This is a genomic window from Parafrankia sp. Ea1.12 (assembly GCF_900465275.1).
In the GTDB taxonomy this organism is placed as follows: Bacteria; Actinomycetota; Actinomycetes; order Frankiales; family Frankiaceae; genus Parafrankia; species Parafrankia soli.
Genome location: NZ_UBIZ01000255.1, coordinates 56,687 through 102,867, shown reverse-complemented (window position 1 = coordinate 102,867; position 46,181 = coordinate 56,687). Strand labels below are relative to the sequence as shown.

The 46,181-nt window shown below is 73.8% G+C and carries 33 protein-coding genes (1 of these 33 cut by a window edge); 21 read left to right on the top strand and 12 right to left on the bottom strand.

The genetic code is table 11. The features are described from left to right. A partial coding sequence (locus FMEAI12_RS11415; protein ID WP_146776678.1) for an FAD-dependent oxidoreductase occupies nucleotides 1–757 on the top strand: 757 nt, incomplete at its 5' end. 109 nt (nucleotides 758–866) lie between these two features. Here the strand turns inward: FMEAI12_RS11415 and FMEAI12_RS37090 are convergent. Beyond that, a complete protein-coding gene (locus FMEAI12_RS37090; RefSeq protein WP_018501614.1) occupies nucleotides 867–1,010 on the bottom strand; it encodes a GPGG-motif small membrane protein in 144 nt (47 codons plus the stop codon). A 52-nt stretch (nucleotides 1,011–1,062) separates the two neighbouring features. Next, entirely contained in the window at nucleotides 1,063–2,844 is a 1,782-nt protein-coding gene (locus tag FMEAI12_RS11410; protein ID WP_112105987.1) for a glycerol-3-phosphate dehydrogenase/oxidase, read from the bottom strand. A gap of 411 nt (nucleotides 2,845–3,255) precedes the next feature. On the opposite strand from FMEAI12_RS11410, the gene FMEAI12_RS11405 reads away from it, so the two are divergent. Together FMEAI12_RS11405 and FMEAI12_RS11400 are read left to right on the top strand one after the other, a co-directional pair. Continuing rightward, nucleotides 3,256–4,428: an acyl-CoA dehydrogenase family protein gene (locus FMEAI12_RS11405; RefSeq protein WP_112105986.1), complete on the top strand. Its 1,173-nt coding sequence runs from the start codon at nucleotides 3,256–3,258 to the stop codon at nucleotides 4,426–4,428. 20 nt (nucleotides 4,429–4,448) lie between these two features. After that, on the top strand, nucleotides 4,449–5,699 hold the full coding sequence (locus FMEAI12_RS11400) for an acyl-CoA dehydrogenase family protein (RefSeq protein WP_112105985.1): 1,251 nt from the start codon (nucleotides 4,449–4,451) through the stop codon (nucleotides 5,697–5,699). Nucleotides 5,700–5,772: 73 nt separating this feature from the next. On the opposite strand, the gene FMEAI12_RS11395 is transcribed toward FMEAI12_RS11400, so the two are convergent. After that, nucleotides 5,773–7,389, bottom strand: a complete 1,617-nt coding sequence (locus FMEAI12_RS11395; protein WP_112105984.1) for a glycerol-3-phosphate dehydrogenase/oxidase — start codon at nucleotides 7,387–7,389, stop codon at nucleotides 5,773–5,775. Next, nucleotides 7,386–8,225, bottom strand: a complete 840-nt coding sequence (locus FMEAI12_RS11390) for a TetR/AcrR family transcriptional regulator (protein ID WP_112105983.1) — start codon at nucleotides 8,223–8,225, stop codon at nucleotides 7,386–7,388. The genes FMEAI12_RS11395 and FMEAI12_RS11390 overlap by 4 nt, the downstream gene beginning before the upstream one ends. 175 nt (nucleotides 8,226–8,400) lie before the next feature. Between FMEAI12_RS11390 and FMEAI12_RS11385 the strand changes: the two genes are divergently transcribed. From FMEAI12_RS11385 to FMEAI12_RS11355, 6 genes are all read left to right on the top strand, one after another. Next, nucleotides 8,401–10,212, top strand: coding sequence for an FAD-binding oxidoreductase (locus FMEAI12_RS11385; protein ID WP_235013898.1), 1,812 nt, complete (start codon nucleotides 8,401–8,403; stop codon nucleotides 10,210–10,212). A 108-nt stretch (nucleotides 10,213–10,320) separates the two neighbouring features. After that, the gene (locus tag FMEAI12_RS11380; RefSeq protein ID WP_112105982.1) at nucleotides 10,321–10,692 is read left to right on the top strand and encodes a hypothetical protein; all 372 of its coding nucleotides are present in this window, start codon (nucleotides 10,321–10,323) and stop codon (nucleotides 10,690–10,692) included. Between the two features lie 108 nt (nucleotides 10,693–10,800). Beyond that, nucleotides 10,801–11,535 carry an SDR family oxidoreductase gene (locus FMEAI12_RS11375; protein WP_071066602.1) on the top strand — a complete coding sequence of 245 codons (735 nt, stop codon included), beginning with the start codon at nucleotides 10,801–10,803 and terminating at the stop codon, nucleotides 11,533–11,535. Between the two features lie 535 nt (nucleotides 11,536–12,070). Then, nucleotides 12,071–13,432, top strand: coding sequence for a DUF2993 domain-containing protein (locus tag FMEAI12_RS11370; RefSeq protein WP_165938692.1), 1,362 nt, complete (start codon nucleotides 12,071–12,073; stop codon nucleotides 13,430–13,432). Between the two features lie 643 nt (nucleotides 13,433–14,075). Next, on the top strand, nucleotides 14,076–16,592 hold the full coding sequence (locus FMEAI12_RS11365; protein WP_112105981.1) for an FHA domain-containing protein: 2,517 nt from the start codon (nucleotides 14,076–14,078) through the stop codon (nucleotides 16,590–16,592). Between the two features lie 258 nt (nucleotides 16,593–16,850). Continuing rightward, the gene (locus FMEAI12_RS11355; protein WP_235013897.1) at nucleotides 16,851–17,774 is read left to right on the top strand and encodes a hypothetical protein; all 924 of its coding nucleotides are present in this window, start codon (nucleotides 16,851–16,853) and stop codon (nucleotides 17,772–17,774) included. Between the two features lie 682 nt (nucleotides 17,775–18,456). On the opposite strand, the gene FMEAI12_RS11345 is transcribed toward FMEAI12_RS11355, so the two are convergent. The 3 genes from FMEAI12_RS11345 to FMEAI12_RS11335 all read right to left on the bottom strand — a co-directional run bounded on the left by FMEAI12_RS11345 (nucleotide 18,457) and on the right by FMEAI12_RS11335 (nucleotide 22,855). Further along, on the bottom strand, nucleotides 18,457–20,625 hold the full coding sequence (locus FMEAI12_RS11345) for a protein kinase (RefSeq protein ID WP_112105995.1): 2,169 nt from the start codon (nucleotides 20,623–20,625) through the stop codon (nucleotides 18,457–18,459). A gap of 646 nt (nucleotides 20,626–21,271) precedes the next feature. After that, nucleotides 21,272–22,282, bottom strand: a complete 1,011-nt coding sequence (locus FMEAI12_RS11340; protein WP_235013896.1) for a S1 family peptidase — start codon at nucleotides 22,280–22,282, stop codon at nucleotides 21,272–21,274. A 195-nt stretch (nucleotides 22,283–22,477) separates the two neighbouring features. Continuing rightward, the gene (locus FMEAI12_RS11335; RefSeq protein ID WP_112105977.1) at nucleotides 22,478–22,855 is read right to left on the bottom strand and encodes a hypothetical protein; all 378 of its coding nucleotides are present in this window, start codon (nucleotides 22,853–22,855) and stop codon (nucleotides 22,478–22,480) included. A gap of 294 nt (nucleotides 22,856–23,149) precedes the next feature. Here FMEAI12_RS11335 and FMEAI12_RS11330 point away from each other — a divergent pair, with 294 nt between their 5' ends. After that, nucleotides 23,150–24,565 carry a hypothetical protein gene (locus FMEAI12_RS11330; protein WP_235013895.1) on the top strand — a complete coding sequence of 472 codons (1,416 nt, stop codon included), beginning with the start codon at nucleotides 23,150–23,152 and terminating at the stop codon, nucleotides 24,563–24,565. 188 nt (nucleotides 24,566–24,753) lie between these two features. Here FMEAI12_RS11330 and FMEAI12_RS11325 read toward each other — a convergent pair whose 3' ends face one another. Beyond that, nucleotides 24,754–25,968 carry an acyl-CoA dehydrogenase family protein gene (locus FMEAI12_RS11325; RefSeq protein WP_071066596.1) on the bottom strand — a complete coding sequence of 405 codons (1,215 nt, stop codon included), beginning with the start codon at nucleotides 25,966–25,968 and terminating at the stop codon, nucleotides 24,754–24,756. 141 nt (nucleotides 25,969–26,109) lie between these two features. On the opposite strand from FMEAI12_RS11325, the gene FMEAI12_RS11320 reads away from it, so the two are divergent. The 4 genes from FMEAI12_RS11320 to FMEAI12_RS11305 all read left to right on the top strand — a co-directional run bounded on the left by FMEAI12_RS11320 (nucleotide 26,110) and on the right by FMEAI12_RS11305 (nucleotide 31,539). Next, on the top strand, nucleotides 26,110–27,090 hold the full coding sequence (locus FMEAI12_RS11320; protein ID WP_112105975.1) for an alpha/beta fold hydrolase: 981 nt from the start codon (nucleotides 26,110–26,112) through the stop codon (nucleotides 27,088–27,090). A gap of 128 nt (nucleotides 27,091–27,218) precedes the next feature. Continuing rightward, on the top strand, nucleotides 27,219–27,881 hold the full coding sequence (locus tag FMEAI12_RS11315; protein ID WP_071066595.1) for a hypothetical protein: 663 nt from the start codon (nucleotides 27,219–27,221) through the stop codon (nucleotides 27,879–27,881). Nucleotides 27,882–27,959: 78 nt separating this feature from the next. Further along, nucleotides 27,960–28,547 carry a type 1 glutamine amidotransferase domain-containing protein gene (locus FMEAI12_RS11310; protein WP_112105993.1) on the top strand — a complete coding sequence of 196 codons (588 nt, stop codon included), beginning with the start codon at nucleotides 27,960–27,962 and terminating at the stop codon, nucleotides 28,545–28,547. Between the two features lie 379 nt (nucleotides 28,548–28,926). Next, nucleotides 28,927–31,539: an ATP-binding domain-containing protein gene (locus tag FMEAI12_RS11305; protein WP_112105992.1), complete on the top strand. Its 2,613-nt coding sequence runs from the start codon at nucleotides 28,927–28,929 to the stop codon at nucleotides 31,537–31,539. Here the strand turns inward: FMEAI12_RS11305 and FMEAI12_RS11300 are convergent. Then, complete coding sequence (locus FMEAI12_RS11300; protein ID WP_235013894.1) at nucleotides 31,523–33,754, bottom strand: ABC transporter ATP-binding protein; 2,232 nt, start codon at nucleotides 33,752–33,754, stop codon at nucleotides 31,523–31,525. The two genes, FMEAI12_RS11305 and FMEAI12_RS11300, sit on opposite strands and share 17 nt — an antisense overlap. Nucleotides 33,755–34,036: 282 nt before the next feature. On the opposite strand from FMEAI12_RS11300, the gene FMEAI12_RS11295 reads away from it, so the two are divergent. From FMEAI12_RS11295 to FMEAI12_RS11275, 5 genes are all read left to right on the top strand, one after another. Next, nucleotides 34,037–37,186, top strand: coding sequence for an FAD-binding and (Fe-S)-binding domain-containing protein (locus FMEAI12_RS11295; RefSeq protein WP_112105973.1), 3,150 nt, complete (start codon nucleotides 34,037–34,039; stop codon nucleotides 37,184–37,186). 71 nt (nucleotides 37,187–37,257) lie between these two features. Beyond that, nucleotides 37,258–38,622, top strand: coding sequence for an ABC transporter substrate-binding protein (locus FMEAI12_RS11290; RefSeq protein ID WP_112105972.1), 1,365 nt, complete (start codon nucleotides 37,258–37,260; stop codon nucleotides 38,620–38,622). 364 nt (nucleotides 38,623–38,986) lie between these two features. Then, the gene (locus FMEAI12_RS11285; protein ID WP_112105971.1) at nucleotides 38,987–39,508 is read left to right on the top strand and encodes an NUDIX hydrolase; all 522 of its coding nucleotides are present in this window, start codon (nucleotides 38,987–38,989) and stop codon (nucleotides 39,506–39,508) included. Between the two features lie 63 nt (nucleotides 39,509–39,571). Then, the gene (locus FMEAI12_RS11280) at nucleotides 39,572–40,171 is read left to right on the top strand and encodes a sulfite oxidase-like oxidoreductase (protein WP_112105970.1); all 600 of its coding nucleotides are present in this window, start codon (nucleotides 39,572–39,574) and stop codon (nucleotides 40,169–40,171) included. Then, a complete protein-coding gene (locus FMEAI12_RS11275) occupies nucleotides 40,141–40,926 on the top strand; it encodes an FAD-binding oxidoreductase (protein WP_112105969.1) in 786 nt (261 codons plus the stop codon). Before FMEAI12_RS11280 ends, FMEAI12_RS11275 begins: the two co-directional genes overlap by 31 nt. A gap of 44 nt (nucleotides 40,927–40,970) precedes the next feature. Here the strand turns inward: FMEAI12_RS11275 and FMEAI12_RS11270 are convergent, their stop codons facing one another. After that, a complete protein-coding gene (locus tag FMEAI12_RS11270; RefSeq protein ID WP_112105968.1) occupies nucleotides 40,971–41,801 on the bottom strand; it encodes a hypothetical protein in 831 nt (276 codons plus the stop codon). A gap of 75 nt (nucleotides 41,802–41,876) precedes the next feature. On the opposite strand from FMEAI12_RS11270, the gene FMEAI12_RS11265 reads away from it, so the two are divergent. Together FMEAI12_RS11265 and FMEAI12_RS11260 are read left to right on the top strand one after the other, a co-directional pair. Continuing rightward, the gene (locus FMEAI12_RS11265) at nucleotides 41,877–42,572 is read left to right on the top strand and encodes a GPP34 family phosphoprotein (RefSeq protein WP_112105967.1); all 696 of its coding nucleotides are present in this window, start codon (nucleotides 41,877–41,879) and stop codon (nucleotides 42,570–42,572) included. 173 nt (nucleotides 42,573–42,745) lie between these two features. Next, nucleotides 42,746–43,825, top strand: a complete 1,080-nt coding sequence (locus FMEAI12_RS11260; RefSeq protein WP_041254855.1) for an acetamidase/formamidase family protein — start codon at nucleotides 42,746–42,748, stop codon at nucleotides 43,823–43,825. Nucleotides 43,826–43,885: 60 nt separating this feature from the next. Here the strand turns inward: FMEAI12_RS11260 and FMEAI12_RS11255 are convergent, their stop codons facing one another. Together FMEAI12_RS11255 and FMEAI12_RS11250 are read right to left on the bottom strand one after the other, a co-directional pair. Next, nucleotides 43,886–45,052 (bottom strand): acyl-CoA dehydrogenase family protein, encoded by a 1,167-nt coding sequence (locus tag FMEAI12_RS11255; RefSeq protein ID WP_071061152.1) that lies wholly within the window; start codon nucleotides 45,050–45,052, stop codon nucleotides 43,886–43,888. A gap of 24 nt (nucleotides 45,053–45,076) precedes the next feature. Continuing rightward, nucleotides 45,077–46,181, bottom strand: partial view of an acyl-CoA dehydrogenase family protein gene (locus FMEAI12_RS11250; RefSeq protein ID WP_112105966.1) — the 3' portion only. Its footprint extends 92 nt past the window's final position; only the last 1,105 of its 1,197 coding nucleotides appear in the window; its start codon lies beyond the right edge, outside the window; the stop codon is at nucleotides 45,077–45,079.

Below are 46,181 nucleotides of genomic sequence, written 5' to 3'. Positions count from 1 at the left end.
GTTCGAGGCCGAGGGCATCACGGTTCACACCGGCCGACGGGCCGTGGCCGTCCGCAGGGAGGCACCGGGCACGCCGCGTGGGCCCGTGGTGGTCACTCTGGACGGCGACGGCGGGCCCGAGCACGTCGTCGCGGACGAGATCCTGGTCGCCGTCGGGCGGACCCCCGCCACCGGCGAGCTCGGCCTGCCCGCGGTCGGCCTGCCCGCGCGGGGCTTCGTCGAGGTCGACGACCGGATGCGGGCCACCGGCGTGGCCGGGGACTGGCTCTACGCCGTCGGGGACGTCAACGGCCGTGCGCTGCTCACCCACATGGGCAAGTACCAGGCCCGGGTGGCGGCGGACGCCATCACCGGCCGCCTCGACCCGGCGGGCCGGCCCGCCGCCGACCGCGCCGACCCGGGGGCCGTCCCGCGGGTGACGTTCACCGATCCGCAGGTGAGCGCCGTCGGCCGGACGGAGGCGGCGGCCCGCGCGGCCGGCCTGGATGTCCGCGCCGTCACCGTCCCGACGGCGTCGGTGGCCGGTTCGTCGGTGCGCGGCACCGACGCCGTCGGGACGTCCCAGATCGTGGTGGACACCGCCCGCCGGGTGCTGGTCGGGGCGACGTTCGTCGGCCACGACACGCAGGAGATGGTGCACGCCGCGGCCATCGCGATCGTCGGGGCCGTCCCGCTGGAGGATCTGTGGCACGCGGTGCCGTCCTTCCCCACGGTCAGTGAGGTCTGGCTGCGGCTGCTGGAGGCCTACGGTCTTTGACCAGCCCGGGTGTCGACGCCGACGCGGGGCGGAACGTCCGTCCTGGAACGTCGGGGGGGCGGTGTGCCCACCGCGGGCGGGGGTCCCGCGGCGGGCCGGCTCACCGCCGTCAGGTGAAGATCGAGACTCCGCCGGGGCCGACGAGCAGGCCGATGACGATGAGCGCGATCCCGTACAGGATGGCGCCCCGGACCAGGGAGACGATGCCCGCGATCACCAGGATGACGGCGATCAGCCAGAGAATGAATTCCATGGTCGTCTCGTTCCTTGCCCGAGGTCAACAAAACCTCCCCGGAACTTTCGGATCAGGCCGGGGCGGCGGCGCCGCGGCCCTCCGGCACGACCGGGCGGACGTCGGGAGCGCCCAGCCTGGCCGCGTCGGCGGTGTGGTCGTCGGCCTGCCGCTGTGACTCGAGTTCGGCGGCGACCCGGGCCCGGTAGTGATCGATCTCGCGCTCGACGGTGGCGGGGCTCCACCCGAGGACGGGGGCGATCAGCTCGGCGACCTGGGGGGCGGTCTCCAGCCCGCGGTCGGCCGTCTCGATCGAGATGCGGGTCCGCCGGGTCAGGACGTCCTCGAGGTGCAGCGCGCCCTCGTGCGACGCGGCGTACACGGCCTCGACCGCCAGGTACTTCGGCGCGCCGCGCAGCGGACGGCCCAGCTCGGCCCGGTCCGCGACGAGGGCCAGGACCTCCTCGGCGAGGGTGCCGTATCGGTGCAGCAGGTGCTCCACCCAGGCGACGTGCAGCCCGGAGGCGCGAGCCAGGCCCTCCCGGGCGTTCCACAGCGCCGGGTAGCCGTCCGCGCCGAGCAGCGGGACACGATCAGTGCACGACGGCGGCACCGCGCGGCTCATCCCGGCCGTCGCCGCGTCGACGGCGTCCGCCGCCATCACCCGGTACGTCGTGTACTTGCCGCCGGCGACCATCGTGAGCCCGGCGACCGGGCTGACCACGGCGTGCTCCCGGGACAGCTGCGAGGTGTCCTCCGACTCGCCGGCCAGCAGCGGCCGCAGGCCGGCGTAGACGCCGGTGATGTCCTCGGTGGTCAGCGGTGTGCGCAGCACCCGGTTGACGGTGTCGAGCAGATAGGAGATGTCCGCGCTGCTGGCGGCCGGGTGCGCGAGGTCGAGGTTCCACTCGGTGTCGGTCGTCCCGACGATCCAGTGGCTGCCCCAGGGGATCACGAACAGGACACTTTTCTCGGTGCGCAGGATCAACCCGGTCGAGCCGTGGATGCGGTCGCGCGGGACCACGATGTGGACACCCTTCGACGCGCGCACCGAGAGCCGCCCGCGCCCGCCGACCATCGCCTGGATGTCGTCCGTCCACACCCCGGCCGCGTTGATCGTCTGCGCGGCGCGGACCTCCAGGTCGACCCCGTTCTCCAGGTCGCGCACCCGCACCCCGGCGACCCGGTCGCCCTCCCGCACCAGCCCGGTGACCTGGGCGCTCGTGGCGACCAGGGCCCCGTAGCGGGCGGCCGTGCGGGCGACGAACATGGTGTGCCGGGCGTCGTCGACCTGCCCGTCCCAGTACTGGATGGCGCCGACGAGCGCGTCGGGGCGCAGCGACGGGAACTCGCGCAGCGCCGCCTTGCGGGTCAGGTGCCGGTGCAGCGGGACACCCCCGCTGCGGGGGGCACCGCCGTCTCCGCCCGTGCGGGGGGCGATGCGCCCGATGCCCTGCCCGAGAGTGTCGTAGAGCAGCACGCCGCTGCCGATGTAGGCGCGTTCCCAGCCGTGATGGGTCAGCGGGAGCAGGAACGGGATCGCCCGGACGAGGTGCGGGGCGATCGTCTCCAGCAGCAGCGACCGCTCGCGCAGCGCCTCGCGGACGAGGGCGCCGTTGAGCTGCTCCAGATAGCGCAGGCCGCCGTGGATCAGCTTGCTCGACCGGCTGGACGTCCCGGCGGCGAGGTCGCGGGCCTCGAGCAGGGCGACTGACAGGCCCCGCGTGGCCGCGTCGAGCGCCACCCCGGCGCCGGTCACGCCGCCGCCGATCACGACGACGTCCACCGGCTCGGCGCGCATGCGCCGCAGCGCGGCTGCCCGGCTGGCCGGGTCGAGGCGGGCGGTACCGGTCATGGTGTGTGGATCCCCCTTCGACCGTGTCCTGTCCTGGGCGTCCTGTCCTGGGCGTCCTGTCCCGGGCGGTCCCGAGCGTTGCCGTCCCGCGGTGCGGACGGCTCCATCCCATCGTGCCGGCAGTTGGTGCGCACCGCTCACGCTGAGGTGAACGGCGGGTGTCGATCGGGCGCACGGGGGCGCAGGTGGGCTCCATGATGCCCAGCCGGCCCGCCGACAGGTCCGGTCCGGACAGTGGCGGTCGTCGCGGCCGGGGATCCCGTGTCCCTGTTCGCGCCCGGCGCCGCGCGTCGAGGCCCGGATGGGGCATGCTGGTCGGGCAAATCGATCTGCTGCCGTCGCACACCGTCGGGCGGGGGTGCCCGACCAGGGGGCCGCCCGATCCACGAACTGGCCCGGAGTGGTGATCAGATGGACCTGACCTTCAGCGCCGCGGAGGAGGCGTTCCGCGCGGACCTGCGGAGCTGGCTCGCCGGGAGCGTCCCCGCGGCGTGGCGGGAGCCGGGCTTCTGGGCGGGCGTCCCCGACGACGAGGGCTTCGAGCTACGCCGGGAGTGGGAGCGCCGCAAGTTCGACGCGGGCTTCGCCGGCATCGACTGGCCCACCGAGTACGGCGGGCGCGGCGGCACCCCCGGCATGAAGGCGATCTACGACGAGGAGCTGGCGCTCGCCCGAGCGCCGGGAACCGTCAACCCGCTCGGGCTCGCCTTCCTCGCCCCGACGATCATGGCGATCGGCACGGACGAGCAGAAGCGCGAGATCATCCGTCCGCTGCTGCGCTGCGACGTGATCTGGTGCCAGGGCTTCTCCGAGCCGGACGCGGGCTCCGACCTGGCCGCACTGCGGACGTCCGGCGTGGCCGACGGCGACGACATCGTCGTCAACGGCCAGAAGGTCTGGACGACCAACGCCGGCCACGGTGACCGGATCTTCACCATGGTCCGCACCGAGCCGGGCAGCCAGCGCCACCGCGGCCTGTCGATGCTGCTGCTCGACATGCACCAGGACGGCGTCGAGGTGCGGCCGCTGCGGCAGATGAGTGGGGCGACCGAGTTCGGCGAGGTGTTCTTCACCGACGCCCGGGTCCCCGCCCGCGAGTGCCTCGGCGGCCTGGGTAACGGCTGGTCCACCGCGATGCTGCTGCTCTCCTTCGAACGCGGCGCGTCGGGCATCTCGCAGTACACCGCCTTCCGGAAGTCCTACGACGAGATCGTCCGGGCGGCCCGCGCGCTGGGGCGGGACACCGACCCGGTGCTGCGCCAGGAGCTGGGCCGCCGGATGGTCGAGCTCGAGTGCCTGCGCTACCACGCCATGCACGTGCTCACCCAGGTGGAGCGGGGCGCCGACCTGGGCGCCGAGTCGTCGATGACCAAGCTGCAGTGGTCCGAGACCTACCAGGACCTGTTCGAGACCTTCGACGACCTGCTGGGCGCCGACGCGGCGGTCAGCACCCCCGTCGCGGGCCTCGACATCTCCGCCCTGCAGTCGGAGGGGTTCTGGACAAGGTCGGTCACCATCTGGGGCGGTTCGTCGCAGGTGCAGCGCAACATCGTCGCCGAGCGGGTGCTCGGCCTGCCGCGCTGAGTCCGGAAGGGACCATCGAAGTGTTCTTTGCGCTGACTGACGAGCAGCGTGCCCTGGGCGAGACCGTCCGGGCCTTCCTCTCCGGCCGTTTCGACCTCACGGCGGTGCGGGCGGTGTTCGAGGACACCGCCGGTGACGGGCACCCGCTGGAGCTGTGGAAGTCGGTGGGGGAGCAGGGCTGGCTGGCCGTGTGCGTCCCGGAGGAGTTCGACGGGCTCGGCCTCGGGCTGCTGGACGCCCAGGTGGTCGCCCGTGAGCTCGGCGCGGGGGCCGTCCCGGGGCCATGGCTGCCGACGGTGCTGGCTGGGGAGGCCGTCCGGCTCGCCGGGTCGGACGCGCAGCGGGCCGAGCTGCTGCCCCGCCTCGCCGACGGCGACCTCGTGGCGACGGTGGCCCTGCGGGGAGCCGGCGGGGCCTGGGACGCCTCCGGCGTGGCGGTCACCGCGCGCCCGGCGCCGGGCACCGTCACCGGCATTGCCGCGGGGGCCAACGGGTTCGGTTCCGAAGGGGCCGGGGGCTCCGACGAGCCTTCGGGCTCCGGTGTGTTCGGCGGCTCCGGTGGTCTCGTCGGTGAGCTGTCCGGGACGGCGTCGCCCGTCGAGTATCTCGGGGTCGCCAACCTCGTCGTCGTCGCGGCGATCGAGCCCGGCCCCGCCGGCGCTGCTCCCGGAGCGGGCGAGGTGGGCCTGTACCTGCTCGACCCCGGCGCGGCCGGCGTCGCCGTCCGCCCGCTGGTCGGTCCCGACGGGACCACCCGGCTCGCCGCCCTGGAACTGGCCGGGGCGCGGGCCAGGCGGCTGCCCGGCTCGTCGGCGGCGGCGCTCGCCGACCTCATCCGCCACGGCGCGCTGCTCACGGCGGCGGACCAGGCCGGGGTCGCTCGCGAGGCGCTGACCAGGACGGTTCACTACGACCGGGAGCGGATCCAGTTCGGCCGCCCGGTCGGCTCGTTCCAGGCGCTCAAGCACCAGCTCGCCGACCTGCACGTCGCGGTCACGATGGCCGAGCACGCCGTGATGTACGCCGCGCACGCGCTCGACGCGGGCCTCGACGACCTGGAGCTCGCCGTCGCCGTCGCCAAGGCGAAGGCGAGCCAGGCGGCCCGGGACGCCACCGCGGCGATGATCCAGTACCACGGCGGCATCGGGTACACCTGGGAGCACGAGGCCCACCTGTTCTACAAGCGCGCCCGCCGGATGTACGGGGCCTTCGGCGACCCTCCCGCCCACCTCGAGCGGGTCGCCGCGCTGACCGTCGACTCCCTGATCTGACAGCTCGGCGCTTCGCAGGCTCGCTCGATCGCCGGCTCGGCTCGGGGTCGGTCGGGCCTGGTCGGCCGGTGGCTCAGTCGACCGGCGAGCCGGCGGGGACGGCGCAGGCCGCCAGCACCTCGCGTGCCGTGCCGAGCGCCGCCGCGCGGTCGGCGGGGACGAGCCCGACGCGGGTCCGCCGGTCGAGCAGGTCGTCGGCGTCGAGTGCTCCCTCGTGGCGCACGGCGAACACCAGCTCGGCGCGGGTGACCGCGACTCCCTCGGCGATCGGCGCGAGCAGCTCCGGGTCGCGTTCGGCCAGGGCCAGCACCGCCGGGGCCTGGGTTCCGTAGCGCGCCACCAGCCGGCGCGGCGCCGGCACCGCGGCGAGCACGCGGCGCGAGGCCGCCCCGACGAGGGGGAGCCGGTCGGTCCGACAGGGCCCCGCGTCCAGGTCGGCCTGGGCGACGGCGGCGTCCACCGCGTCCGCCGCCATTCGGCGGTAGGTCGTCAGCTTGCCGCCCACCACGGTGATCACGCCGTCGGACCCGACGTGCACGGCGTGCCGCCGGGACAGGTCCGCCGTGCGCCCGTTCGGGCCGTCCAGCAGCGGGCGCAGCCCGGCGAACGCCCCCAGCAGGTCCGCGCGGTCGACCGGGGTGGCCAGCACGCTCGACACGACGTTCAGCAGCTGCGTGATCTCCTGGTGATCCGGCGTCGGCACGTCCGCGACCTCGTCCGTCGGGATGTCGGTCAGTCCCACGTACACTCGCCCGTCGCCCTGCGGCAGCACGAGGGCGTACCGGTTCCGCTCGCCGGGAATCGGCACCGACAGCGCCGTCGGCGTGCCGCCGAACGCCGCCGCGGGCAGCACCAGGTGGGTGCCGCGGCTGGGGCGGAGCCTGACCTCCGGGGCGAGCGCGGGCGTCCAGACCCCGGTCGCGTTCACCACGGTGCGGGCCCGCAGTGTGCACCGGGTGCCCGTCAGGGTGTCGACCACCTCGACGCCGACCGGCTCCGGCGGCAGGCCGCCGTGCCGTGCCGCGCCGCGCCGCGCGTACCCCGGGCTCTCCACCGACAGCACGCGGACCCGGGTCAGCACCCGGGCGCCGAACGCCGCCGCCGTCCGGGCGATCGTCACGACCAGGCGGGCGTCGTCGACGAGCTGGCCGTCCCAGTGGAGCAGGCCGCCGCGCAGCCCGGCCTCGCGCAGCCCGGGGACCATCCCGAGCGTCTCGACCGCCGAGAGCCGCCGCGGCGGCGGCAGCACCGTGCCGGGGGTCCGGGCGCCCCGCCGCAGCAGGTCCGCCAGGCCCATCCCGGCCCGGGCCAGCATCGCCGAGCCGGCGGGGACGTTCTCGGTGAGCGGCAGCACGATCGGCAGCGGGTGCACCAGATGCGGGGCGGTACGGCGCATCAGGATCTCGCGTTCGAGCGCGCTCTCCCGGGCCAGCCCGAGGTCACCGGAGGCGAGGTAGCGCAACCCGCCGTGGACGAGCTTCGAGCTCCACCGGCTGGTGCCGAAGGCCAGGTCGTGCGCCTCGACCAGCGCGACGGACAGCCCGCGCGAGGCCGCGTCGAGCGCCACCCCGGCGCCGGTGACGCCGCCGCCGACGACGAGGAGATCGACGGCCTCGCCGCCCGCGAGCTCGCCGAGCTCGCGGGCACGGCGGTCGGCGGTGAGCGACGAGCGGTCGAACGGTGTGCTCATGACGGCGCTCCCGGGTGCTCGATCGGCCGGATCTCGTCAACTGCGTCAGCAGCCTCGACGGCCTCAACGACGTCAACGGCCCTGACAGCGTCAGTTGCGTCAGTGGCGTCGAAGGCGGCCTCGGCTGTCTCGCCGGCGCGCGGGGCCAGGTAGCCGTCCAGTGTCAGGTAGAGCTCACGCGCCAGTGCCTCCTCGGTGATCTCGTCGCCCAGCGTGTCCGCGGAGAGAACGTACGACTGCACGACGAGCAGCACCATCCGTGCCTGGGTCGCCGGGTCACCCGCCCGGACGGCGCCGCCCGCCTGCGCCTCGCGCAGCTGCTCGCACAGCAGCTCCAGGACGAGCCGCTGGGTCGCGCCGAGACGCTCCAGGACGTAGGGGACCAGCAGCTCCGGGTCCGTCTCAAGGATCTTGCGGAACAGCGGGTTCGCGCGGAAGGTCTGCGCCGCGGTGACCAGGTAGCGCACCAGGCCGGCCCGCGTGCCGGCGGCCAGGGACGGCTCGGCCGCCCGCGCCGCGGCCGTGACGATCCGGCCCCACTCGCGCGTCATCACGTCGCCGACAAGGGAGCGCAGGTCGGGCCAGCGCCGGTACAGCGTCATCCGGCTGACGCCGGCGCGCCGGGCCACGTCGGTGGCGGTCGTCCGACGCACGCCGACGCTGAGCAGCGACGCGGCGGCGGCATCCAGGACGGCCGCGTCGGCGCTCTCGCCGCGCCGGCCCGCACCGGGAGCGGTTCCCGGAGCGGGCCCGGAGCGGTCAAGGGGTAAGGCGCCGGCCCGCGCGGAGCCGCGGCCGGGCGCCGGCAGGGTGTGGGGTGATGTCGGCCCGGTCACCGGCTGTCTCCCTCCCGCGGCTCTCGCCGCTCCCACCCGTCGGGGCGCTCCGCCAGCTCAGCCCTGACTGTGCCCGGGACGGGATCGTGTGACACTGTTACTCGAGTTGTCACAGCGTATCGACGATACCGCCTCGACCCCGGCGGAACGGATGCGAACGGATGAGGTGACGGCGATGACCACTGAGGCGACGACCCCGCCCCCCGGCGCTTCCCCCAGGCCGGGCGCGGGGAGTCCTGGGGACCAGAGCGTCCGTCCGGCACCGGGCCCGGGGGACACCACCCCGACCGCGCCCGCCGATCCGGTCTGGTGGGGGTGGGGCGCCGCGGCCGCGCACCACCCGCTGCCGGGCGCCGTCCGCGACCTGCTCGGCCAGCTGGGCATTCCGTCCCGCCCCAGCGCGCCGGTCGCGCTCGCCGACATCACGCTCCCGCCGGTCCGCCTGCCGGGTGAGGTGCTGGACGAGCTGCGGGCCGTGGTCGGCGCCGGCCATGTCCGGGATGACCGCGAGGCGCGGATCCGCCACTGCCGGGGCCGCTCCACCGTCGACCTGCTGCGGCTGCGGTCCGGGGACGCCTCCGACGCGCCCGACGCCGTCGTCGCGCCGTTCGATCACGACCAGGTCCTCGCGGTGCTGCGGATCTGTTCCCGCCACCGCGTGATCGTCGTCCCGTTCGGTGGCGGCACCTCGGTCGTCGGCGGCCTCACCCCCCGGCTCCCGCCGGGTCAGGCACCCGACGGCGCACCCCGGTGGCACGGCGCCGTCGCGCTCGACCTGCACCGGCTCGACGGCCTCCTGCGCGTCGACCAGCTCTCCGGGACGGCGGTGCTGGGCGCCGGCCTGCGCGGGCCCGCCGCGGAGGCGCTGCTCGCCGAGCACGGCCTGACCCTCGGGCACGTCCCGCAGTCGTGGGAGTACGCCACGATCGGCGGGTTCGCGGCGACCCGGTCGAGCGGCCAGGCATCGGCCGGCTACGGGCGGTTCGACCAGCTCGTCACCGGGCTGCGGCTGGCGACCCCGGTGGGGACGTGGCAGCCGGGGCGGGGGCCGGCGTCGGCGGCCGGTCCCGACCTGCGCCAGCTCGCGCTGGGCTCCGAGGGCGCGTTCGGGGTGATCACCGAGGTCACCGCGCGGGTGCGCCCGGCCCCGGCGCGGCGGCGGTACGAGGGCTGGCGGGTCACGGACCTGGCCACCGGCCTGGACCTGCTGCGCGAGCTGGCCCAGCGGGACCTGCTGCCCACCGTCCTGCGCCTCTCCGACGAACTGGAGACGGCCGCCGGCCTGGCCAACGCCGTCAGTGCGGGCACCGATGTCACCGCCGGTGCCGATGCCGCCAACGCGGCCGACGGCCCCGCGGGCGCCGATGCCGCCGCCGATGTCACCGCCTCGGGCGGGTGCTACCTGGTCACCGGGTACGAGGGGAGCGAGGACGAGGTGACCGGACGCGCCGCGGAGGTCCGCGCGGCCCTGAGGGACGCCGGCGCCCGCCCGCTCGGCGAGGACGTGGGACGGGACTGGGCCGCCGGCCGCTTCCACGCCCCATACCTGCGCGACGCGCTCCTGGACGAGGGCATCTTCGCCGAGACCCTGGAGACGGCCGGGTACTGGTCGACGATCCCGACGCTGTACGCGGCGGTCCGCGCGGCGGTGACCGGCGCGATCGAGTCCGACGGGTCGCCGGCCGTCGTTCTCTGCCACGTCTCGCACGTCTACCCGGCGGGGGCGTCGCTCTACTTCACGGTCGTCTGCGCCGAGGGCCCGGACCCGATCTCCCGCTGGGACCGGGCGAAGCGCGCCGCCGGAGACACGATCATGGCGAACGGTGGCACGATCACCCATCACCACGCGGTCGGCACGGACCACCGTCCCTGGATGCCCGCGGAGGTCGGCGAGGTGGGCGTCGCCGTCCTGCGCGCGGTGAAGGCCGTGCTGGACCCGGCGGGCATCCTCAACCCGGGTGTCCTCGTGCCGCCGCCGTCCGAGTAGCGCCGCCGTCCGGATACCGCCCACGGCCCACCGGGGTCGTCGATACCGGATCTCGCCGGGTAACGGGGCTCCGTGTGACGTTGCGGACACATTGGGTATCGATCCAGGATGCAGACACTCGCCGCCGTCATCGTCGCCCTGGTGCTGATCTCGCTTCCCATCCTGGCCGTCGCGGCCGTGCTCGCGGTCGTTTACCGCCGGGCGGCGCCCATCCGAGCCGCGAACGCGATCCCCGCCGCCCGCCCGGCCGGCGGGGACGTGGTTGCCAACCGTGCGGCATCCGGCGTCGGCCGGGCAGCCACCGGCGCCCGGCCGGTCGAGCGCCGTGGCGGCCGCCCGAAGCGGCCCCGCCGTCCACTGCTGTCGCGCCGCCGCCGCCGCCGCACCAGCACCGCCAACCGCGCCGGGACCGGCAGCCGCACCGGCACTGCCAACCGCACCGACCGCGCCGGCAGTCGGACGTCGTCCAGCTCGCGTTGAGGGCAGTTCTGGCCGGCCCGGGCCGTCGGGGGTGATGATTCGGGCGCGACCTGGCCGAACCGGTCGCATCGCGACACGGGGGAGGACATCGCGCGTCAGGATGGGCACATGAACAACGGCACGGCCACCGGCCGGGAGCCGGCGCCGCCGACCCGCGGGCTGATCGTGGTGGGGCCGGGTGCCGCCTTCGGCGGCCCGCTGCTGCGCCGGTTCGCAGAGGAGGGGTTCGCGCTCGGCGTGCTCTCGCGCTCCTCCGACACGGTGGCCCGGATTACCGCCGAGCTCGCCGCGGACGGCCACGACGTCACGGGCGCGGTCGCCGATGTCACCGACCAGGCGGCCTTCGGGACGGCGACGCAGCGGCTCGCCGCCGCGATCGGTGGGCTGACCGTGCTGGTCTACAACGCCAAGCTGAGCATCCGCGGCACCGCGTTCTCGGTGCGGGCGGACTCCATGAACCAGACTCTCGCGGTGAACGTGACCGGGGCGCTGACCGCTGTCCAGGCGGCGGTGCCCCTGCTGGTGGACCGGCCGGGCGCCACCGTCCTGCTGACGGTCGCGGGCACCCGCAGCGAGCCGGCGGCGGGGCGTTTCGCGCTCGCGGTGGGCAAGGCCGGCCTGGCGGCGATGGGCGGGGCGATGGCTCCCGGGCTCGCCGCCCAGGGCGTTCGCCTGCGCACGGTGGTGCTCGACGGCCGGGTCGGGCTGTCCGGGCCGTTGCTGCCGGAAGCCGTCGCCGATCACTTCTGGCACGCGTTCGCGGCTCCGGGCGGGACGGCGTTCCGCCTCGCCGCCCCACCGCGCCGGCGCCGCGGCGCCGCCCAGCTCCCGCTGGAGGTCTGACCTGACGATGCCGCCGGCGGCCCGCAGGCCCCGCCCGGCCCCGCCCGGCTCGGCCGGACATCGCCGGTTCTGGCGGCACCGTCCGGCTCGGGTGGACAACGCACGGAAAACGGATCGAACGGGGCGCTTCGCCGCGAGTCATGGAACAGCGCGTCACCGACGAATGTCCGGGTCGGTAATCCGACACGTACACAACACAGGTGATCGGACCCGACACCGCTGTCCAGCCGCCCCACGTGCGACCATCTTTTGATGGGCCGACGGTTCGGACGGCGGCCCGGCCGGTCGAAGGCTCGTGGTCGAGTGCTTCGGCCGTCACCGTGCCGCCGACCGTCACCTCGTTTCCGCCGCCCGATCGGGCCCGTGCCGGCCAGGCACGGGGCCCCGGGGCTGTGGGGCGATGCGTGCGGGGCCGTGCCGCCGGCCGGGCCACGCCGATCGTTGATCGGGGCGGTGGACGACTCGACATGACCGACTGTGACACGGCGGCGCCACGCCGGAGGCCCCGACGTGGCGCGGAGCGGGAGATGTTCCGGTGAACCACGGGCGCGGCGGGGACGGGCAGGAGCCCGCGGACGCCACCAATGTCATGCCCCCCGGGGGATCCGGCGGGGGCGAGGGCGGCACCAGGCCGACCCAGGACGTGCGGCGCCGCTCCCGGCCAGGAGCCCCGGCGGCCCCGCCGCCACCCGCGGACGCGTTCCGCCCGGCCGGTCCTCCACCACCCGCGGACGCGTTCCGCCCCGGCCGTCCGGTGCGCCCTGCCGACGAGCAGCCGGAGCACGATCACGTGCCCCCGATGACGGAGCCCACGCTCGGCGGGGCCATCGACGCGGTCCGGCGCGGTGCCGGGGCCCCTGGCGCGGCGGCGCCCGTCGGGCCGGGTGACCTGTGGACGGGGCCGGCCTCCGGTCAGTCCCCGCGGCCCGGTGCGACCGGCCCCCAGTACGGCCAGCCTGGTCAGGCCGCGGGCACCTACACCGACAGCGGCGGCCATGTCCGCCCGGTGCCCGGGAACGGTAACTACGGGGAGGCCTACCCGGCCGCGTCCGACAGCGGGGGTCTGCCGGGCGGCCCCGGTGGTCCGCCGGGTGGCTCGGGCCCGGAGCCGGGCCCGGCGCCCGCTCGGCGGCGGCGCCGCGGGCGCATCCTCGCGATCGTTGTTGTGGTCCTCCTTGTGCTCTTCGTGGTGGGCGACCGGGTGGCGGTCGCGATCGCCAAGGACCAGATGGTCAAGCAGATCGAGGTCAGCGTCGCGGAGAGCCTGGAGCCCGGCGCGACTCCGCCGACGGTGAAGAACGTCACCATCGGCGGCTTCCCGTTCCTCACCCAGGTGCTGTTCGGAAAGTTCAAGGACATCGGCGTCACGATCGAGGGAATACCAACCCCCGGCCCGCGTATCTCGCAGGTCCACGCGAATCTCAAAGGCCTTCACGTACCGCTCGGCGACGCACTCTCCGACAACGTCGGCGAGGTGCCGGTGGACGACGTCCGGGCGACGGTTCGGATCAGCTATGACGACCTGAACACCTACCTCGCGAAGCAGGATCCGCCGGTTCAGGTCAACCCGGTGGACGGCGGTGACCGGGTCGAGATCTCCAGCCGGATCGACACCGGGTTTCTCGGATCGCAGGAGATCGGTGGCGTGACCACCTTCGAGGTTCAGGACAACGCGCTCACCCTCGTGCCGTCGGAGCTGTCGCTGAAGGGCGCGATCAACGCCAACATCCCGCTCCCCGCGGGTCTTCGGCTCGACTCGATCCCCATCCCGATCGCCGGACTGCCGTTCGACCTCAACATCGTCGCGGCGTCGACGGACGCCTCGGGCCTCTCACTCACCGCGACGGCCAAGGACGTCATCCTGCCGGCCGCCCCTCAGTCGGCTGGCGGGCAGTGACCCGCAAGATCGTGATAATTCGGGCGTATCGCCGCGTCGAGGGCTGGCCAGAGGCCCCGGCGCGGGGTCGTGGCCGCCGAGCCGCCCGGCGGCGCCGGGCGGTGGTGGGCCGCGGAGCTCCCGCGGCGGGGGGCGGCCACAGTGCCCCCCGCGGTGGCGTCCACGGGCACCATGGAGATCGCGGCGGAGGGGTGTCCGCGCGGGCCGCGGGCGCGTACGGTAGCGGGTCAGATCGGCGACAGAAGCTGCTCCCGGGTCTTCCGGACGGGCATTGTCGGTGGTGCACCGATCCCGTCCTCGTCGCCGGTGCTCGTGCCGGACTTGCCACACTCGGTCACAGCTCCGCTGCTGGCGAGATATGAAAGGCACCGGGAAGTGAACGAACGACGCGAGGAGGGTTAGAGGTGTCGGCTCCAGAAACGGCTGAAGCGGCCCGTTCGACGGCGCTCGCGTCACCCGGGCTGGATCAAGGTCGACACCCGACGCTACGATCTGCGGCATCCCGCAAGATCGGTCAAGGTAGTGAGGATCCACCGGTGGTGGCACCGTTGCCCGTCCCGTCCGGAGACCGATCCGGACGATGTGCAGAAGAGGATTTCGGCGGGGCATCCCGGCCTGCGTCCCGTCGTGAAGGGGGAGAGTCGTGCAGACGACGTATCTGAGAGTCGTCACCGAGGCCGGTGCCGCCACTGTGCCGGCAGGTGAGCAGTTCATCATCGGACGTGCTCGGACCGCGGACTACGTCATCGCCGACAGTCGCGTCTCCCGACGGCACCTGCTGGTCGAGCAGACCGGATCGGGCTGGTCCGTCCGCGACATCAGCTCCAACGGCACCTGGGTCGACGGCCAGCGGATGCCCGAGTCGGTGAGCGTACAGGGCGAGGTCCGGTTCCGGCTCGGCACTCCCAGCGGGCCCGAGGTCGTGGTCATGCCCGAGTTCCCCGCCGCGCGCGGCGGGTTCGACGACGAGCCCGAGTACGACCCGGCCGGCTACGACATGCAGACGATGCTGCCCGGCTCCAGCGGCTACCAGCCCCCGCGGCCCACCGCCCCGACCCGGGGCCAGGGCGGCGGGCGCGGCTCGTCGTCGCCGACCGGGCCGGCCGCCGGCGGCGGCCGTGGCGGCAGCGGCTACGACCCGGCACGGACGCCGTCCGGCTCGACGAGCCTGGATCAGGAGCACGAGCGCCGGACGACCTACCGGCTCCGGCAGGGCACGATGTCGCTGGGCCGGGCCCGCGACAACGACATCGTCATCACCGACCTGTTGGCCTCCCGCCGGCACGCCGAGCTCTACATCAACCGCAACGGGCTGCAGATCGCCGACCTCGACTCGGCCAACGGCGTCTTCGTCAACGGGCGCCGCATCAGCCGGGCGAACGTGAGCCAGGGCGACGTGATCGCCATCGGCCACCACGTCTTCCAGCTCGAGGGCGAGCTTCTCGTCGAGTACCTCGACTCCGGCGACGTCAGCTTCGAGGCCGATGCCCTGAACGTCTGGGCCGGCGAGAAGCAGCTCATGCACGACATGACCTTCAAGCTTCCCGGGCGTGCGCTGCTCGGCGTGGTCGGCCCGTCCGGTGCCGGCAAGTCGACCCTGCTCAACGCGCTGACCGGGTTCCGCCCGGCGGACAAGGGCAACGTCCGCTACGCCGGGCGGGACATGTACTCCGAGTACGACGAACTGCGCCGCCGGATCGGCTACGTGCCGCAGGAGGACCTGCTGCACACGTCGCTGACCGTCCGCAGGGCGCTCGAGTTCGGCGCCGAGCTGCGGTTCCCGCCGGACACGACGAAGGCCGAGCGTCGGCAGCGGGTCGACGAGGTCCTCGCCGAGCTGGGCCTGACCGCCCACGCGAACACCCAGGTGTCGCGGCTGTCCGGTGGTCAGCGTAAGCGGACCTCGGTCGCCCTGGAGCTGCTGACCAGGCCGACCCTGCTCTACTTGGACGAGCCGACGTCCGGTCTCGACCCGGGCATGGACAAGAACGTCATGGAGTCGCTGCGCAAGCTGGCGGACGACGGCCGTACGGTCGTCGTCGTCACGCACAGCGTCGCCCAGCTCGACCTCTGTGACTACGTGCTGGTCCTCGCGCCCGGTGGCTACGTGGCCTACTTCGGCCCGCCCGGCGACGCCCTGCCCTTCTTCGGCGCGAAGGACTACCCGGACGTCTTCCTCACCCTCGAGGCGACCCCGGGTGCCGAGTCGGCGGCCCGGTTCCGGCAGTCGCGGTACTACGTCCCGGCGTCGATCACCGCGCCGTCGGCGCGGCCGGCGCCCGAGGACCTGCCGTCCATCCGGCAGCAGTCGGTCATCTCTCAGCTCGTCACGCTGAGTCGACGGACGATGGCCGTCGTCGCCTCCGACAAGTCCTACCTACGCCTGATCATCGCTTTCCCGTTCCTTCTCGGGGCGATCCCACGAGCAATCCCCGGGGATCTGGTGGTGCAAGCGGACGGGCCCAACAGAGACGCCCCGACGGTCCTACTGGTCGTAACACTGTGTGCCTGTTTCATGGGCATGTCGAACTCGGTACGAGAAATCGTCAAGGAGAGACCGATCTATCGCCGAGAACGGGCGATCGGCCTATCCCGGACGGCTTATATCGGCTCGAAGGTCCTGGTTCTGACCCTGGTCACGACCCTGCAGGCCCTGGTGTTCACGACGATCGCCCTGGCCGGCCGCAAGATGGGTGAAGGGCTGTTCGGCTTCCCCTTCCTCGAGGCCGCGGTCGCCGTGATCGCGCTGTCGCTCGCCTCGGCCATGCTCGGCCTGGTCATCTCCGCGCTGGTCGACAACGCGGACAAGACCATGCCGCTGCTGGTGCTCATCACCATGGCCCAGCTGGTCTTCTCCGGCGGTCTGGTTCCCGCGGAGGGGACGGACGGCCTCGAGCAGGCCAGCTGGATCGCACCGGCCCGGTGGGGCTTCGCCGCCCTCGCCTCGGTGATCGACCTGAACAAGATCTCCGGCTTCGGCACTCCGATCAACCCGGACTTCCCGGCCGACCCGCTGTACGACTTCACGAGCACCCAGTTCCTGATCGACCTCGGTGGTGCCCTCGCGGTGGGCACCATCTGCGTGATCGTCACCTCGCTGCTGGTGCGGCGGATGGACCCGAAGACGGCGAAGCGCCGCCCGGCCGCTCCCGTCCGCTAGGCGCCACCGCCACCCCACCGCCAGCGCGGTCGCGGTCGCGCACACACGGCACGCTCGAAGGGGCGGTGCCCACCCTCGACCAGGGTGGGCACCGCCCCTTCGGTGTTCCGGCCGGCCGGCCGGTGGACAAGCTCGTACGGGATCTGGTCGTCCACACCGGCGGCCGGGGCCGGCCGGCGTGCCGCGTGGCGGCGCAGACTCGGGCGCATGCCGGACGTTCACGACCGAGTCGTCGCCCTGGCCCGGAGGCAGGACGACATGATCACCCGTAGCCAGGCCCGCGGGCTCGGCCTGTCCGACGGGGCGATCGCCGCCCGCCGGCGGGCCCACGGCTGGCACACCCCGATCCGTGGCACCCTCGTCATCCCTCCGGTGCGTGACCGGGTGCGTGCCCATGCTCGGGCCGCGCTCGCGGCCGCCGGCGGGACGGTCTGCCTACTGACCGCGGCCCGGCTGCACGGGCTCCCCGGTCTGCCACCCCAGGGCACGACCGAGCCCGTCGACGTCGCCTTCCCGGGCGGGGCCGCGTTCCGCGGCCGGCGTGGCTGCCGGCGTCACTGCATGGAGCTGACGCCAGGCGAGACGACGGACCTCGCCGGCATCGAGGCGACAACCGCCCACCGCACGCTGCAGGACATCATCCTCCGCCTCGACCGCGCGATCTCCGTACCGATGCTGGACGCTCTCCTGCACCTCGGCTGGCCGAACGGTCGCGGTACATCCGGGGCGGCTCTCGGCGCGGTGCGTCCCTCGCCCGACTACGTGGACCTGAAGGAGGCGGTGCTGCGTCGCAACGATGCAGGTGAGGGGCCACCCGGCATCACCCGGTTATGGGACCTGGTGGACGGGCGCGCGGGCACCCCGCTGGAGTCGCGGGTGCGCCTGGCCCTGGCCGAGGCGGGCCTCGAACCGGAGGCGGTCCGGTGGGCGCCGCCCGGTCCGGCCACCGGCCGGGCCGGTGAGCGGGTGCATCTCGCCTGGCCGTCGGCCGGGCTGGCGGTGCAGACCTACGAGCTCGCGGCCCCGCCGGCCCGGGAGCGGCAGACCGCCCACCGGAGCCGGCTACAGGCGCAACTGGCCGACCTCGGCATGAGCACCCTGTGGCTCACCTGGAGCGACCTGCACGATCCGAACCATCTGGCTTCGCGAATCCGGCGCCGCCTCGCCAGCTCCGGCCGGTGAGGTGTTCCTGACCAGGCCAGCCCGGGCAGGTGGCACTGTTCGCTCAGGGCTCCCCGCCGGAAAGCGTCCAGCAGGTCAGCACCACGGTCGTCATGAGCACTGAACCAGGAAGAACCGTGGCCATGCCGCCCTGGCCGAACCCGAACACTCCGCCCAGCAGAACCCTGCCATGTCGCGTCTCACTCTCAGATCGGCCGCGACGGCCAACACGACCGTCTCCATGTCTCATTTCGTTGGTGGCGTCAGGTCGGCGGATATCAGGTCGGTGAGCGCGGCGTCCTTCTCGGAGAATCGAAAAACGATTCACCGCAGCACTGCCAACGGCAGAGACGTCGGCAGCTCATGGAAGGAACCGGGCAGGGGACGAACCGGGCAGGGGACGGAGTGGGCTACGACCGGTCTTCGGGCTCGGACACGGCAACGCGCTCAAGGATGACCAGAGGTCTCCAGGGAAGGTCGACTAACACGGCGGGGCGCAACACAGCTCGCTTCGCCGAGCAGACTTCCCGGCACACCGGGGTAAACGGTGTCGGTCCGCCATCGGGACCGCAAGTACCGCTGTCGAGGGGCTGAAACCAGAACCATCCCGAACAGCGTGATCGCCTGACGCTGTGTCTCGCGTCAGGCGATCACGCTGTTCGGGATGGAGGCGGTCCTCCCCGCGGGGAGGGGTGAGGTTTGGTCAGCCGCTCGCCCAGCGGATGTGGAAGCCTGCGGTGCTGGTGAGGAGACGGTCCGCCGCGGTCGTGTCCGCCGGGTCCGTGAGGTAGATCCGGCGGAGCGGCGTGCCCCGCTCGCCGGTGAAACTCAGGAGCTTTCCGTCGGGTGAGTAGGCCGGATCCTGGTCCCGCCCCGGCTCGGCGGTGACACGCTCCACTTGGGAGCCGTCGGTGTTCATCTGGTAGATCTCGAGGTCACCGTCGACCTCGCGGCTGAAGGCGATCCGCTTGCCGTCCGGGGAGAAGGTCGGGTCGGCGTCCCGGTTGCCCTGGCCGTTGGTGATCGGCGTCGGCTGGGAGTCGGGCCTCGCCGGGATCGTCACGATGAAGCCGCGGTCGCTCTCCGTCTCGGACGACCAGTAGGCGATGAGCTCACCGCTCGGTGACCAGGCCGGGTCGGTCGCCTGGGGCTTGGCGCCGAGGCGGAACAACCCGGCGCCGTCGAGCGAGACCACATACAGACCCGGGTTCGGGAATCCGGACTCATCGGTCGTCGACCGCACGACGAGGAACTTGCCGTCCGGAGACAGCGATGGCCGGGCGTCGTCGGCGATCGTCAGCTTCGCCGCGGGGCCGCTGGTGAACAGCTTCACCGGGGACCCCGATCCGTCCGCCGCCACCGCGTAGAGGGCGTTGGGCGAGCCCTTGCGGAAGAAGACGACCGTCCGGCGATCCTTGCTGATCGAGGGCAGCATGTCGTTCTCGGCCGCGGTGGTGATCGGCTTGATGTCCGTGAGCTCCCCCTGCGCGGGGGGAACGCGGCCTGTGAACAGGTCGTAGTTGCCGTTCTGGTCGCTGGCGAAGACCATCGTGTCGAGGTCGAGCGGGGTTGCCGCCTGCGGAATCCCGGACGCGGCCCCGCCGCTGGCGGGGGCTGACCCGCTGGACGCGGTGGAGCTGTCGTCGCTGTCGTCGCCGCCGCTGGTCGCGATCAGGGTCGCGGCGACGACCACCGCCGCGACCGCCGCCGCGGCGCCGACGATTACGGGCGTGCGGCGCTTCTTAGCTGACGCGCCGCCCGTGCCGCCCGTACCCGGAGTGTCGCCGCCCTGCGCAGGGGGCGTCGGGCCGCCTGCCTGGGGGTGGAAGCCGCCCTGGGCGCCCGGTCGGCTGCCGACGCCGGTCGGCAGCCTGGTGGGGGCCTCGGTGCTGCTGTAGCCGGCGGGGCCCTGGGTCCCGGCCGCGGTGGCCATCGTCGGGCCGTCCTCCGCCGGGCCGCTGCCGGGCACGGGCAGGTTCCAGCCCTGCAGGACGTTGGTGACCTCACGCGGGTCGATCGTGGCGTCGGCGTCCTCGCCGGAGTCACCGAGCAGGCGGAGCATGAGCTGCTGCGCGGTCGGCCGGGTGGTCGGGTTCTTGCGCATCGCGTGCCAGACGATGGGGTGCAGCGCCGGGTCGACGCCGTCGAGCCGCGGCTCCTCGTGCAACGCCCGGTAGAGCAGCACCTGCGCGTTGCCGTCCCCGAACGGGTAGCGCCCGGTGGCGGCGTAGGTCACCACACCGCCCCACGCCCAGATGTCGACGGCCGGGGTGACGGTTCCGCCCTCGATCTGCTCGGGGGACATGAAGGCGGGGGTGCCGAGCTGCTGGAGGTCACCGGTGAGGTTCGTGGCGGCGTCCAGCGCGCGGGCGATGCCGAAGTCGATGACGCGGGGCCCGAACGGTGAGAGCACGACGTTCGACGGCTTGAGGTCGCGGTGCACGATGCCGGCCCGGTGGATCGCGGTCAGCGCCGCCGCCACCCCGACGGCGAGCTGCTCGAGATTGGCGTCGGCGAGCGGGCCGTTGCGGGCGACGAAACGCGAGAGGGTCTCGCCCTCGATGAACTCGGTGACCAGGTAGGGCTGGGGCGCGTCCGGGTCGGCGTCGAGGACCTCCGCGGTGCAGACCCGGGCGACCCGGCGAGCCGTCTCGGCCTCGAGTCGGAACCGGGCGCGGAACTCGGAGTCGTCGGCCACGTCGGCGCGGATCACCTTGATCGCGACATAGCGGCCCTGCTGCGACTTGCCCAGGTACACCGTGCCCATGCCGCCCTGGCCGAGCTTGCTCAGCAACTGGTACGAACCGAGTTCACGGGGATCGTCCGCGCCGAGCGGAACGGTCCTCGCCGTCACACCGGCATCCGATGACATCGAGCCCACCCTCACCTGCCGTGGCGGGTCGAGTGCCTCATGTGAGGATCGCCGCCGTGTACCGGAGTCTGTTCACTATCGGTAGATCACTACCACAGAATTGGGTCCGAGCGCCATTCCCGCGAATCGGAAGAGAATCCTGTGCAGTCGGCATCACTGTATGCGGGGGCGGTGGTGAAAGCGCACCCCGCCCGGCTGTCTTTGGGCGGACATGCCCGCCGGCGCGGGGTCGGTGTCGGTGCTCCGACAATGCTGTGCGATTGTTCCGGGTGGCGTGCCCGCGCGGCAGCCCACCGGGACGGCCACCGGCGGTGGGCGGGAACAGGTACCGGGCGGTGGGCGGGAACAGCCAGGTCCGGGCCGCCTAGACGGCCGGCGGAGCCACGTCGACAGCCCCGGACCCGGCGGGCCCCCGACCGTCGACGGTCTCCTGGCCGGAATGCCCGGCCCACCACCTCCCGTAAAGCGTGCCTCGGATGCCTGTGTGTGCGCTGCCGGGCCGCGTGACGCCTGTCGTCCGGCGCGCGGCCGGTGGACGGGAAAACGGCGTTCCGGTAGGTGGTGGGCCTTGAAACGAGAGACCGGCCGGACCCGGGCGAGAGGAGTGCGCTCGGGTCCGACCGGTTCGTGAACAGGCGTGCGAGAACTATGTCACGATATGTACGCCGTAGCGTGCCGCGACGTTGTTCCACAGCTCGGCGTACGAGGTGGTTCCGTTACCCGCGATGACGTGCCCGCGGATGTGCTTGTCGGTGCCGCTGGTGGAGCCGACGAAGAACGGCGAGCCGGAGTCGCCGCCCTGTGGGAGGACACCGCCGGTGAAGGCGGCCACGGGCGACTTGCAGCCGCTGCTGGTGCAGACGGTGGCCGTGACGCTCTGCGCGGTGTGCCCGCAGTTCTCACCCGTCGTGCGGCCGCTGTGGCAGTAGTTGGTGAAACCGACGACGGGATTGCCGGCGCCGGCGACGTGGTAACCGGTGCTGCTGTTGACGCCGCCGCCGTAGATGAACGATCCGTACGACTGGCCGCCGAGCAGCTCCATGTCCTTGCTGGGCAGACCGTTGCCGCTGACGACGCCGAAGGTGCGGTTGCCCAGCTCCGTGACCTCGGTCGCGCCGTTGGGCGCGCAGTGCCCGGCGGTCACCTGGTAGCGGGTGTTCGCCGAGTTGGCGACGGTGTAGCCCGAGGAACAGATGGCCCCACCGGACCTGATCCCGGCGCCACCCCAGAATGCGGGGACGTCGTCGCGCCGGCTGAACAGGTCGGTGACCTTCCCCTTGCGGACCACGACCTGGCTCGCGTCCTTGCCGAGCAGCGCGGCCACGTCCCGCGCGGGCGCGTCGGTCTCGACGATGACCTTGCCCAGGTCGGGATCGGCGTAGACGCCGAAGGTGTAGGAGGTGCCCTTGGCCTGGACGAAGGAGACGACCTTCGACCCGATCGTGCTTGAGGTCGCGGCCAGATCGGCCGCGACCTGGTCCGTCGCGAAGGTGGCATCCGCGGCCGGAGCGGCCACCGCGTTGTCGACCGCGATGGTCGCCTTGCTGTCGCCTGACGAGTTCGCGGCGTACACCGGAATCGTGCTCGCGATCACGGTGAATCCGGCCATCGCCAGGCCGGCTCCGCCCCAGCGGAGCCTCGATCTGGAATTTCTCACCTATGTACTCTCCGAAAATCTGCAGAACGATTGTCGGATGCGTTCAGGTTGTCTGCCCACCTGGTGCATCTCTCCGAATCACTGGAGATCGTCGGCACAGTACCGAGGTGGTTCGGAGCGTCGATGTTTCGACGCCTGTCTCCTTCTTGACAAGGCAAGCCGCACAAACAGTGCGTTGTGCGGTGATGTCCGCGGCTAGTAGTCCTCGACCTTTTCCCGCCGGATCTGGACGAGATCGGCGTCGGCGCCGACGAGTTGGTCCGTCACGTTCGCGGGGGCGTCGGTCTCCAGGATGACCCGTCCTATCCCGGAATCGATGTAGACCCCGAAGGAGTACGAGGTGTCATGGGTCTGGGCATAGGACGTGACCCGGCGTTCTATTTCCGCCGAGACACGGCGTAGGTCTTCCGGGTCCGGGCGTGGTGTGGCATCTGTGTCGGCCGCGGGAGGGGAATCGGCCCCACCGCCCGGGCCGCGCACCGGACCGGGCTGGCACGCGGCCCCGGTCGCCGCCAGAACCGCGAGCAGAAAGCTGAGGCCACCGCGGCGGAGAATCGGCCTGAACCGTCCCATGGAATGTCCTCCTGCAGGTCGCCGGGGTGATGTCGGCACGGTGATTGTCGCCGCCCGGCGGCCCGCTTCGGCGCAGCGGCGGGCGCGGAGGGACCCGCCGGCCACGGACCGTTTCACCCGCCGCAGCCGCGCTGATCTGTCGGGTACCTGATGATCTGGCCTGTTACATGCATGCCCGGGGTCTCTGTGCGGGTGCACCCACAGTTGTGCCATTCTCGGCTACGACGTACCTCGCGCCCGGATGGGGTGGGCACGGCCGCGGTCGCGAGCGCCGACGACGAAAGGGCTGGACGCGTGCCGCGTTTTAGTCGGGCCACGGTGACCAGTGCGGTGCTCGCCGTCCTGGCGCTGATCACCGCGGTGACGCTCGTCACGCTCGCCGCCGTCCGTGATGATCCCGCCGCGTACGCGGCCGGCGGGCCCGGTGACGGCGGGAACGGCGGTGCCGGGAGCGGCGATCCCATCGGCCCCCGCTGGGGTTTCCTGCGCTCCGACGTCGTGTCGCCCGCGGCTCCGCTGGAGCCCCCCGACTCCGCCGCGGCCGGGAGCTGGCAGGTCGTCGACGCCCTGGCCGAGGCCCGACCGGTGATCTCCCGTACGGCCGTGGGCCGGTACAGCGTGGTTTTCCCCGGCCTGGGCGTGTCGCGGCGGCGCGGAGTCGCCCTGGCGACCGCGATCGGCGGGCCCGCCGCGGCCGGCCGAACCGGCACCGGCCCGAACCCAGCCACGACCGGCGCCGCGGATGCCGACGCCGACGCGCCGTCCGGTGCCGTCACCGACGCGGCCGCGCCGGCCCACTGCCACATCGTCGACTGGGACGCGGTGGCGCCACCACCGGGCGAGCCCGGCGCGGTGACCGGCGCGCGATCGGCGTCCGGGCCGCCCGGGCGGCTGGACGAGCGCGTCAACCTGGCCTGCCGCCGTCCGTCCGGTGACTTCGTCGACTCCCGGTTCAGTCTTCTGTTCACCTACGCACCCGAGGGCCACCGTCCATCGGTCGGGGATCCTCCATATGCGTACGTGCACCTCGACCAGGGCGGCCGCGCTGACTCCCGGCCCCGCGACGCCTACAGCGTGTCCGGGCCCGGCATGGTCCAGGTCCACCGTCTCGGCACCGGCCGCTATGCCGTCGACCTGGTCGGGTCGGAGTTCGTCCGCCCCGGGAACAACCTCCAGGTCAACGCGGCTGGTACCTCCGCCGCCGGGTGCAACGTCCTCGGCCGGGAGGTCAAGGCCGACCGGCAGTCCGTCCTGGTCGGCTGCGCCGACGGCACGACGTTGGCGGACACCCCGTTCGTCCTGCTGTACACCGACCGGAACGCGCTGGTGCCGACCGGCGCGAGCGACTTCGCGCAGTTGTTCACCGGCATTGTCCGCGACGGCGGACCCCTCGAGCCGGCGCCGCTCGGGGACCCGGTCGACGCCTGGGCGCGCTACTCGGCGAACAGCGCAGGGTCGGTCAACACGGTGCGGCGCACAGGAGTCGGCGTCTACGAGGTGGTCCTTCCCGGCGTCGCCGGGACGCCCGATCACCTCAGCGTGACCGCCTACGGCGAGCCGACCTCGAGGTGCTCGGTGGACAACTGGACGTCGGGCTTCAAGCCGAACGACGTGACCGCCACCGTCCGGTGCGTCGACGGGTCGGGCCGCCCGGTCGACAGCCACGCGAGCGTGGCCTATGTCAGCGCGGCGAACCTCACCGGCGGCTGACGCGCCCCCGGCCGGACCACCAGACGCAGTCGATGCCCCCGACATCGCCCCCGTTACCGCGTCGGCGGTCCGGCCTACGCCAGATTGAAGACTGCTTCACGTCGGCAGACCCCGTATGTTGCCGGGATTCCGCGACTCAATCCGGTAAATCCGTGCGCCGTGCGGCTCCGACCGCCGCCATCCGCGGATCAGGAGAGGCGCATTCCGGAGATGGCCCGCGCGACCACGAGCCGCTGGATCTCCGAGGTCCCCTCGAAGATGGTGTAGATCTTGGCGTCGCGGTACATGCGCTCCACCGGGTGCTCGCGGCTGTAGCCGGCGCCGCCGAGGATCTGCACCGCCTTCTCGGTCGCCCACACCGCGACCTCGCCGGCCTTGAGCTTCGACATCGAGCCCTCCCCGGCCTCGAAGCGCCGCTCGTTGCGGCCCATCCACGCGGCGCGCCAGATGAGCAGGCGGGCCGCGTCGATCTCCATCCGCATGTCGGCCAGCGCGAACGCGACGGCCTGGTTGGTGATGATCGGACGTCCGAACTGCTCGCGGTGGCGGGCATAGTCCAGCGCGTACTCGTAGGCGGCCCGGGCGATGCCCACCGCCTGCGCGCCGACCGTGGGGCGGGTCATCTCGAAGGTCTGCAGGGCGCCCTGGCCGGCGGAGCGGGAGCCCTCGCGGGCGCGGGCGAGCCGCTCGTCCAGTTTCTCCTTGCCGCCGAGCAGGCACCGGCCGGGCACCCGGACGTCGTCGAGGAAGACGTCGGCGGTGTGCGAGGCCCGCAGGCCGAGTTTCTTGATCTTCCTGTTCCCGGTCAGCCCGGGGGTGCCGGGCGGGACGACGAACGCGGCCTGGCCGCGGCCGCGCAGCGTCGGGTCGACCGAGGCGACGACCACGTGGACGTTCGCGATGCCGCCGTTCGTGATCCACGCCTTCTGGCCGTTGATCACCCATTCGTCGGTCGCCTCGTCGTAGCGGGCACGGACCCGCATCGACGAGACGTCCGAGCCGGCCTCGGGCTCGGACACGCAGTACGCGGCCACCTTCGGGTCGGCGGCGTCACCGAAGCACTGGGGCACCCATTCGCCGAGCTGGTCGAACGTGCCGGCCGACGCGATCCCGGCGACCGCCAGCGACGTTCCCATGATCGACATTCCGATGCCCGCGTCGCCCCAGAACAGCTCCTCGGAGAGGAGCGGCAGGCCCAGGCCGGTCTCCTCGGCCCACAGCGTGGCCAGCGTGTCGAAGTTGTAGAGGCCGATCTTGGCGGCCTCCTGGATCACCGGCCAGGGAGTCTCCTCCCGCTCGTCCCACTCGGCCGCCGCCGGGCGGACGACGTCCGCGGCGAAGCCGTGCACCCACCGCCGCAGCTCAGTCTGCTCGTCGGTGAGGTCGAGGCTGAAGCCGCTCATGGGTTCCTCTCGTTGCCCCGGCCGTCCGGACCGGTACGTGTCGCGCCGATGGGTCCTACATTCTCCCTTGACGATCCGTCGGCCGCCGCGTCGGGCGGTGCCGGGCGGTCGAACAGGCGGTGACGAGAGCGAGGCGGGATCATGGCCGATCTGCCGAACATCAACAGCACGCTGGACGCCGAAGAGCACGACCACAACCACGACCAGGCTTACGAGCGCGACGACTACGACGAGTTCGGGCTGCTCCACGAGAACGCCGAGGAGCTGGGCATCCCCCGTCAGGGCCGGCCGGAGGTCACCCGCGGCCACGTGGAGGTCGAACCCGGGCGGCGGTTGAGCCACATCCGATGGGGGACGGCCGACCCGGAGATCGTGTTCCTGCACGGCGGCGGTCAGAACGCCCATACCTGGGACTCGGTCGCGCTGGCCCTCGGCCGGCCCGCGATCGCCTTCGACCTGCCCGGTCACGGCCGGTCGTTCCGGCGTCCGGACCGGAACTACGGCCCGTGGGCGAGCGGCGCGGCGGTGGCGACGGCGCTGGGTGAGCTGGCGCCGAACGCGGCGGTCATCGTCGGCATGTCCCTCGGGGGCGCCACCACCATCCACCTCGCCGCGACCCGGCCCGACCTGTGCCGGCGCGCGGTCATCGTGGACGTCACCCCCCAGTCGGCCGACCGGAGCCGGGCGATGAACACCGCGGAGCGCGGCGCGGTGGCACTGGTCGGCGGCCAGCCCACCTACGACTCGTTCGAGCAGATGGCCGACGCGGCGGTCCGGCTCAGCCCGAACCGGCCGGCCTCGGGCGTCCGCCGCGGTGTGCGGCACAACGCCTACCAGCGCGCCGACGGCCGGTGGGCGTGGCGCTACGACCTGGGCGGCCCCGGCGCGACGACCGAGGTGACCGGCATGGACAGCCTGTGGGAGGAGGTGGACACGATCACTGTCCCGCTACTGCTCGTGCGCGGGGCGCTGTCCCGGTTCGTCCATGATGACGACGTCGAGCAGTTCCACCGCCGTCTGCCGGCGCTGCGCTCCGTCGTGGTGGACGGCGCCGGCCACGCGGTGCAGAGCGATCGCCCGCACGAGCTCGTCCGCCTGATCCGGGAGTTCGCCTTCGCCTAGCACGCCGGTGACTCCGACCGCGGGCCGCCGCGGGCCGCCGCGGGCCGCCGCGGTGCCGGCCCTTGCGCTGGCGCGGCGCCGGCAGGCGGCCCGGGAGTGCGGGGGACCGTCGCGGGTAGCCCAGTCTCATGGCTGGAACTGACACCGGTGCGATCGTGCGTGAGCTGCTCGCCCGGCACGGCCGCACGTACGCCGAGGAGATCGACGTCGACGTCCCCGCCGACACGGCTGAGTCGATGTTCGGACTGCTGGTGTTCGCGCTGCTCGCGAGCGCCCGCATCCGCACGCCGATCGCCGTCGGCGCGTTCCGTGCGCTGCGTGAGCAGGGGTGGACGTCCGCAGCCGCCCTGGGTGAGGCGTCGTGGGCGGACCGGGCCCGCGTGCTCAACCGCAGCGGGTACGCCCGCTACGACGAGAGCACCTCGCGCACGTTCGGCGACGCCTGCGCCTACCTGCTCGACACCTACGACGGCGACATCCGGCGCCTGCGCGACGCGGCGGAGCGCACCCCGGACCGTGAGCGGGTCCTGCTCCAGAAGATCAAGGGGATAGGGCCGGTCGGCGCGGACATCTTCCTGCGCGAGGCCCAGGCCGCCTGGGACGAGCTGGTGCCCTACGCGGACCAGCGGGCGCTGGCGGCGGCGGCCGAGCTGGGCCTGCCGACCGACCCGCGGGACCTGAGCGACCTCGTCGAACGCGAGGACGTACCGCGCCTCGTCGCGGCGCTGGTGCGCACCCGGCTCGAGCACGACGCCGACGACGTGCGGCAGGCGGCGGCCCCTGGCGGGTGACGGCCTCGGCACCACGGACAGGCTGCCCGGGACCGGGGCCCAGGCCGCTGAACGGACCTCAGCGAGGGAGTGAACAGCATGACGAATCTCGGTCATGACGCGGGCCGCCGTGCGGACACCGCGCGCCAGGTCGCGTTCCTCACCGCGAAGGAAGGCGTTGAGCAGGTCGAGCTGACCGGACCCTGGCGGGCCGTGCGCGACGCCGGGTTCACCCCGGTCCTGGTCTCGACGGAGGAGGGGACGGTCCAGGCGTTCCACCATCTCGACCGCGCCGACACCTTCCCGGTGGACGCGACGGTCACCGGCGCCGACCCGGGTGACTTCGACGCGTTGGTGCTTCCCGGCGGGGTGGCCAATCCGGACACTTTGCGCTGGCAGCCGGGCGTCGTGCCGTTCGTCCGGACTTTCTTCGACCGTGGTCTTCCAGTGGCCGTGATCTGCCACGGCCCGTGGACGTTGATCGAGGCCGACGTCGTCCGGGGCCGGCGGGTCACGAGCTGGCCGAGTCTGCGGACGGACCTGCGCAACGCCGGTGCCACCTGGGTCGACGACGAGGTCGTGATCTGCCGGTCGGGGCCCAATCCGCTGATCAGCAGCCGGCGGCCGGGTGATCTGCCGGCTTTCGAGTCCGCGCTCGTCGGTGAGCTGGCACCGGCGCACGTCTGAACGCGGCCCGGCGGGCTCCGCCGCGCGGCGGGCACGGCGACCGTCACCCCGGCCGTCGGCCGCGCGGCGCCGAGCTGGACGTAGCCTGGGTGGCCGAGGAGAATCCGCGCTCGATCCGTCCACCGGCAGCCGCGTGCCGTCCTTCGGGGTCGGCTGGTGCCGGGCCAGCGTTGGCCCGGCGACCTCCCGGGGAGCGGCCGGCGCCGTGGCCGGCGAAGGCGCCCATCCGGGAGACGCGGCAGGTCGACAGCGGGACACGTCGTGGTGTGCGCTTCGGCGGGCGGGATGATCCGGGTGTGGTGGGCTGTTGGCGCCCGTGTACCCGCACCGGGACCTCCTCCCGACCCGCCTCCCGCCACCCGACCCGAAGGGACATCCGGTGCCGACGACACGTGACGGAGAGCTCGCCCGTGAGCAGGCCTACGTCGACACCCTCTACGGCCGGCTGGACGAGGTCCGGGAGACCACCAAAGGACAACTCCGACAGGTGCTGCTCGAGGCTGGCACCGGCACGCCGCAGTCGATCGTGGAACGCGACGTGTTCGCCGCGACGCATGCCGACCGGCTGGCCCGGCTCGACGCCGCCGAGGGGCGGCTGTGCTTCGGCGCGATGGACCACGCGGCCGGGGGGCGCACCTACATCGGCCGGATCGGGCTGACCGACCAGGAGCAGGAGCCGATCCTGGTCGACTGGCGGGCGCCCGTGGCCACCGCGTTCTACCAGGCGACCATCGCCGATCCGCGTGGCCTGACCCGCCGCCGCCACCTGCGCACCCGCGGTCGGCGGGTCACCGGCCTCGCCGACGACCCGCTCGACCCCCGCGCCTACCTCGCGCAGGCCGGCGCCGCCGACGGGGCTTCGGGGGCCGCCGAGGGCGATGCGGCCCCCGAAGCCGGCGCGGGCGCCGAGGCCGGGTTCGGCGCGACCGGGGACACGATGCTCCTCGAGGCGCTGTCCGCCCCGCGCACGGGCCGGATGCACGACATCGTCTCGACGCTGCAGGCCGAACAGGACAGGATCATCCGGGCGGCGGCGAACGCGGTGCTGGTGGTCGACGGTGGGCCGGGCACCGGCAAGACCGCCGTCGCGCTGCACCGTGCCGCATATCTCCTCTACACCGATCGCGACCGGCTCGTCCGGTCCGGGGTGCTCGTGGTCGGCCCCAGCCCCGTCTTCCTCCGCTACATCGAGCAGGTCCTGCCCTCCCTCGGCGAGACCGGAGTGGTGTTCGCGACCCCGGGACGGCTCTTCCCCGGTGTGGACGCGACCGGCGAGGACCAGGTCGCCGCCGCGTCCCTCAAGGGCGACGCACGGATGGCCGACGTCATCGCCGGCGCGGTCCGGGACCGCCAGCGGGCACCCGGCCGAGGGGTGCGGATCCGCCACGACGAGCACGACCTGCACCTGGACCGCGACACCATTGTCCGGGCCAGGACCCGGGCCCGCCGCAGCCGCCGCCCGCACAACTCCGCGCGCCGCGTGTTCATCCGCGAGCTGCTCGGCGCGTTGACGAACCAGGTGGTCTCCCGGTTGCCCGGTGGCCTCTTCGAGCCCGAGGAGCGCTCGGAGATCACTTCAGATCTGTGGGCGGACCCCGGCGTGCGGCGGGCCCTGAACGACCTGTGGCCGCTGCTCACCCCGGCCCGCCTGCTGGCCGACCTGTACGCCTCGCCGGAGCTCCTCGCCCGGGCCGCCGGTACCCGGCTCACCGCCGAGGAACGCGCCCTGCTGCGGCGCGAGGGCCCGGCGGACGCGCCGGCGCGGCGCTCCGGCGAAACCCGCTCCGCCGAAACCGGCCGGATCCGCTGGACTCCGGCGGATGTCGCACTGCTGGACGAGGCCGCGGAGCTGCTCGGTGACCCGGAGGAGGCCGCCCGCCTCGACGAGGCGCGCCGCGCCGCCGCCGAGCGCGCGGCCGAGCGGGAGTACGCCCGCGGAGTGCTGGAGATGCTCGGCCTCGACGACCGGCTCGACGCCGACACGGTCGCCGAGCGCTGGACCGCACCCCGCCAGCGCCGCGGCGCCGCCGAGTACGCGACCGGGGACCGGACCTGGACGTTCGGCCACCTCATCGTCGACGAGGCCCAGGAGGTCTCGCCGATGCTGTGGCGCCTGCTTTGGCGGCGCTGCCCGGGGCGCACCGCGACGCTCGTCGGGGATCTCGCCCAGGCGGCCCGCCCGCGGCCGCCGGAGAGCTGGGGCGAACTGCTGGGTCCGGCTGTCGGCGCCCACTACACCGTCGAGCGGCTCACCGTGAACTACCGTACCCCCAGCGAGATCATGGACGTCGCGGCCGACGTGCTGACGGCGGCCGATCCCACGGCCGCGCCGCCCCTGTCGGTCCGCTCCGCCGGCCGGCGCCCGGACGCCGTCCGGATACCGTCCGCCGACGAGGCGCTCCTGCGGGGTGTGGTCGACGAGTCCGTGCGGGCCGCGGGCGAGGCGGCCGGGGGGCGGGTCGCCGTGATCTGCCCGCCGGGGCGGACCGCGGAGATCCGGGCCGCCCTGCGCGCTGCCGTGCCCCAGCTCGCGCTGCCGAGGCAGCCCGACGACCCGGACGACCGCCCGACCGGGACCCGGGAGCCGGCGGAGGCGGACCTGCTGCTGGACGCGCCCGTCGCCGTCCTCACCGTCGCGGAGTCCAAGGGCCTCGAGTTCGACGCGGTGGTCCTCGTCGAACCGGCCGAGATCCTGGCCGGCCCGACCCGGGGCCTGGCGGATCTCTACGTGGCGCTGACCCGGGCCACCCGCGTGCTCACCGTGGTGCACACCGGGGAGCTCCCGGGCGTCCTGCATCGGATGCCGGTGCGCGGTGGCCCGGCGACACCCGAGGCCGGCGCTGCCCCGAGGGCGACCAGTCGCACCGAAGCCGAGGCCCACACCGCCCACGCCCACACCGACACCGATGACACCGACACCGACGATGCCGACACCGATGCCGGTCTCGGTGACCCGGTGGTCGGAGGCCGCCAGCTCAACCTGCTGTGGTGACCTCCTTCCGGAGCTGGCGGTGGTACAGGCGCGCGTAGGCGCCGTCGGCCTGGATCAGCTCGGCATGGGTGCCGTGCTCGACCACGGAGCCGTCGCCCATCACGTAGATGCGGTCGGCGTCGACGATCGTGGACAGCCGGTGCGCGATGACTATGCGGGTCCGCCCCGCCCCGAGGCGGGTCAGCGCCTCCTGGACGGTGTGCTCGGTCGCCGCGTCAAGCTGGGAGGTCGCCTCGTCCAGGATGAGTACCGGCGGGTCGGAGATCAGGACCCGGGCGAGCGCGAGGCGCTGGCGCTCCCCGCCCGAGAGCTGGTAGCCCCGGGCACCGACCTTCGTCCGGATGCCCTTGGGTAGCCGCTCCAGCATCGGGCCGAGGCCCGAGTCGACCACCGCCGCGGTGATCGCCTCGTCGGTGGCGTCGAGCTGTCCGTAGCGGACGTTCGCGGCGATCGTGTCGTTGAACAGGTGCGGGTCCTGCGGGACGACTCCGATCGTCGCCCGCAATGCGCTCCAGGTGAGGTCGGCGAAGTCCGTGTCGTCGCGCAGGAGGCGGCCGCGGTCGGGGCGGTGCACCCCGGACAGGAGGTAGCCGAGCGTCGTCTTGCCCGCGCCGCTCGCTCCGACGATCGCCGTCTTCTCGCCGGCCCCGGCGATGAGCCGGACATCGCGCAGGGCCCAGCGGCCCGCGGGGCCGGCCTCCCCGGCCTGGGCGGCCTCACCCGAGGCCGCCTGCTCGGGTTCCTGGTCCTCGTCCTCCTCATCGTCCGCGACGTACCACCACCGGCGGCGCACGTCTCGGCCGGCGGCGGACCAGGCGTTCTGCCGGCCTCCGGCATAGCGGAACCACACTCCGTCCACCACGATCTCGGGCGCGCGGACGGTGGGCGCGCTCGCCTCGGCCGGTGCCGTGCCGCTCCCCGCGGCCGGCGCGCCCGCGCCCGGCCCGGTGGCCCCACGGGGAGCCGGAACCCCGACCAGCCCGGTGCTCGACTCCGCCGCCCCGGCCGCCGCGGACCTGCCCGGGGCCGGCCGGCCCGCCGGCCCGGCGGTGGTGGTGGGGAGGTCCCGTGGGTCGGGCACCAGGTCGAGCAGCCCGAAGATCCGGTCGAAGGCGACACCGGCCTCGATCAGGTCGGCCCGGCTCTCGGCCAGGCCGGTGACCGGGCGGTAGGCGAACAGCAGCGCGCTCGCGAACGCGACCAGCGTTCCGACGGTCGCGCGCTGGGTGCTGACGAGCCAGATGCCGACGCTCATCACGGCGACGATGGCGAGCGCTGCACCAGCCGATGACATGAGCTGCGCCAGCGCGGACACCCTGATCCGCTTCAGGGAGATCCGGCGGGTCTGGTCGGCGATCGTGGCCAGCCGGCCGGACTCGTACATGCTGCGCCCGAACAGCCGTACGTGCAGGGCTCCCGACACGCTCGTCGTGTCGGTGATCAGGGCGAAGTGCGCCGAGCGCAGCTTGATGTGCTCCCTGGTCAGCTCGCGTCCGCGGCGCCGGCCCAGCGTCATCAGGCCGAAGACCAGCGGAGACAGGAGCACGGCGACCAGCGCGAGCCGCCAGTCCAGCAGGACGATGCTCACCACGCCCACCACCGCGGTGACCCCGGCGCTGATCGCGCGCGGGACGGAGAGCGACACCGCGCTGCGGACCTCGGCGATGTCCCCGCCGAACAGGGTCAGGACGTCGCCGTGCCGCTGGCCGGGGAAGAACGAGAACGGCAGCCGGAGCAACTGGTCGTGGATCGCGACGGTCGCGCGCATGTGCACCCGTTCACCGACACCCGAACCGACGAGGGTCGAGACGGCGCCCAGCAACGCCTGGAGAAGGAAGGCGGCCAGGAGCAGCGCGACCTGGCCGACCAGCGCGGTTCTGTCCTGGGTGGCGGACTGGTCGATCAGCCCGTCGTCGACGACCGCGCGCAGCACGAACGGAGTGACGGCCACGGACACGGCGCCGACGAGATCCAGCGCGACGATGGCCACCAGCCGGCCGCCCTGGTCGTCGAAGAAGCGGACCCCGCGCCGCGCCGTGCGGCTCGCGGTGAGACGGGCCAGAAGGAGCGCCATGAGAGTGGGGACCAGCGAGGCGCCGCGATCCGCCCCGCGGCGGCCACCGGCAGCACCGGAGCCATCACCGTGGTCGGCGCCAGCTCCGGCGGCGCCAGGGCCGGCCGCCAGGCCGGTCGGGGGCGGAGCTTTGGACGACATGTGCACCTCCCGTAGACACTCGATGATCGCCTGGTTGGGCCGGCATGATCCGGTGGTACGTCGGGATCGTCTCCCAGACCTACGACAGATCTCGGCTCACCAGCGAGACGACAACACCTGGACACGTCCCCTCGCCCGCGGCACCACTCGAAGGACTCGACCGGGGGCGGGGACGACCTGGGCGTACAGGGGATAGAGCTACCGAGGGCCGGGCCGCCCGATAACGGGCCGTCTCGGTGTCGGGCCGGCCCTCGGTGTGGTTCGGTGCGGACGGGAGGCGCGATGCGCGACGGTGATCTGCCCGGGGGCTCCCGGGCGGAGCGAACGACCCGCGCCCAGCCCGGCCGGGGCCGGAACCGGGGCCGGGGCCTGGGCCTGGGCCGCTCCCGGCCGGCCGGGAGCGGGAGCGCAGCGGCACGGGGCGAGGCTGAGGCCCGGGAGCTGGTCGCGCGGCTGCGCGCGGCCACCGGATCCGCCGTGGTCCGCACCGCGGGTGGCACGGCACCGGTGGTCGATCATTCGGCGCGGCGGCGCGCCGAGTACTCCTCGGACGCCTCCAACTACCGGGTCACCCCCGAGGTCGTCGTCCTGCCGCGCGACGTCGACGAGGTCCTCGCTGTCGCCGCGGTCTGCCGGGAGACGGGCACCGCGCTGACGGTGCGCGGCGCGGGGACGTCCATCGCCGGCAACGCGGTCGGCCCCGGGGTCGTCATGGACCTCAGTCGGCATCTCACCGGAACTCCGGACATCGACCCGGATTCCAGAACCGCCAAGGTCGCCCCCGGTCTGGTGCTGGACGACCTGCAGGCCGCCGCGCGCCCGCACCGGCTGCGGTTCGGCCCCGACCCGTCCACCCACGGTCGCGCCACCCTCGGCGGCATGATCGGGAACAACGCCTGCGGGGCGCACGCGGTGGCCTACGGGCGGACCGCCGACAACGTCGTCGCCCTCGACGTCGTGGACGGCACGGGCCGCCGTTTCGCCGCCACCGCCGCGGCGACAGGCACGCCACCGTCCGGCAACGGATCGCCTGCCGGGCCGGTGGTGCCGGGGCTCGACACCTTCGTCCACGCGAACCTCGGAGTGATCCGGACGGAGCTGGGGCGGTTCGACCGGCAGATCTCGGGCTACTCGCTGGAACATCTGCTGCCCGAACGCGGTGCCCATCTCGGGCGCGCTCTCGTCGGTACCGAGGGCACCTGCGCCGTCGTGCTCGGCGCGACGGTCGGGCTCGTCGAGGTACCGGCCGCGACCGCGCTCGCGGTGCTCGGATACCCGGACATGGCGACCGCCGCCGACGCCGTCCCCGGCCTGCTCGGCCACCGCCCGCTCGCCGTCGAGGGCATGGACGCCCGCCTCGTCGACGGGGTGCGCCGCCACCGGGGGAGCGGCACCGTCCCCACGCTGCCCGATGGCGGCGGCTGGCTGTTCGTCGAGGTCGGCGGGCCGACCGGGTCGGACGCCGCGGCCGCGGCGGCGGCGGTCGTGGCCGACGCGGGAGCAGGGGCGTCCATGGTGCTGCCGGCCGGGCCTGTGGCCGCGGCGCTCTGGCGCCTGCGGGAGGACGGGGCGGGCCTGGCGGGGCGCACCCCGGACGGGGCCCCGGCCTGGCCGGGCTGGGAGGACGCCGCCGTCCCGCCCGCCAACCTGGGTTCCTACCTGCGTGAGTTCGGCAAGCTGATGCGGGCCCACCAGCTGGACGGCGTCGCCTACGGTCACTTCGGCGACGGTTGCGTGCACGTGCGGATCGACTTCCCGCTCGCCGAGCACCCCGGCCGGCTGCGGACCTTCCTCACCGCGGCGGCGCACCTGGTCGTCGCGCACGGCGGCTCGCTGACCGGCGAGCACGGGGACGGGCGGGCCCGCGGCGAGCTGCTTCCGATCATGTACTCGCCGGACGCTCTGGCGGCCTTCGCCGCCTTCAAACACATCTTCGACCCGGACGACCTGATGAACCCCGGCGTCGTCGTGCGCCCACGGCCGCTTGACGCCGACCTGCGCCGCCCGCGGGCCCGTCCGCTGCCGCGGGTGGAAGGGAGCTTCGCGCTCACCGCGGACGCGGGGGACCTCACTCAGGCCGTGCACCGCTGCGTCGGCCTGGCGAAGTGCCGGGCGGACACGTCCACGTCCGGGGGCTTCATGTGCCCGTCCTTCCTGGCCACCCGGGACGAGAAGGACTCGACCCGGGGCCGCGCGCGGGTCCTGCAGGAGCTTGCCGCCGGTGGCCCCGCCGGCCCGGGTGGTGCGCCGGCCATCCCCGCGCCCGCGCGGCGGGAGTGGCGCGATCCGGCGGTGCGCGAGTCGCTCGACCTCTGCCTGTCGTGCCGTGCCTGCGCCCGGGACTGCCCGGCCGGTGTCGACGTCGCCCGGTACAAGTCCGAGGTGCTGCACCGGGCCTACCGCCGTCGCCCGCGACCGGCGGCGCACTACGCCCTCGGCTGGCTGCCCCGGTGGACGCGTCTCGCCGGGCGCGCGCCCCGGGTGGTCAACGCGGCGCTGCGCACCGACGCGATCCGCCGTCCACTGTTCCGGCTCGGCGGTCTGGACGCCCGCCGCGCCGCGCCGGAGTTCGCCGCGGAGCCGTTCCACCGCTGGTGGCGGCGAACCAGCCGGAACGCGCCGGCCGCCACCGGCGACCGGACGGACCCACCGGTGCTGCTGTGGGTCGACACCTTCACCGACGCGTTCGCGCCCGGCGCCGCGCGGGCGGCGGTCGAGGTCCTCACCGCCGCCGGCCACCGGGTACTGATCCCGAGCGGACGGCCCGCCTGCTGCGGCCTCACCTGGATCACCACCGGCCAACTGGACGGGGCGCGGCGCCGCCTGCGCCGGGCCCTCGACCAGCTCGCCCCCTACGCGCTCAGCGGGATCCCGATCGTGGGGCTGGAGCCGTCGTGCACGGCTGTTCTGCGGGACGACCTCGTCGAGCTGTTCCCCGGAGACCGGCGGGCCGAGGCGCTCGCGGCGGGCGTGCGGACGCTCGCCGAGCTGCTGACCCAGGATGGCGGCCCCGAACGGCGCCCGGCCAGGAGCCCCGCCGGCGGCGGAAACCCGGCCGGTGGAAGGAACCCCGCGGGCGGGTGGCGGCTTCCGCGGCTGGACGGCGTGCGGGTGCTCGCGCAGCCGCACTGCCACCAGCACGCGGTCATGGGCTTCGAGACCGACAGCGCGCTGCTGCGGGCCGCCGGCGCGGAGGTCGAGACCCTGGCGGGGTGCTGCGGCCTGGCCGGTGACTTCGGGATGCGGCGTGGGCACCACGACATCTCGGTCGCCGTCGCCGAGCGGGCGCTGCTGCCCGCCCTGCGCGCGGCGGGGGAGGACACGGTGCTGCTCGCGGACGGCTTCTCGTGCCGCACGCAGGCCGCCCAGCTCGGTGGCCGGACTGCTTATCACCTCGCCGAGCTACTTGCCAAAAAGTTGCGTCCCGGCTGACCCAACGGTCGAATTTCACAGAAACAACGGATAGCTGTGGTGCGGTGACCGTCCTGGGTCACTGTGGTGCTGTGCGCATCTCACCGGTCACGGAGACGGCAGGCGGATCGTCCGCCGCCGTCCGCCGCCGGCGCACACGGCGCCGGCCTCACCTGGCGAGCCGTCAACGGACGCACCTGTTCACGCGCCTGCGGACTCGCCTCCGGACCCTGCCGATCGTGCTCGCGGCGCTGCTCGTGGCCGCCGGGTGTGTCTCGTGCGTGTCCTGGAACGACTCGTCCGATGCCACGGACTCGCACGGTTCGGGTGCCTCGTGCCCGCCCGTGCCGGGGGTCACGGCGGACGAGGTCCGGCTCGGCCTGCTGTTCCCGAACACCGGCAACGCGGCGTCGCTGTTCGACCCGTTCCGGGCCGGGGTCGACGCCCGGCTCGGGGTGGCGAACGCGGCCGGTGGCGTCCAGGGGCGGAGCATCGAGTACTCGTGGCGCGACGACGAATCGCAGCCCAGCGTCAACGAGACCGCGGCCCGCATGCTCGTCGACCAGCACCAGGTGTTCGGGATCGTCGAGTCCACCACGGCCGCGTCCGGCTCGGCGGAGTTCCTGCACAGCCGCGGCATCCCGGTCACCGGAACGTCGCTGGAGGCGTCCTGGACCACCTTCGACAACATGTTCAGCTACTCGAACATGATCGCGGACGGTGCCTCGGTGTCGACCTGGGGTGACTTCGTCGCCGAGCGCGGGGGGACGACGGCGCTGATCGCCGCGTCGAGCTTCTCGGCCGCCTCGGGCGCCTTCGGCGAGGAGCTGGTCGCCAGCCTGGAGGCAGCCGGGGTGCGGGTCGTCGGCACCCTCGACGCGACCGGGCCGATCGACTTCGCCGACGTCGGCGCGCAGGTGCGTGACAGCGGTGTCGACACGCTCGTCGGGGCGGTCACGGGGGCCGCGTTCGGCCAGGTCGTGCTGGGCGCCCGGGGGGCCGGGGCCAGCCTGCGGGTGATCCTCTCGCCGTCCGGGTACGACCAGAGCCTGCTGGACGTCTTCGGCCGGGTGCTGAGCGGCGTCTACATCTTCGTCGACTACCAGCCGTTCGAACTCGACACGCCGGGCCACCGCGCCTTCCTCGACGCGATGACGCGGTACGCCCCGTACCTGCAGCCGCCGAACAGGCAGGCCGCGCTCTCCGGCTGGATCTCGACCGACATGTTCCTGCGCGGGCTGGCCGAGGCCGGCCGGTGCCCGAGCCGGGAGCGCTTCATCGAGGAGCTGCGCGCCGTCCGCGACTACGCCGCCGACGGGCTGCTGCCGGCGCCCATCGACTTCACGGACTCCTTCGGTCAGCTCGGCCGGTGCTACACCTTCCTTCAGGTGGCTCCCGACGCGAGCCGCTTCGACGTGCTCCGGCCGGCACCGCGCTGCGGCCGGCTCGAGCACTGACCCGCGGCCCGGCCGGCGGCGCCGGCATCAACATCCCGACAATCGGCCTTCTGGCGACCGGCCGTTGTGAAAGAGCCCGTCTGACGAGTAAGCAAGGGGCGCGTGACGGGCCACCCTGGGACCTTCGACCCAGGACCAATGTCCTAATGTGACGGGACCACGCCTGTCCGTCATTGCCCATGCGCGGTCAGCGGTGGAAAGATCCTCCTGTCGCCCGGGGACCCCCCGACCCCGGGCGACGTTTTGCCCCCATACGCGACGCCCCCATCCACGCCCACGCCGCAGCCCCGCCGCGCCAGCGGCCAGCGGCCAGCGCCGACCGGTCAGCCGTGGGCGGGCCGTGGCTCGGCACGAAGGAGGAAACGTGCAGAGCCCCGGCGACACCGGTGGCGCCGCCGCCCCCCGTTTCCTCCGCGTGGGCGCGTACGCGGTCTGCGTCCGGGACGACCACCTCCTGCTCGCGCGTTTCAGCCCCGGTGACCCGGCGGGGGCCCGGTGGACGCTGCCGGGCGGTGGCCTGGACCACGGCGAGCACCCCGAGCAGGGCGCCATTCGCGAGGTCCGCGAGGAGACCGGGCACGACGTGGAGCTCACCGGCCTGCTCGGCATCGACTCGATCCATTACCTGCAGCGGGACGGCACCGACTTCCACGGCCTGCGGGTGCTGTACTCGGCGCGGGTCGTCGGCGGCACGCTGCGCCACGAGATCGGCGGCTCCACCGACCTGGCCGCCTGGATCCCCCTGGCCGACGTGCCGGCGCTCGACCGGATCGGGCTCGTCGACATCGCCCTCGACCTCGCCCGCGGCGCCGGCCGGATTCCCGCCGCGCCCGGTGGCGGGGCCGGCCTCGGAGACGGGCGGCTGGCCCGGGTGGTGGGCGGCTGATCTCGGTGACGGAAGCTCGCCGACGCGATTCTCGGTAGACGCGATTCGTGGTAAGAGTCTCCAGTGGGCATCGTGTCGCCGGGCTTCCAGGGCAGACCGCGATCCGCCGGGTCCGACCTGCCTCCAGGGCAGTACCTCACCGAGGACTTCCCGGTCCTCTCCGCCGGCCCCACCCCGCGGGTCCCGCTGGAGACCTGGGAGTTCACGATCACGACCGAGGTCGGCGTCGAGCACCGCTGGGACTGGCCGGCCTTCCGTGCGCTGCCCGGCGAGTCGCCGACGGTGGACATCCACTGTGTGACCCAGTGGTCGAAGCTCGGCACCCGCTGGGAGGGGGTCAGCCTCGACGTCCTGCTCGGTGACGTCGACACCACAGCCGAGTACGCGCTGGTGCACTCCTACGGCGGCTACACCACCAACCTGCCCCTCACCGACCTTCTCGACGGCCAGGCCTGGGTGGTGCACGGCTACGACGGGGCCGCCCTGGAGCCCGAACACGGGGGCCCGGCCCGGCTGCTCGTCCCGCACCTGTACTTCTGGAAGTCGGCCAAATGGGTGCGCGGCATCCGCCTCCTCGAACGGGACGAGCGGGGTTTCTGGGAAGACGGCGGCTATCACGACCGGGGTGATCCGTGGCTGGAGCAGCGCTACCAGGGCGACTGAGGGAGCGTCTGGCCTGGCGGGTCGCACGCCTGGCCGAGGTCCGCGACGAGACGCCGACCGCGCGCACCCTCGTCCTCGACGTCCCCGGCTGGCCCGGGCATCTGTCGGGCCAGCGGGTGGATGTCCGCCTCACCGCCGCCGACGGCTACAGCACCCGCCGCAGCTACTCGCTCGCGGCACCGGCGGCGGGTGACCGGGTCGAGCTGACGGTCCAGCGGGTGCCGGGCGGTGAGGTCTCCCCGTATCTGACGGAGATCTTCTCGGTCGGCGACCCGGTGGAGATCCGCGGGCCGATCGGCGGCTGGTTCGTCTGGCGTCCCGCCGACCCCGAGCCGGTGCTGCTGGTCGCCGGCGGGTCGGGCATCGTCCCGCTGATGGCGATGGTGCGCGCCCGGCGGTCCGCCGCCAGCCGGGTGCCGTTCCGCCTGATCTGCTCGGTGCGCTCCCCGGCCGACCTCTACTACGCGGACGAGCTGCGCGAGGCCGCGCGCGCCGACCCCGGGCTGGACGTCACCCGCTGCTACACCCGGGTCGTCCCGGATCACTGGACGTCGCCGCCGCGCCGGCTGCGCCCCGCCGACCTGGCCGAGGCCGGCTGGCCGCCCGACTTCACGCCGACCTGCTACGTCTGCGGCCCGACCGGCTTCGTCGAGGCCGTCGCGGACGCGCTGGTCGAGATCGGCCACGAGCCCGAACGAATCCGCACCGAGCGCTTCGGCCCGAGCGGCTCGAGCCACCCCGCCGGCACCGTCTGATCCCTGGACGGCTGCCTGGCCCCGGGCTGCCTGGCCCCGGGTGGTCAGTGAGCGGGGCCGGGGAGCCAGTCCGCGGCGAAGGGGAAGAGATACCTGTCCGCGATGACGGTCAGCAGCCGGCGGGTCGAGCCGGGCGCCTTCGCCGCACCCACCGGAACACCCGGCCCCACCTGCTCGTACGCCCGCCGCGCGACGGACTCCAACATCCGCGGGACGTCGTCGCGTGTCAGCCGCAGCCCGGTGGCCTCGCGCAGCCGGCTCACCGCGAGCAGGCCGAGCGTCCGCTCCGCGTGATCGGGGAAGACGCCGGCCAGGAAGACGGCGCCGTCGCCGAGCCGTCGCCAGACCGCCGGGCGCTGCGCGGCGGGGACGGCGTCGAGCAGCGCCGCCAGCCGGGGGAGGTCGAGCTCGTCCCAGCGCTGGCGCCGCCAGCCCCGGTCGGTGCGCCGCCACACCTCGCCGCCGGTGAGGCGGGAGTAGGAGGCCAGCAGCTCGGCGAGGTAGAGCTGATGGGCGGGCACGGAGGCGAACGCCGCCAGCTCGGGCGCGTCGAAGACGGGCACCCGGGAGCGCGGCCCGGCGCGCTCGGCGACATAGGTGGAACCGACGAGGCCACGCGCCGTGCGGTGTACCGCGGCGGCGAAGACCAGGAACGGCGAGATGAAGGTGAACCTGTCCGGTTCGTCGCGGCCGGCCGTACCCGCGGTGAGGAGCAGCCCGTCCGCCACCGCGGGCCGGTCGAGCAGGTCGAGGATGAGGGTGGGCTCGCGGCGCAGCGCCCCGACCTGATCCGCCCGGCCGCCGGTGAGCGCCAGCAGGTCCTGGTCCGTCAGGTGTTCCCCGTATCGCCGGGCGACGACCTCACGTTCGTCCACCGCCTCATTGTCTCTCCCGGCGGCCTGTCGCGTTCACGTCCGTCGCATGTCCGCTCCGCTCGGTAGACAGGTGGTGTGGAACCGGACCTGCCGACATCACTGCCCGCCAAGCTGTACCTCCTCGCCTACAACCTCGAGAAGGACCGGATGTACCCGAACCGGCGCCTCGGCCAGGCGCTGCGGGCCGCGGCCCTCACCGAGCTGTGGGCGGGCGGCTGGCTCGCCGACGATCACGGCCTGGCCCGGCTGACCGACGGGCCGACCCCCGACGGTGGGCCAGCTGGCGGCCCGTCCGGCCGGGCGGCGCCGACGCCGCGCGGCGGGGTGGGGCGGGCCGACCCGGTGGTCGCGGCGGTGCACCGGCAGATCACCGCCGCGGCCGAGCCGCGTACCTGGGCGGCCTGGATCGACCTCGGCCACCGGGCGGCCGTGGTCGAGACCCGTGACGACCTCGAGGCGGCCCGGTGGGTGCGGGTCGCCCGTGGGCAGGTCCTCGCCGTGATCCCGACAACCGCCGTCGCGCTGCTCGAGCGGCCCAGGGTCCGGGAGCTCAACCGGGCGGCCGGGCGGGTCCTTCGGGGGGAGGTCAGGCCCGAGGACGCCGCGCCGGACCTCGTCGCGCTGGTGGCCCTCGCCGCCGCCGGGCAGGTGATCACTCTGGTGAGCGCGGGCCAGCGCAGGGCGTTCCCCGACCGGCTGGCGGATCTCGTCGCGCGGACCGGCCCCGCCGCCGCCGCGCTCGCGGGCCGCCGTCGCGCCGCTGTGGGCTAGCGCGACGCAGTCGGCCTGGCGCGATGCGCGCGCGTCGGTGGCCACAAGTCCCCCAAGGTGTGAGACAGCGCGCCCGGGTTGGGCGTGACCAGCTATTTCCTGGTGAGATGAGCTGCGACGGCCGCCGTCGGCACGGACGGTCCCGGGGCGGGCGGAACAACGAGGAGTGCGACATGTCCGTCCTGCAGTGCGGGTCCGGCGAGGTACCGGGGGAGCACTACCTGCCCTCGTCGCCCAAGACGGTCACCTGGGGCCGGCTGCCCAGCGCGGCGACCGACCCGGTGCTCGAAGTGGCGGCGGGCGCCACCGTCACCATCGACACCGTCTCGCACGAGGGCCTCATGGAGGACCAGGGCCGCGACCCGGTCGCCTTCTGGGCGGAGCACGCCGTCGCGGCGGATTCGGTCCTCCTCGACGCGATCGACATCGCCCGGGACGTCTCCCACTACCGCGGGCTCGACGGCCCGCACGTGGTCACCGGTCCGGTGCGGGTCGACGGCGCGCGCCCCGGCGACATCCTCAAGGTCGAGTTCCTCGAGCTGCGCCCGCGGGTGCCCTACGGGCTCGTCTCCAGCCGGCACGGCCGGGGCGCGCTGCCCGGCGAGCTTCCCGTCGGCCCCGACGGCGTGCTCGCCGACCGTTACAGCCAGTTCTGCGAGGTGGACGTCGCCGCCGGGCGAGCCGTGATGCGTTACGGCGAGGGCCGGCAGATCAGCTTCCCGGTCGCGCCGTTCATGGGTCTCACCGGCCTCACCCCGGCCGGGGAAAAGGCCCTCAACACGACCCCGCCCGGGGCATTCGGCGGGAACCTCGACGTGCGCGACCTCGTCGCCGGGTCGACGCTCTACCTGCCGGTCCAGATCCCGGGCGCGGGCTTCTACACCGGTGATCCGCATTTCGCCCAGGGGCACGGCGAGGTGTCGCTGACCGCCCTGGAGGCCTCGCTGCGCACGACCGTCCGGCTCACCCCGCTTCCGGCCGCCGCGGCGCTGCCCTTCGGCGCGGGTTCCGGCGGCCCCTTCGGCGAGACCCCGGAGCACTGGATCGCCATCGGCCTGCACAACGACCTCGACGAGGCCATGCGGCTGGCCGTCCGCGAGGCGCTGCGGGTGCTGCGCCAGGTCCGGGATGTCCCGGTGATGGTCGCGTACAGCTACCTGTCGGCCGCCGCCGACTTCGTGGTCAGCCAGGTCGTCGACGACGTGAAGGGCGTGCACTGCCTGATCCGCAAGCGCGACTTCCCGGCCTGGTAGCCGCGGCGCGGTCGTAGCGGCTGAAATTCAGGTCGGCCCGGCGGGCCGACCGGCGGCATTTCAGACCCGGAGGCGGTCGGCCAGCAGGCCGCGGTGGTGTACCGGGTCACCGAAGAGCAGCTCGGACGTCTTCGCGCGCTTGAAGTACAGGTGCGCGGAGTGCTCCCAGGTGAATCCGATCCCGCCGTGGATCTGGATGTTGTCCGCCGCGGCCGAGAAGTACGCCTCCCCGACGTACGCCTTTGCCATGGAGGCGGCGCGGGCCAGCCGGTCGCTGTCCCCGGCGGCGGCGACCTGGGCCGCGTGATAGGCGACCGACTTCGAGCCCTCGACCGCGACCAGCATGTCGGCGCACCTGTGCTTCACGGCCTGGAACGACCCGATCGGACGGCCGAACTGCAGGCGGTCCTTCGCGTGCCGCACGGCCTGCTCGAGGACGGTCCGGGCGCCGCCGGCGCTCTCGTTCGCCAGCGCGACGCAGGCGAGCCGGAGCACCTGGTCGATCACCGGGCCGGCGTCGCCCTCGGCGCCGATCAACCGGGCCGGGGTGTCACTGAACGTGAGATCGGCCTGTTTGCGGGTCAGGTCCATCACTGGCAACCGGGACCGGGTCAGACCCGCCGCGTCACCGGGGACGGCGAACAGGGAGAGCCCGCCCTCGGCCCACGCCGTGACGAGGATGAGATCGGCCAGCGCCCCGTCCAGGACGAAATGCCGGGTGCCGCGCAACGTGTACCCGCTGGCAGCCCGGGCCGCGAGCAGCCCGTGGTGCCCGCCTTCGGCGCCGGTTCCACCCTGCGGCCCGAGCCCACCGGAACCGGCGGGTTCCGGACGGCCCGTGGGGCCGGCGAACGCCAGTGTCCCGATGGTCGTCCCGCTGACGAGCCCGGGGAGCAGCTCCTTGCGGGCCAGGGCGTCGTCCACCGCGAGCAGCGCGCCGGTGGCGAGCACGGCGGAGGCGAGGAAGGGCGCGCACAGCAGCCGTGCGCCCATTTCCTCCAGCACGATGCCGAGCTCCACGTACCCGAAGCCGGCGCCGCCGTACTCCTCGGGGACGTGTAGCCCCTGCAGCCCGAGCTGGGTGGCCATCTGCCGCCAGATGGCCGGGTCGTACCCGTCGTCGGACTCCATCAGGCGGCGCACCTCCGACTCGGGGGAGGCGTGCTCGAGGAACGACCGCACCGTGCGGCGCAGCTCTTCCTGCTCGTCGGAGAACACCAGACTCACGGAGCTCCTCTCGGCGACGGGCGGTCAGCGCGGTATGTCACGCCAGGACACATCCTTGTCGACGCGGATGTCGCCGGGCAGGCCGAGCACCCGTTCGCCGAGTATGTTGCGCAGGATCTCCGACGTCCCGCCTTCGATCGTGTTGGCGCGTGATCGCAGGAAGGCGGCCGCGGTGTCCCGGGGACCCCCGCCGCCGAGGGGCAGGCCCGGGCGGGTCATCCGGTAGTCCGGGATGAGGGTGCCCGCCGGGCCCATCAGGTCCACCAGGTACGCCGCCGCGCGGCGGCTGTGCTCGGCGCCGGCCAGCTTGAGCACCGAGCCCTCGGGCCCGGGCCGGCCGCGGTTGCCGCCCGCCGCCGCGCGCGCCGCGGTCAGGGCGTTGACGTTCGCCTCGATCCACAGCCGGATCGCCTGGTCGCGGCGCACCGGGTTCCCGTCGCCGCGGTCGGCGGCCTCCTGGTAGGCGGCGAGGAGCGCCGCGCCCGGATCGACGCCGCCGCTCAGCCCCCCGCCGAGGGAGACCCGCTCGTTCATCAGCGTGGTGGTGGCGACCCGCCATCCCGCGCCGACCGGGCCGAGGCGCTGGGTGTCGGGGATGCGGGCCGCGGTGAAGAAGACCTCGTTGAACTCGGCCTCACCGGTCAGCTGCCGCAGCGGGCGCACCTCCACCCCGGGCGCGGTCAGATCCACCACGAACGCGGTCAGCCCGGCGTGCTTGGGCACGTCCGGATCGGTGCGGGCGATCAGCAGGCCCCGGCGGGCGATATGCGCATAGGAGGTCCACACCTTCTGCCCGTCCACGATCCACTCGTCGCCGTCGCGGCGGGCCCGGGTGGCGAGGCCGGCGACGTCCGAGCCGGCGCCGGGCTCGCTGAACAGCTGGCTCCAGACCTCGGTGCCGGCGAAGAGCGGGCGCAGATAGGCCCCGCGCTGCTCGGGTGTGCCGTGGGTGAGCAGCGTCGGCCCGGTCATGCCGATGCCGATCGGGTTGTACCGGAACGGCGCCGGCGCACCCGCGGCGGCGAGCCGCTGTTCGATCAGCGGCTGCAGCGCCGGGTCGGCGCCGAGGCCGCCGTCGCCCGGCCCGGCCCAGACCCAGGCGAGCCCGGCGTCGAACCGCGCGCCGAGG

Bases quoted from the DNA above. Each gene is read 5' to 3' on its own strand.
- FMEAI12_RS37090 (WP_018501614.1), bottom strand. From the start codon at position 1,010: ATGGAATTCATTCTCTGGCTGATCGCCGTCATCCTGGTGATCGCGGGC.
- FMEAI12_RS11410 (WP_112105987.1), bottom strand. From the start codon at position 2,844: ATGACCGGTACCGCCCGCCTCGACCCGGCCAGCCGGGCAGCCGCGCTG.
- FMEAI12_RS11405 (WP_112105986.1), top strand. From the start codon at position 3,256: ATGGACCTGACCTTCAGCGCCGCGGAGGAGGCGTTCCGCGCGGACCTG.
- FMEAI12_RS11395 (WP_112105984.1), bottom strand. From the start codon at position 7,389: ATGAGCACACCGTTCGACCGCTCGTCGCTCACCGCCGACCGCCGTGCC.
- FMEAI12_RS11385 (WP_235013898.1), top strand. From the start codon at position 8,401: ATGACCACTGAGGCGACGACCCCGCCCCCCGGCGCTTCCCCCAGGCCG.
- FMEAI12_RS11380 (WP_112105982.1), top strand. From the start codon at position 10,321: ATGCAGACACTCGCCGCCGTCATCGTCGCCCTGGTGCTGATCTCGCTT.
- FMEAI12_RS11375 (WP_071066602.1), top strand. From the start codon at position 10,801: ATGAACAACGGCACGGCCACCGGCCGGGAGCCGGCGCCGCCGACCCGC.
- FMEAI12_RS11355 (WP_235013897.1), top strand. From the start codon at position 16,851: ATGATCACCCGTAGCCAGGCCCGCGGGCTCGGCCTGTCCGACGGGGCG.
- FMEAI12_RS11345 (WP_112105995.1), bottom strand. From the start codon at position 20,625: ATGTCATCGGATGCCGGTGTGACGGCGAGGACCGTTCCGCTCGGCGCG.
- FMEAI12_RS11335 (WP_112105977.1), bottom strand. From the start codon at position 22,855: ATGGGACGGTTCAGGCCGATTCTCCGCCGCGGTGGCCTCAGCTTTCTG.
- FMEAI12_RS11325 (WP_071066596.1), bottom strand. From the start codon at position 25,968: ATGAGCGGCTTCAGCCTCGACCTCACCGACGAGCAGACTGAGCTGCGG.
- FMEAI12_RS11320 (WP_112105975.1), top strand. From the start codon at position 26,110: ATGGCCGATCTGCCGAACATCAACAGCACGCTGGACGCCGAAGAGCAC.
- FMEAI12_RS11315 (WP_071066595.1), top strand. From the start codon at position 27,219: ATGGCTGGAACTGACACCGGTGCGATCGTGCGTGAGCTGCTCGCCCGG.
- FMEAI12_RS11310 (WP_112105993.1), top strand. From the start codon at position 27,960: ATGACGAATCTCGGTCATGACGCGGGCCGCCGTGCGGACACCGCGCGC.
- FMEAI12_RS11300 (WP_235013894.1), bottom strand. From the start codon at position 33,754: ATGTCGTCCAAAGCTCCGCCCCCGACCGGCCTGGCGGCCGGCCCTGGC.
- FMEAI12_RS11295 (WP_112105973.1), top strand. From the start codon at position 34,037: ATGCGCGACGGTGATCTGCCCGGGGGCTCCCGGGCGGAGCGAACGACC.
- FMEAI12_RS11260 (WP_041254855.1), top strand. From the start codon at position 42,746: ATGTCCGTCCTGCAGTGCGGGTCCGGCGAGGTACCGGGGGAGCACTAC.